54 protein-coding genes (2 of these 54 cut by a window edge) are annotated in these 56,718 nt (G+C 61.9%); 33 read left to right on the forward strand and 21 right to left on the reverse strand.

Going from position 1 to position 56,718, the window contains the following annotated elements; genetic code table 11:
- The 4 genes in view from MU848_RS16400 to MU848_RS16415 are tightly spaced (at most 2 nt apart) and all read left to right on the forward strand, a layout consistent with a single transcriptional unit that may run on beyond the window.
- A protein-coding gene (locus MU848_RS16400; RefSeq protein ID WP_247234229.1) for a methionyl-tRNA formyltransferase crosses the window boundary here: on the forward strand, positions 1-538 show its 3' portion. 383 nt of this gene lie to the left of the window's left edge; the window shows 538 of its 921 coding nt (coding positions 384-921); its start codon lies off the left edge, out of view; its stop codon occupies positions 536-538.
- Between the two features lie 2 nt (positions 539-540).
- Positions 541-1,218, forward strand: a complete 678-nt coding sequence (locus MU848_RS16405) for a PIG-L deacetylase family protein (protein WP_247234231.1) — start codon at positions 541-543, stop codon at positions 1,216-1,218.
- Position 1,219: 1 nt separating this feature from the next.
- Positions 1,220-2,260 carry an ATP-grasp domain-containing protein gene (locus tag MU848_RS16410; protein ID WP_247234233.1) on the forward strand — a complete coding sequence of 347 codons (1,041 nt, stop codon included), beginning with the start codon at positions 1,220-1,222 and terminating at the stop codon, positions 2,258-2,260.
- A complete protein-coding gene (locus tag MU848_RS16415; protein ID WP_247234235.1) occupies positions 2,244-2,924 on the forward strand; it encodes an HAD family hydrolase in 681 nt (226 codons plus the stop codon). The genes MU848_RS16410 and MU848_RS16415 overlap by 17 nt, the downstream gene beginning before the upstream one ends.
- Here MU848_RS16415 and MU848_RS16420 read toward each other — a convergent pair.
- The 4 genes from MU848_RS16420 to asnB form a co-directional block, all read right to left on the reverse strand.
- A complete protein-coding gene (locus MU848_RS16420) occupies positions 2,921-4,270 on the reverse strand; it encodes a lipopolysaccharide biosynthesis protein (protein WP_247234237.1) in 1,350 nt (449 codons plus the stop codon). The genes MU848_RS16415 and MU848_RS16420 overlap by 4 nt on opposite strands.
- A 202-nt stretch (positions 4,271-4,472) precedes the next feature.
- On the reverse strand, positions 4,473-5,666 hold the full coding sequence (locus tag MU848_RS16425; protein WP_201515191.1) for a calcium-binding protein: 1,194 nt from the start codon (positions 5,664-5,666) through the stop codon (positions 4,473-4,475).
- Positions 5,667-5,947: 281 nt separating this feature from the next.
- The gene (locus MU848_RS16430; protein ID WP_247234239.1) at positions 5,948-7,102 is read right to left on the reverse strand and encodes a glycosyltransferase family 4 protein; all 1,155 of its coding nucleotides are present in this window, start codon (positions 7,100-7,102) and stop codon (positions 5,948-5,950) included.
- Positions 7,103-7,226: 124 nt separating this feature from the next.
- A complete protein-coding gene (gene asnB / locus MU848_RS16435) occupies positions 7,227-9,176 on the reverse strand; it encodes an asparagine synthase (glutamine-hydrolyzing) (protein WP_247234241.1) in 1,950 nt (649 codons plus the stop codon).
- Between the two features lie 262 nt (positions 9,177-9,438).
- Between asnB and MU848_RS16440 the strand changes: the two genes are divergently transcribed.
- From MU848_RS16440 to MU848_RS16450, 3 genes are read left to right on the forward strand one after another with little or no spacing between them, the layout of a single operon-like run.
- Complete coding sequence (locus MU848_RS16440; RefSeq protein ID WP_247234243.1) at positions 9,439-10,626, forward strand: glycosyltransferase; 1,188 nt, start codon at positions 9,439-9,441, stop codon at positions 10,624-10,626.
- Entirely contained in the window at positions 10,626-11,882 is a 1,257-nt protein-coding gene (locus MU848_RS16445; RefSeq protein WP_201515195.1) for a glycosyltransferase family 4 protein, read from the forward strand. Before MU848_RS16440 ends, MU848_RS16445 begins: the two co-directional genes overlap by 1 nt.
- Positions 11,876-13,294 carry a pectate lyase gene (locus MU848_RS16450; protein WP_247234245.1) on the forward strand — a complete coding sequence of 473 codons (1,419 nt, stop codon included), beginning with the start codon at positions 11,876-11,878 and terminating at the stop codon, positions 13,292-13,294. Before MU848_RS16445 ends, MU848_RS16450 begins: the two co-directional genes overlap by 7 nt.
- Positions 13,295-13,306: 12 nt before the next feature.
- Here MU848_RS16450 and MU848_RS16455 read toward each other — a convergent pair whose 3' ends face one another.
- The 4 genes from MU848_RS16455 to MU848_RS16470 form a co-directional block, all read right to left on the reverse strand.
- On the reverse strand, positions 13,307-14,539 hold the full coding sequence (locus MU848_RS16455) for an outer membrane beta-barrel protein (RefSeq protein WP_247234247.1): 1,233 nt from the start codon (positions 14,537-14,539) through the stop codon (positions 13,307-13,309).
- The gene (locus MU848_RS16460) at positions 14,530-15,096 is read right to left on the reverse strand and encodes a polysaccharide biosynthesis/export family protein (RefSeq protein ID WP_097090774.1); all 567 of its coding nucleotides are present in this window, start codon (positions 15,094-15,096) and stop codon (positions 14,530-14,532) included. Before MU848_RS16460 ends, MU848_RS16455 begins: the two co-directional genes overlap by 10 nt.
- Before the next feature lie 69 nt (positions 15,097-15,165).
- Positions 15,166-16,491: a DegT/DnrJ/EryC1/StrS family aminotransferase gene (locus MU848_RS16465; RefSeq protein WP_247234249.1), complete on the reverse strand. Its 1,326-nt coding sequence runs from the start codon at positions 16,489-16,491 to the stop codon at positions 15,166-15,168.
- Positions 16,488-18,569: a polysaccharide biosynthesis protein gene (locus tag MU848_RS16470; RefSeq protein WP_247234252.1), complete on the reverse strand. Its 2,082-nt coding sequence runs from the start codon at positions 18,567-18,569 to the stop codon at positions 16,488-16,490. The genes MU848_RS16465 and MU848_RS16470 overlap by 4 nt, the downstream gene beginning before the upstream one ends.
- A gap of 631 nt (positions 18,570-19,200) precedes the next feature.
- Between MU848_RS16470 and MU848_RS16475 the strand changes: the two genes are divergently transcribed.
- From MU848_RS16475 to MU848_RS16490, 4 genes are all read left to right on the forward strand, one after another.
- Entirely contained in the window at positions 19,201-19,971 is a 771-nt protein-coding gene (locus tag MU848_RS16475) for a response regulator transcription factor (protein ID WP_247234254.1), read from the forward strand.
- Positions 19,972-20,173: 202 nt separating this feature from the next.
- On the forward strand, positions 20,174-21,514 hold the full coding sequence (locus MU848_RS16480; RefSeq protein WP_097090771.1) for an O-antigen ligase family protein: 1,341 nt from the start codon (positions 20,174-20,176) through the stop codon (positions 21,512-21,514).
- Between the two features lie 246 nt (positions 21,515-21,760).
- Positions 21,761-23,236 carry an MBOAT family O-acyltransferase gene (locus MU848_RS16485; protein WP_247234256.1) on the forward strand — a complete coding sequence of 492 codons (1,476 nt, stop codon included), beginning with the start codon at positions 21,761-21,763 and terminating at the stop codon, positions 23,234-23,236.
- Between the two features lie 7 nt (positions 23,237-23,243).
- The gene (locus tag MU848_RS16490) at positions 23,244-24,302 is read left to right on the forward strand and encodes an alginate O-acetyltransferase AlgX-related protein (RefSeq protein WP_247234258.1); all 1,059 of its coding nucleotides are present in this window, start codon (positions 23,244-23,246) and stop codon (positions 24,300-24,302) included.
- Here the strand turns inward: MU848_RS16490 and MU848_RS16495 are convergent.
- Positions 24,280-24,966, reverse strand: coding sequence for a rhamnogalacturonan acetylesterase (locus tag MU848_RS16495; RefSeq protein WP_247234260.1), 687 nt, complete (start codon positions 24,964-24,966; stop codon positions 24,280-24,282). The two genes, MU848_RS16490 and MU848_RS16495, sit on opposite strands and share 23 nt — an antisense overlap.
- A 21-nt stretch (positions 24,967-24,987) precedes the next feature.
- Complete coding sequence (locus tag MU848_RS16500; protein ID WP_201515209.1) at positions 24,988-27,318, reverse strand: GumC family protein; 2,331 nt, start codon at positions 27,316-27,318, stop codon at positions 24,988-24,990.
- A gap of 290 nt (positions 27,319-27,608) precedes the next feature.
- Between MU848_RS16500 and MU848_RS16505 the strand changes: the two genes are divergently transcribed.
- Genes MU848_RS16505 through MU848_RS16530 form a run of 6 tightly spaced genes read left to right on the forward strand, consistent with a single transcriptional unit; the run spans position 27,609 to position 32,532 of the window.
- The gene (locus MU848_RS16505; RefSeq protein WP_247234262.1) at positions 27,609-28,478 is read left to right on the forward strand and encodes a cytochrome c oxidase subunit II; all 870 of its coding nucleotides are present in this window, start codon (positions 27,609-27,611) and stop codon (positions 28,476-28,478) included.
- On the forward strand, positions 28,478-30,196 hold the full coding sequence (locus tag MU848_RS16510) for a cytochrome c oxidase subunit I (RefSeq protein ID WP_247234264.1): 1,719 nt from the start codon (positions 28,478-28,480) through the stop codon (positions 30,194-30,196). The genes MU848_RS16505 and MU848_RS16510 overlap by 1 nt, the downstream gene beginning before the upstream one ends.
- Positions 30,193-30,792, forward strand: a complete 600-nt coding sequence (locus MU848_RS16515; RefSeq protein ID WP_247234266.1) for a heme-copper oxidase subunit III — start codon at positions 30,193-30,195, stop codon at positions 30,790-30,792. Before MU848_RS16510 ends, MU848_RS16515 begins: the two co-directional genes overlap by 4 nt.
- Before the next feature lie 9 nt (positions 30,793-30,801).
- Positions 30,802-31,494, forward strand: a complete 693-nt coding sequence (locus MU848_RS16520; RefSeq protein ID WP_247234268.1) for a heme-copper oxidase subunit III family protein — start codon at positions 30,802-30,804, stop codon at positions 31,492-31,494.
- 5 nt (positions 31,495-31,499) lie between these two features.
- Positions 31,500-31,853, forward strand: coding sequence for a cytochrome C oxidase subunit IV family protein (locus tag MU848_RS16525; RefSeq protein ID WP_247234270.1), 354 nt, complete (start codon positions 31,500-31,502; stop codon positions 31,851-31,853).
- 4 nt (positions 31,854-31,857) lie between these two features.
- Complete coding sequence (locus MU848_RS16530; protein ID WP_247234272.1) at positions 31,858-32,532, forward strand: c-type cytochrome; 675 nt, start codon at positions 31,858-31,860, stop codon at positions 32,530-32,532.
- A gap of 9 nt (positions 32,533-32,541) precedes the next feature.
- Here the strand turns inward: MU848_RS16530 and MU848_RS16535 are convergent, their stop codons facing one another.
- On the reverse strand, positions 32,542-33,342 hold the full coding sequence (locus MU848_RS16535) for a DUF2189 domain-containing protein (RefSeq protein WP_247234274.1): 801 nt from the start codon (positions 33,340-33,342) through the stop codon (positions 32,542-32,544).
- Positions 33,343-33,654: 312 nt separating this feature from the next.
- On the opposite strand from MU848_RS16535, the gene katG reads away from it, so the two are divergent.
- Positions 33,655-35,904, forward strand: coding sequence for a catalase/peroxidase HPI (gene katG / locus MU848_RS16540; RefSeq protein WP_247234276.1), 2,250 nt, complete (start codon positions 33,655-33,657; stop codon positions 35,902-35,904).
- 58 nt (positions 35,905-35,962) lie between these two features.
- Here the strand turns inward: katG and MU848_RS16545 are convergent, their stop codons facing one another.
- Positions 35,963-36,580, reverse strand: coding sequence for a hypothetical protein (locus tag MU848_RS16545; protein ID WP_247234278.1), 618 nt, complete (start codon positions 36,578-36,580; stop codon positions 35,963-35,965).
- 173 nt (positions 36,581-36,753) lie between these two features.
- On the opposite strand from MU848_RS16545, the gene MU848_RS16550 reads away from it, so the two are divergent.
- The 3 genes from MU848_RS16550 (at position 36,754) to MU848_RS16560 (ending at position 38,496) form a co-directional block, all read left to right on the forward strand.
- Positions 36,754-37,572 (forward strand): alpha/beta fold hydrolase, encoded by an 819-nt coding sequence (locus tag MU848_RS16550; RefSeq protein WP_247234280.1) that lies wholly within the window; start codon positions 36,754-36,756, stop codon positions 37,570-37,572.
- A gap of 79 nt (positions 37,573-37,651) precedes the next feature.
- Positions 37,652-37,915: a hypothetical protein gene (locus MU848_RS16555; protein WP_247234282.1), complete on the forward strand. Its 264-nt coding sequence runs from the start codon at positions 37,652-37,654 to the stop codon at positions 37,913-37,915.
- Positions 37,912-38,496, forward strand: a complete 585-nt coding sequence (locus MU848_RS16560; RefSeq protein WP_097090756.1) for an alpha-ketoglutarate-dependent dioxygenase AlkB — start codon at positions 37,912-37,914, stop codon at positions 38,494-38,496. Before MU848_RS16555 ends, MU848_RS16560 begins: the two co-directional genes overlap by 4 nt.
- Positions 38,497-38,709: 213 nt before the next feature.
- Here the strand turns inward: MU848_RS16560 and MU848_RS16565 are convergent, their stop codons facing one another.
- Entirely contained in the window at positions 38,710-38,898 is a 189-nt protein-coding gene (locus MU848_RS16565; RefSeq protein ID WP_247234284.1) for a hypothetical protein, read from the reverse strand.
- 103 nt (positions 38,899-39,001) lie between these two features.
- Between MU848_RS16565 and xth the strand changes: the two genes are divergently transcribed.
- Both xth and MU848_RS16575 read left to right on the forward strand, forming a co-directional pair.
- Positions 39,002-39,790, forward strand: coding sequence for an exodeoxyribonuclease III (gene xth, locus MU848_RS16570; RefSeq protein WP_247234286.1), 789 nt, complete (start codon positions 39,002-39,004; stop codon positions 39,788-39,790).
- A complete protein-coding gene (locus tag MU848_RS16575; protein WP_247234288.1) occupies positions 39,787-40,830 on the forward strand; it encodes an ATP-dependent DNA ligase in 1,044 nt (347 codons plus the stop codon). Before xth ends, MU848_RS16575 begins: the two co-directional genes overlap by 4 nt.
- Here MU848_RS16575 and MU848_RS16580 read toward each other — a convergent pair.
- Positions 40,817-41,695: an oxygenase MpaB family protein gene (locus MU848_RS16580; protein WP_247234290.1), complete on the reverse strand. Its 879-nt coding sequence runs from the start codon at positions 41,693-41,695 to the stop codon at positions 40,817-40,819. The two genes, MU848_RS16575 and MU848_RS16580, sit on opposite strands and share 14 nt — an antisense overlap.
- 154 nt (positions 41,696-41,849) lie before the next feature.
- On the opposite strand from MU848_RS16580, the gene MU848_RS16585 reads away from it, so the two are divergent.
- From MU848_RS16585 to MU848_RS16595, 3 genes are all read left to right on the forward strand, one after another.
- Positions 41,850-42,740 carry an iron-containing redox enzyme family protein gene (locus tag MU848_RS16585; protein WP_247234292.1) on the forward strand — a complete coding sequence of 297 codons (891 nt, stop codon included), beginning with the start codon at positions 41,850-41,852 and terminating at the stop codon, positions 42,738-42,740.
- Between the two features lie 6 nt (positions 42,741-42,746).
- Complete coding sequence (locus MU848_RS16590) at positions 42,747-43,058, forward strand: response regulator (RefSeq protein ID WP_247234294.1); 312 nt, start codon at positions 42,747-42,749, stop codon at positions 43,056-43,058.
- 79 nt (positions 43,059-43,137) lie between these two features.
- Positions 43,138-44,358: an MBL fold metallo-hydrolase gene (locus tag MU848_RS16595; protein ID WP_247234296.1), complete on the forward strand. Its 1,221-nt coding sequence runs from the start codon at positions 43,138-43,140 to the stop codon at positions 44,356-44,358.
- 1 nt (position 44,359) lies between these two features.
- On the opposite strand, the gene MU848_RS16600 is transcribed toward MU848_RS16595, so the two are convergent.
- From MU848_RS16600 to MU848_RS16620, 5 genes are all read right to left on the reverse strand, one after another.
- Positions 44,360-44,833: a hypothetical protein gene (locus MU848_RS16600; protein WP_247234298.1), complete on the reverse strand. Its 474-nt coding sequence runs from the start codon at positions 44,831-44,833 to the stop codon at positions 44,360-44,362.
- A gap of 129 nt (positions 44,834-44,962) precedes the next feature.
- The gene (locus MU848_RS16605) at positions 44,963-45,463 is read right to left on the reverse strand and encodes a DUF3617 domain-containing protein (RefSeq protein WP_247234300.1); all 501 of its coding nucleotides are present in this window, start codon (positions 45,461-45,463) and stop codon (positions 44,963-44,965) included.
- Between the two features lie 77 nt (positions 45,464-45,540).
- A complete protein-coding gene (locus tag MU848_RS16610) occupies positions 45,541-45,819 on the reverse strand; it encodes an HNH endonuclease (protein ID WP_201531041.1) in 279 nt (92 codons plus the stop codon).
- Between the two features lie 4 nt (positions 45,820-45,823).
- The gene (locus MU848_RS16615; RefSeq protein WP_097092656.1) at positions 45,824-46,360 is read right to left on the reverse strand and encodes a DUF3617 domain-containing protein; all 537 of its coding nucleotides are present in this window, start codon (positions 46,358-46,360) and stop codon (positions 45,824-45,826) included.
- A gap of 87 nt (positions 46,361-46,447) precedes the next feature.
- On the reverse strand, positions 46,448-47,269 hold the full coding sequence (locus tag MU848_RS16620; RefSeq protein WP_236575050.1) for an acid phosphatase: 822 nt from the start codon (positions 47,267-47,269) through the stop codon (positions 46,448-46,450).
- Between the two features lie 76 nt (positions 47,270-47,345).
- On the opposite strand from MU848_RS16620, the gene uvrB reads away from it, so the two are divergent.
- From uvrB to MU848_RS16645, 5 genes are all read left to right on the forward strand, one after another.
- On the forward strand, positions 47,346-49,529 hold the full coding sequence (uvrB, locus tag MU848_RS16625) for an excinuclease ABC subunit UvrB (protein WP_201515489.1): 2,184 nt from the start codon (positions 47,346-47,348) through the stop codon (positions 49,527-49,529).
- A gap of 47 nt (positions 49,530-49,576) precedes the next feature.
- Complete coding sequence (locus tag MU848_RS16630; protein ID WP_247234302.1) at positions 49,577-50,062, forward strand: disulfide bond formation protein B; 486 nt, start codon at positions 49,577-49,579, stop codon at positions 50,060-50,062.
- Positions 50,059-50,613, forward strand: a complete 555-nt coding sequence (locus tag MU848_RS16635; protein WP_247234304.1) for a demethoxyubiquinone hydroxylase family protein — start codon at positions 50,059-50,061, stop codon at positions 50,611-50,613. The genes MU848_RS16630 and MU848_RS16635 overlap by 4 nt, the downstream gene beginning before the upstream one ends.
- A 13-nt stretch (positions 50,614-50,626) precedes the next feature.
- The gene (locus MU848_RS16640; RefSeq protein WP_247234306.1) at positions 50,627-51,208 is read left to right on the forward strand and encodes a hypothetical protein; all 582 of its coding nucleotides are present in this window, start codon (positions 50,627-50,629) and stop codon (positions 51,206-51,208) included.
- 87 nt (positions 51,209-51,295) lie between these two features.
- Positions 51,296-51,691, forward strand: coding sequence for a hypothetical protein (locus MU848_RS16645; protein ID WP_247234308.1), 396 nt, complete (start codon positions 51,296-51,298; stop codon positions 51,689-51,691).
- Between the two features lie 53 nt (positions 51,692-51,744).
- On the opposite strand, the gene pip is transcribed toward MU848_RS16645, so the two are convergent.
- Entirely contained in the window at positions 51,745-52,686 is a 942-nt protein-coding gene (pip, locus tag MU848_RS16650) for a prolyl aminopeptidase (RefSeq protein ID WP_247234310.1), read from the reverse strand.
- A 189-nt stretch (positions 52,687-52,875) separates the two neighbouring features.
- Between pip and MU848_RS16655 the strand changes: the two genes are divergently transcribed.
- Positions 52,876-55,365, forward strand: a complete 2,490-nt coding sequence (locus MU848_RS16655; protein WP_281494523.1) for a TonB-dependent receptor — start codon at positions 52,876-52,878, stop codon at positions 55,363-55,365.
- A gap of 65 nt (positions 55,366-55,430) precedes the next feature.
- Positions 55,431-55,850 carry a response regulator gene (locus MU848_RS16660; protein ID WP_247234315.1) on the forward strand — a complete coding sequence of 140 codons (420 nt, stop codon included), beginning with the start codon at positions 55,431-55,433 and terminating at the stop codon, positions 55,848-55,850.
- Positions 55,851-55,929: 79 nt separating this feature from the next.
- Here MU848_RS16660 and MU848_RS16665 read toward each other — a convergent pair whose 3' ends face one another.
- Positions 55,930-56,718, reverse strand: the final stretch of a protein-coding gene (locus MU848_RS16665) for an EAL domain-containing protein (RefSeq protein WP_247234317.1). The gene runs 1,812 nt beyond the window's last position; 789 of the gene's 2,601 nt are visible here — the last part of the coding sequence; its start codon lies off the right edge, out of view — the gene reads right to left on this strand; its stop codon occupies positions 55,930-55,932.

Below are 56,718 nucleotides of genomic sequence, written 5' to 3' on the forward strand. Positions count from 1 at the left end.
GATTTCCGCCTCGTCGTTGTTCCTGATCGACGCGGGCGTCGATAGCGGGCCGCTGCTTGGCCAGCGCTATTTCCATCTGGCGCCCGACGAGACCGCGGCCACGCTCTACGCCAAGCATATGGCCGCGCTGGAGGCGATGCTGCCGCCCGTGCTGGAGGATATTGCAAGCGGATCGCCGACGCTCACGATCCAGGATGAACGATGCGCCACTTATGCCGCGCGCAGGCGGCCCGAAGATGCGCTGATCGACTGGTCAGCGCCGGGATCGGCCATCTGGCGTAGCGTCAGGGCCTGCGGTCATCCCTATCCGGGCGCATGGACGAGCTATGCGGCCGAGAAGATCGTTATCGAAGAGGCGGCGCTGGTGCCGCTGCGCCATCATGCCGCCGCCATGCCGGGGCAGATCGTGGAGCGACTGGACACTGGCTTCATCGTGCGCTGCGGGGATGATCAGGGATTGCATGTGCTGCGCTGGCAGACCGCGCGGGAAGCGCCCCTGCCCAACCACGCCATATTGGGGCGGGCAAAGGCGGCATGACGATGATCGAGACCATTCAGCGCGCGATGGTGATCGCCCCTCATCCCGACGACGAAGTGCTCGGCTGCGGCGGCACGATCGCGCGGCTTGCCGCGATGGGCCGCCATGTCGAGGTGGTCGTCGCCACACGGGGCAAGCCGCCGCGCTTCGATGCGGCGCAGGTGGAGCGGGTGCAGGCCGAGGCCAAGAGGGCCCATGCGGTGCTGGGCGTCGCGCGGACGCACATGCTGGATTTCGAAGCGGCGGCGCTGGATCGCGTTCCCCGCGCGGCGTTGAACGAGGGCATCGCCGCCCTCGTGGCGGAAAGCCGCCCCGACACGCTGTTCGTCCCCTTCCCCGCCGATCTGCATTTTGACCACGGCCTGATATTTGAAGCGGCGATGGTCGCGGCGCGTCCGGTGGGAACGCATTATCCCGCGCGCATCCTGGCTTATGAAACGGTATCGGAAACCAATTGGGCGGCGCCCTATCTGACGCCTGCCTTTCAGCCGCATGTCTTTGTCGACATCAGCGAGCATCTCGAGCGGAAGATCGAAGCCTTCGGCTGCTTTGAGTCGCAGGTCCGTGCTTTTCCCAATGAACGATCCTTCGAAACCCTGCGCGCATTGGCGCAGGTGCGGGGCAGTTGCGTCAGCCGACGGGCCGCCGAAGCCTTTGTCCTGATAAGAGAGGTAGCCTGACATGGACGCACCCGCGACTCGCCATGGAGGAGCATCGGCAAGCTTGGGCACGGATTGGGAAGGAGCAGAACGCAGCGGCCGGTCGCTGCGCATGATGCTGAGCTCCGCCGGGCGGCGGGTCGGGCTGATGCGGAGCTTTCGCGAAGCGGGGGCAGCGCTCGGCATAGACCTCATGATGTTCGCTTCGGACCTGAAGCCGGATTGGAGCCCTGCCTGCGTCGAGGCCGACAGAAGCTTTGCCGCGCCGCCTGCGGAGAGCGAAGGGTTCATCCCGGCGATGCTGGATATATGCAGACGTGAGCAGATCGAGCTGATCGTGCCGACGATCGATACCGAGTTGATCGCTTATGCGCACGCACGCGACCAGTTCGCCGCGATCAACTGCCATGTCGCGGTCTCCGACGCGGCGGTGGTGGAGATGGCGCGGGACAAGCTGGCGACGGCGCAGTTCCTGACGGGTGCAGGCTTGCCATCCCCCGCGACGATCGCGGCTGAGGATTATCTGGCGGGCTCGGCGGACTTGCCGCTGCCGCTGCTCGCCAAGCCGCGGCATGGCAGTTCGAGCCGGGGCATCGGCATGGTCTATGATCGCGAGGAAGTGGCCGCGCTGGACGACAGCGAGCCCTATATCCTGCAGCAATTTCTCGACGGGCGGGAGTTCACCGTCAGCCTCTACTTCGATGGGGAGGGACGGATGCAGTGCGCGGTTCCGCATGAGCGACTGCGGGTGCGGGCTGGCGAGGTTGAGAAGGGCGTGACCGTCCGCAACGCCATCATCGGAGAGCTTGCATGGCGATCGGGCGCAGCGCTTCAGGGCGCGCGGGGGGCGCTGTGCTTCCAGCTCAGGATGGATGCGGCCGGGTGTGCCTCGATATTCGAGATCAACGCACGCTTTGGCGGCGGCTATCCGCTGGCGCACCGGGCAGGCGCGCGCTTCGCGCAGTGGTTGCTTGAGGAACGGCTGGGACTGCCACTCACGGCCCATGATGGCTGGCAGGACAACGTCATGATGTTGCGTTTCGATGATGCCGTTTTCGTCTGAAGCCACTCGGTTCGATCGCGTCATCGTCTTCGATCTGGATGACACCCTCTATCTGGAGCGCGACTATGTGCTGAGCGGGCTCGGGGCCGTGGGCCGATGGGCCCGCAATGCGCTGGGGATCGACGGCCTTGGCGAGATGATGCGGGCCCGGTTCGAAGCGGGATTCCGCACCCATATCTTCGACGAAAGCTTGAAGGAGATGGGGCTGACGCCCTCGCCCACCCTGATCGCGCGCATGCTGGGAACATACCGCCAGCACCGGCCGGATATCCGCCTGGCACCGGATGCAGACCATTTCCTTGCCGCCCGGGACGAGAGGACAGGCTTTGCGGTGATCACGGACGGCTTTCTCGACGCGCAGCGGCGCAAGATCAGGGCTCTCGGCCTTTATGGGCGCGGCATCCATCTGGGCATCTGCACCGACCGATGGGGACGAGAGTGCTGGAAGCCGAACCCGCGCGCCTTTGAACATGTCGAACAATTGTTCGGATGTTCCGGGGCTTCGCTGACCTATGTCGCGGATAACCCGTCCAAGGATTTCACCGCGCCGCGAGAGCGCGGATGGCGGACGGTGCAGATTGCCCGGCCGGAACGCATCCATCACTTCGCCTCGCATGAGGGCGTGAAAGCCGACCGGTTCATCGAGACGCTGGAAGAGCTCTAACGCTCTACGCTCTTCTCGCTCGCGTCCGCCCATCGAGCCGCGCTGATCGCGCGACGCAGATAAAAGGCCAGGCCCCCGAGCCAGATCACGCCGAACAGCAGATGCGCGATATTCGCCCCCATTGCTCCGATCAGCGGGACCAGCGGAAATACGGCACAGTAGAAGGCGAGCGTACACGCCATGGTCGTTTTCAGAAGTGCGCGCTGGTCGCCCAGCGCCAGCAGCCCTGCACGGCTTGCCGACCCGCTCATGGTAAGCGTCACCGCCAGGATCTGGACGGTAAGCAATGGCACGGCCCCGGCGAAGTGAGGCCCGACAGCGATCCGCATCAACGGTCCGCCGACCAGCAACATGCCTATGAAACAGCAGACGCCAAAGGCGGCGAGCAGCATTTCGGTCTGAAGCAGCACCCGAACGAAGGCATGACGCTTGCCCGCCGCGACGAGGCGGCTGAGGTCGGGATAGACGACGGCCTGCACTTGCGCACCGACCTGCATGACGACGCGGCTGATGCGCTTGGCAATGTGGAAGAGGCCTGCGCTGGCTGGATCGGCGAGCCATCCGACGATCAGCGTGTCTACTGCCTGAGCACTCGACCAGAGGGTGAGCGAGATGTTGGAACCGAGCGCAAAGCGCCAGATGTCGGGAAAACGGCTGTTGATACCCTTGGTGCTTGCCTTCAGCAGCTGCCGGAACCCAGGCTTGGGTAACAGGCGCATCGCCCAGGCGAAATTGAGCAGCGATCCCAATATCTGGGTGATCGTCCATATGATGATGATATGAACCATGCCCGCACCGGCCAGATAGGCCCCCGCCACGCAGAGGAGGCGGATGAGGGCATTCACAACCTGGATGTGGGCGACGGCCCGATATTGGCCCGCCAGCCTGAAGATCGCAGTAGACACGCCATTGAAGTTGAACAGCAGCGACGTGACGAACAGCAGTGTATAGCCGACATGCTCGAGCGAAATGCCGAACAGGAAATGTCCGGCGATCGTCAATGCGCTCGCGATGGCCCAGGCCGCCACGCTGCCGCCGATATCGAGGAGCCATCCGAATTTGAGCAACGCGAAATAGGAGGCTTCGTCCCTCTGAAGATCAATCGTCGCGCCGCTGCGGATCAGCGGTTGCCAAGATTGAAAGCTCAACAGCCGTTCGCACGCCTGCCCGAGCGTCAGGATCATGGCGAAGACGCCATAGGGGGCTGGCGTCAAAAGCCGGGCGACCAAAGCGATGGACAGAAGCGTCAGCGCCAGCGTCGCCGCCGTTCCGGTGAGAAGATGGAAAACAGCCCTTACGCGCCGATGAGCCAGGACATCGCGCAGGGATACCGAGGACAGGTTCATTCTTAATCGAACTCCGCCGGCATTCATCGGCAGCCCACCTTAGATCGTGTTTTCACGGCCTTAGCATGGGGCTGAAGCACGCAAGACGCAGCTTCTCTGTCGTCTTAATCCTAAATAGCCTGTGCTGGAAAAGAAGGAACGGGATGGCGCTGCCCCGCAGGCGGCGCCATCCCGTTCAACAAGAAGAGACTGTCGACCAGCCTTAGACGAGAAGAAAATCCGCAGCCGTGAAGTTGGCGGCGCTCAGCGATGCCGTAGGATCGGCGATGTCGATGCTGAACTTTGCCCCTGTCGATGTAACGACATCCAGGAAGACGTTACCCCCCGCCCCGTCGCGCGCGAAGACAGTTCCGAGCCCGCCGCCTGCCGCATATTTCGTGACGCCAAGCTTTTCGAGCACGATACGGTCGATGCCGTCCTGAAAATCCTCGACACGGTCACCGCCGCCCAACGCTCCTGCGCCCTTGAAGACGAACCAGTCATTGCCAGCGCCACCCCAGAGCCTGTCCGCGCCCGCGTCGCCGATCAGCTTGTCGAACCCGGCATCGCCATGCAGCTGGTCGGCGCCGTCGCCGCCCATCATCATATCGTCGCCATCGCCGCCATACATGATGTCGTCGCCAGCCTCCCCGCTCATGGAATCCGCATCTCTGCCACCGTCGAGGAAATCGTTGCCAGCGCCCGCTTCCAGACTGTCGCGACCATCACCACCGTAAAGCTGGTCGATGCCATTTTCGGAGTCGAGAATATCGTTGCCGATCCCGCCGGACAGATAGTTGTTGCCGTCGCCGCCATCGACCCTGTCATCGCCGTTCCCGCCATAGACATGGTCGTCGCCCGACTGGCCCTTCAGCTTGTCGTTGCCATCTTCCCCGTAGATCCAGTCATTGCCTGCTCCGCCGGAAACGGCCTGGGTCGTCATCAGGCCAGTGCCGGGATCGATCTCGTTCGCGAAGCCATCATCGCCGGCGCCCGCATAGATGATATCGTCGCCCGGCCCCGCGTCGATATAATCGCGGCCAGCACCGCTGTAGATGGTATCATTGCCGCCATCGCCCAGAATATGATCGTGGCCATCGGCGGTTTCGATCCGGTCGTTGCCGTCGCCGCCTTCAATCGTGTTCTTGCCGGAGCCGCCGTAGATACGGTCATTGCCCGCCCCGCCGTCGATCAAGTCGTCGCCATCCTCTCCCCAGATCTGGTCGTCGCCCAATCCCCCCTTGAGGAAGTCGAGACCCGCTTCACCGTGGATCACGTCGTTCCCGTCATTCCCCTCGATATAGTCGTCGCCCGATCCGCCCCACAATTGATCATGGCCCGCCCCGCCATACATGAAGTCGGCAAGGATCGTTCCCCTGATGAGGTCGTTGCCAATCGTACCGGTAAATTTCGCCATTTCCCCGCTCCCGCAAAAAGCCCGGCGGCTGTCAAGTGACGCCAGGCTGATCTAACTTGCGGTGTAGCTAATATAAATGAATGTATGATTGAAATGCCCACAGGAGGCGGATTGTTCTCAATGTGCGGGGCAAGTGTTGGCACAGGATCAACAAAGATGCTGACATTATGCTTTTGAGAGCAAGCACTTCCGCTTGGAGGTTATGATTACCCCGAAGCCAATTGTCCTGCGAGTGGAACCGAACAGCATCGTCTAGATGTGGCAAAAACAGGCTGCTCCGTTCAAATAGCGGCGGCCTTGATCGTCCCGATGGCGGCTTCTCGCGGCGCGATCGCCTGCTGAGCGGTCCGTTCCCATTGAGCAAGGATGCGATCGATGGTGAAGCGCTGGGCTGCGATCCGGGCGCCTTCAGAAAGGCGCTGCCTTTGATCCGGGTCGGCGGAAAGTGCCGCAATGGCAGCGCCAAGAGCGGCAATATCGCCGTCGGGAACGAGGAGGCCGCTGATGCCGTCCGAAATCATCTCCCCAGGACCCCAGCGGCAATCGAATGATATGACCGGGACGCCTGCCGCCATGGCTTCGCCGACGACGATGCCCCAGCCTTCGAAGCGGGAGGAAAGGACGAAGATGTCGGCATCGCGAAGCCATGCGCCATGTTCCTGCGTGACGCCCGGCAATGTTACGCGGCCCTGTAGGCCAAGCGCATTCCTTTGCGCTTCCAGCCGGGCGCGTTCGGGGCCTTCCCCCCAGATGGTAAGCGACCAATCCGCGATATGCGGCGCAGCTCTGGCGAAGGCGTCGAGCAACAGGTCGAAGCCCTTTTGCGGTACGAGGCGGCCGACCGCGACGATCCGCCTGCCATTTGGCCGCAACCCATCGAGATGGACCGGAGCATAGGTGGGATTGGGGATGACCCACTGGCGCTGGCGCATGACCTTGGGGAAATAGCGCATCGCGCCTTCCGTCATCGTCACCAGCCCATGGGCGCGGGCATAGGCATAGCGGCGCAAGGCCGACCAGAGCGCCCCAGGATATTGCAGGGCGGGATTGTTGCGCTCCGACACGATGACGGGGATGCCGAGCGGCCTGGCGGCAAGCACGCTGACGACGTTGGTCCGGGTGAGGAAGCTGATGACGAGATCCGGGCGGCTGCCCGCCAGCGCCCGCCGGAGAGCGGCGATACGACCGAACACGGCAAGGGCGGATCGCAGCACCGGCATGCGGCCGACGGGATGACCCAGCTGAATGACGCTGACCGCTGGATCATGGGCATAATAGGGCGGCGTCCCCGGTTCTTCGAAGGCAAAGAGGCTGACCGACCAGCCTGACCGGCTGAAATGATTGCAGAGCAGGCTGACGATATGTTCCGATCCGCCCGCACGGAGCGCAGGCAGGACGAAGGCGATATGCGGCTTGCCGTGAACCGGTTTTGTCATGCGGTCACAGTGGGGCCGTCACAGCCGAGATTCCATGTCGATTGGGGATGATATCCCGATGGACGGGGGCCAACGCGGGATTGCCATTCCGGCGAATATCGGACGAAGCTCTTCACGCGAATGATTAGTCCACCGCGTCCCGCCATGCCTGGAACATCAGGATGCCCCAGAGATGATGGTGCCAGTTGCGGACGCCCGACTGATGCTCCCGCCATTTTCGGTCCACCACCTTCGGATTGAAATATCCTTCTTCGGCCAATCGAGCAGGGTCGAGCAGGTCGCCCGCCCATTCACGCAGGGGCCCCCGCAACCAGTCATCCAGCGGAACGGCAAAGCCCATTTTCGGCCGGTCGATCAGCTGCTTTGGAACATGGCGGTAAAGCAGCTGCCGAAGGAGATATTTGCCGACGCCGCCCCGTACCTTGAAGTTGTAGGGAAGGGTCCAGGCAAATTCGAACAGGCGATGATCGAGAAAAGGCGCCCGCGTTTCGAGGCTGCAAGCCATGGCTGCCCGGTCGACCTTCACCAGAATATCGTCGGACATATAGTGACAAGTATCCTCCAGCATCTGATATTCAATCAGGTTGCCCGATGGGACATCGCGGGGCGGGCCGTACTCCAGCGGCTCGTCTATGCCTTCCATCAGATCCGATGGAGACCACAGGCTGGTCATTTCGCGGCAGAAGCTTTTCTGGTCGGGCGCTGCGATGACGTTCGCGCCCTTGTGAAGCTTGTCCCCGGGATGCGCCCATCGCTTGTGCGCGGGCATCAGCGGTTCGGCAAAGGCATAGAGCCGATCCCATTGCTGTTCAGGAACCGATTGCACCAATTGGCCAGCCATGCGCCGCACCATACGGGGGATGCGCGCCGTGTGCCGCCACAGCCCTGCAGCCATGAAATAGCGGGCATAGCCGCCGAATAGCTCATCACCCCCGTCGCCCGACATGGCGACGGTAACCTGCTGCCTCGCCAGCCGCGTCACCAGCGTGGTGGGAATTTGCGAAGGATCGGCAAAGGGCTCATCATAGATAGCGGGCAGATCGGGGATGACGGCCATGGCGTCGGCCGGAGACACCATGAGTTCGGTGTGATCGGTGCCCAAATGCCGGGCGACCGCAGCGGCATGTTCCGCCTCATTATAGTCCGCCTCGTGGAATCCGATCGAGAAGGTCCGGACGGGCTGCGACGATTGAGCCTGCATCAACGAAACGATGACGGAGGAATCGACCCCACCGGACAGGAATGCGCCCAATGGGACATCTGCAACCATCTGCCGCCCGATCGCGCCGCGCAGCAGGTCTTCGAGCGCATCGGTGGCGTCCGCTTCGTCCCCGGCGAACGGCATCTGGCGCTGGCGGGCGACTGCGTCGGCGGCGAGCCAATAGGGCTGCGGATCGGGCGTCACGCCCCTCTCCAGATCCTGCATGCTGATCTTGAGCCAATGGCCGGGCAGCAGCTTGCCGATGCCCTCATAGACGCTGAAAGGCGCGGGAATGGCATTGTGACGCAAATAAAGCGCGAGCGCGCGCCGGTTCAGCGGGGCGTTGAAGCCGGGCAGGCGCCGCAGCGCCTTCAGCTCCGACCCGAACAGGAAAACGCCCTTGTGCCACCCATGATAGAGCGGCTTCTCGCCGAACCGGTCGCGCGCCAGGTAGAGGCATCGCTCCGCCCGATCCCAAAGAGCGAAAGCGAACATGCCTGTGCTCTGCCTCAGCGCCTTGTCGAGCCCCCAGGCCTCGACTGCGGCGAGCAGCGTCTCCGTATCGGAATGCCCCCGCCATTGGGGCGCAAGGCCTTCCCGCTCCAGTTCCCGGCGGATGTCGGCATGATTGTAGATCTCGCCATTATACACGATCACCCAGCGCCCGCCTGCCGACTGCATCGGCTGATGTCCCGCAGCCGACAGGTCGACAACGGCAAGCCGACGATGCGCCATCGCGATGCCCGCTTCGTCATCATGCCAGCTTCCCCCGTCATCGGGGCCGCGATGCCTTATGGCGTCGTTCATGACAGGCAGGCTGTTTTTGAGGAGGGAGAAATGCTGGCGGCTCCAGCCGCCGATCAAGCCACACATGCTGTTTGCATCTCCCTCAGGTCCGGGTGTCAGCAGCGCGCACGTCCGTCGCGACTGGTTATCATTCGTCCGGCACAATGAAGGCGCAGCAAAGCCGAATCCACGGCCCTTCCGGATATACCCCCTTGGAACATCTCGATTATCGTGGAACGCCCGCCAACTTCGGGCTAATCCCGATTGGCAGGCCTCATATCCAAGAGCCCACTTTCTGCCCCAGCGCTAAATTGTAGATTTTTCTACACTATCCGGTGCGGGAGAAAGTATGAAAGTCCTCCACGTCATTACCGCCCTGAACGTGGGGGGCGCGGAAACCATGCTCGCCAAACTGGTCGAGCATGAGCGCATGCATGGCTTTGCCGTCCAGTCATCGGTCGCGTCACTGATGCCGCCCGGCGCTGGCGCGGATCGTATCAGGGCCAGCGGCACGCCCGTTCATGATTGCGGCCTGACCGGCCCGCTCGCCCTGCTGCCCAGCCTGTTCCGCCTGCGCGCGGTCGTCCGCCAGGTACAGCCCGACCTGATCATGGCGTGGATGTACCACGCGCACATCGCCGCCACGCTGGCCAACGGGCTGATGCCCCGAAAAATCCCCCTGATCTGGAACGTGCGCCATAGCATCGACGATATCCGTCAGGAAAAGCCCGCGCTGCGAGCGGTCGTGCGGACGGCAGCCCTGCTATCCCACCTGCCCCACTCGATCATCTACAATTCGCATGCCGCCGCCGGACAGCATCAACGGCTCGGTTTCCACGCGCGCCATGCAATGGTGATCCCGAACGGCTTCGACCCCGATCTCTTCCGCCCTCGCGAAGGCGCGCGCGAGCAACTCGCCGCCAAACTCGGCATTGATCCCGGATCGCTGATCATCGGGATGGCGGCGCGCAATCATCCGATGAAGGACGCCGCCAACCTGGCGGAGGCAGTGCTGATTGCCAGGCAGTCGGGTGTCGATGCCCACCTCATCCTGACGGGCGAAGGGATGGATCGGCCGACGGGGCGGCTGGCGGAGCTGCTGGAGGCGCTCCCTTCCGATCGCGTGACACTGCGCGGCCATGATGGCTCACTCGCGGAACTGTTACAGGGCCTCGATCTCCTCGTCCTTCCATCGGCATGGGGCGAAGGCTTTCCCAACATTCTGGGCGAGGCGATGGCTTGCGGCATAGCCTGCATCGCGACGGATGTGGGCGACAGCGGATGGGTGCTGGGCGATACCGGCATCATCGTTCCCCCGCGCGATGCGGCGGCTCTGGCGGACCGCATCGTCACCCTGGACAGGATGGGGCCGGACGGGCGCCGTCAACTCGGCGCCGCTGCGCGCGCTCGCGTGAAGGAGAGATTTTCCATGAGCAGGATCGCCGGGATGTACAGCGATCTCTACCGGAGCGCAGGCGGCGCCGGCACCCCTCGAAATTTGTTTCAGGCCGGTATCGGCCCGGCGCAGGTGATGTGATGGATCAGGTTCTGCCAGCCTTCAGCGCCAGCCCGTCCGACGCCAGACCCGCACCGCGCGATATCTGCGCTGGTCCGGCCCGCATCTGCTTCCCCTTTGCCGGAGGCGTGGTGGGCGGTAGCCATATCTCGACGCTCAAGCTCATCCAGCGCCTCGACCGGACACAATTCACGCCGCTGATAGTGCTGCATCATGGCGCGGGGCAATGCGCCGAACTGCTCCGGAAGGAAGGGCTCGAATTCATCACCCTGCCCCGCCGCTTCCTGGGCAAGTCTTCGGGTGTGCCGCCACTTGAAGGGGGGCGTGCGCTCATGAGCGCCCTGACGGACCAATGGAGCCTATGCCGCTTCCTCAAGTCCCACGACGTCAGGATCGTTCATACCAATGAAGGTCCGATGCATATTTCCTGGGCGCTGCCCGCGCGCCTCGCCGGGGCAAAGCTGCTCTGGCACCATCGCGGAACATCCAAGGCGCGAGGCGTGCGGTATATCGCGCCGTTCGCCGCCAACCGGATCGTCGGCGTGTCGGCTTTCGCCCTGTCCGAGGTACGCCGCATCACCGCAGCCGCGCGGGAGACGGCGGTGGTGTATAGCCCGTTCGATACGCACTGCGAACCGATCGACAGGGCAGAAGCGCATCATCGCCTGACATCGGAACTGGGGCTCGACCCGGCGACACGGCTCATCGGCTTTTTCGGCAATCTGGTGGGAAGCAAGCGGCCAGACATGTTCATCGACATGATGGCATGCGTTGCAAGGATGCGGCCCGATCTGCCCGTGGTAGGGCTCATGTTCGGCTCTCCCCTGATCGATGGGATCGAAGCCCGATTGCGCCAGCGGATCGAAGCGCAAGGCGTCGCCGCCCAGGTGCGCTTGATGGGCTTTCGCTATCCTTCGGAAAGGTTCATGGCGGGATGCGACATTCATGCGGTGACGGCAGTCGGTGAACCCTTCGGCAGAACCTTGATCGAAGCCATGTTGCTGCGCACGCCAGTCGTGGCGGCTGCATCCGGCGGCAATCTGGAAGCGATCGAGGATGGAGTGAACGGGCTGCTCGCCAAGGTCGACGATCCTGATGCCATGGCGTCGACTCTCATCTCTCTGCTGGATTCGCCGGAGCAGGCTGCAAGGATAGCGGCGACGGCAGCGGCCCAGGCCGTCGAGCGATATGGGGTTGATCGCCATGTGACCGAGATCAGCGCGATCTACCGGTCGCTGCTTGCGGACGAACGCCAGGGAAAGCACAAGTCGTGGTAAGCCAGAATGCGACCGCGGTTCTGGGCGTCAGCATTGCCACCTTGCTGATCACGCCATTCGTCGCGCCGCCCGACTTGTTCAGCCTTCAGACCGGACAAGGCGCTGACAGCGATGTGAATGGGTCATCGGTACTGCCCGAAGTGGCGGGCGCGGAAGCCTTTCCGGGAGCCGAGGGCTTCGGCCGCCGTTCGCGCGGCGGACGCGGCGGCAGGATCATGCCCGTGACGACGTTGGCGGACCATGGCCCCGGGTCCCTGCGCGAATGCATAGATGCCAAGGGACCGCGAACCTGCATTTTCCGGGTAAGCGGCGTGATCCGCTTCACCACCCAGCGCCCAACGATCCGCAATCCATTCATCACAATCGCAGGGCAGACTGCGCCTGGGGGCGGAGTAATCATCACCCATGGCGGCGGAGAGGACGGCTTTACCCCTATTGTGGCCAAGGACACCCATGATGTTGTCATCCGCCACATTCGTGTTCGTACCGACCTCAATGGTGTTCATCGCGGCAGCAATGGTTCTTTCACCTTCGAGAACAGCCGCAATGTGATATTCGATCATGTCAGCGGCGCCTGGGCCCAGGACCAGATCATGACCGGCTTCCTCTTCAACGACAATATCACCATTTCCAATTCGATCTTCACCCAGGGCATTCCCAAGCACGACAAATGCGCACTGCTCGCCTCTCATCCGGAAAAGCCACAGAAGATCAGCTTCATCCGCAATATTTGCGCGCATAATGGTGACCGTAATCCGGACGTGAATTTCATGCCCGGCTCCTGTATAGAGATAGTCAACAACCTTCTTTACAATGCGCAATCCCAATTCACCGAAGTTCATGAGAGCTTTGGAGGTTCAGCGGTCAATCTCGTTGGCAATTATTACAAAAGAGGACCCAATAGCAGGGACGATATCGCTGCGGTGGATCGCGTGGTTTATGACAATCCGGGTATATCTCAGGTCTTCCTGGAGGGTAACAAGCTGGACCGTGTTTCGCGGCTCAACACCAAGGATGTCGACATCGCCCTGGTGAAGCGCCCGGCATGTCCTTTGAGCGTCCGGGTGATCTCAGCTGATGAGGCCTATGCCCAGGCCTTGGGAGGCGCGGGGGCTTTTCCGCGCGACGCATTGGACCTGCGGACCGTGTCCGAAGTGCGCGAGCGCAAGGGCACGATCCTGCAGGATCCTGCAATGCAGGCGGGCCCTCGCCCCTTACCGGCGATCGCGCCGGGCATGCCCTATGCCGACCTGGACGAGGACGGAATGGCGGACAGTTGGGAACGGGTCAACGGCATGGATCCCAGGAAAAACGACGCTTGGCAGGATGCCGATCATGATAAATGGCTGAACCTGGACGAATTTCTCGATTTCGCCCATCGCGAGGTCATGGCCGGTCGGCAGATCCGCTGACGCTTCTGCCCATCAATATTGCAGGCGGATTTCCGCGCCGAGGATAGTGCGATCGAAATCGTCGAACGCTCTGCTGCTATCTCGGTTTGCAATACGGCCAGTCAAGGCGAAGGAAATATTGCGGTTCAGCAGATATTCGATTTCGGCCACGCCCGCAATGGTGCGCTCCTTCTGGCTGGTGCCGATAAAGTTGCTGCGGCGGTACACAACGGAAGCTTGCCAGCGTATGTTATGGTATATTTCATTCTGTACTCCCAACCGCACGCGCGTGTCGGTTCGCGACTGCGCGCCGTTCCGGACCGTGGCGACATCGCCCCGGAAACCGTCGAGCGTAACCGCCCAGCGCGGCGCAGGCGTGTAGATGAGCCCCGCCGACACGGAAAGGCCGGTCCGGCTGTCGAACCGGGGATCGTCGGGATTGAAGCGGAACACGCCGACCGCCGCCTCGCCGCGGATCAGCCCACCCGGTTCCAAGGAGATGCCGCCGCGCGCGCCATAAGTCTTGGAGTCGCGATCGACACCCGACGCATCTACAGCCAGCCGGAAGTTTCTGGCGGTGTAAAAGGCCTCGCCAAAGACGTCCATCATTCCGCTGAGCCGATAGCCGATGCGGGCGGAGCCGGAATATTGATCATAGTCGCGCTCGGCATCGACCGAGGCAAGCGCATTATTCTTGAGCGCACTCCCCTTCACCCCGACGGTGAAGCGAGCGCCGCGATGCGTATAGCCAAGGTCGCCCTGCCATATGTCATATTTGCGCGGCGGGGTGCCGGTTCCAAGCCGTGCTTCAGGTTCACCCCGGTCTTCGACCAGCCGTGTCCAGCCAACATTGGCGCTGATCGCGTCGCTGCCCGACAGATTGTATACACCGCCGAGGCTTGCGTTGATGCCTTCGGAGTTTTCAGACTCATTTTTGAAATAGCGCCGAACGACGCCCCGCGCCTGTGCGGATAGCTGGAACTTGTCGTCACTCAGTCGCAGGTTAAGCCAGGGTGAGATGGTCAGGCGCTCGTCATCGATCTTGTCCGAAGGCAATGCGTAGATGTTGGAATCATATTCCAGCCGGACATCCGCACCGAGATAAGCCGAAATCCTCCCCAACTGGACTGCTTTTGCCTCATATTCTTCGGGTGTTTCCAGCAGCGGCGTGGCCCTGTCCAGTTGCTGAGCGGCCGCTGGCAATGCGGTCCCCGCAAGGATGATGCAGGAGCAGAATGGGAGGAGGCGTGCTGCTGTCAAAACCATTTCTCCACGACTTTGATGGTGTCACCCGGTTGGATCGGCGTATTTTCGGATGCCTTGGCGGTGGATGCCTGCCCATCCACCTGACGGATGATGGCGACAGTGTTCTTGTTGGCGCGGAAGGTGTAGCCGCCGGCCACCGACACAGCCGTGACGACAGTCATGCCCGGCCGATAAGGATATTCACCCGGGCTGCGCACTTCGCCAAGAATATAGATGGGACGCAGCTTCACAGGCTGAATGCTGACGGCAGGCGACACCATCAGCCTCTTTTCCACCAGCAGGGCAGCGACCCGCTGCTCCAGTTCGGGTATCGTCGAGCCCTTGACCGGAATCCCGCCCATCAGCGGCAGCGTCAGTTCTCCGCGATCGTTGACAACGAAAGCCGTGCCGTTTTCGATCTCCGTCAGGCCGGGGATGATGACGCGAAGCTCATCGCCCGGCCCTAACCTGTACTGATCAGCGTTAGCGGTGGAAACGGCGGGCAGGCCACCGACCGAGCCTGCACAGGCCGAAAGGGCCAGCATGAGGGAAATGCCGAAAGACTGGACGATCCGCATGACCACCTCCCATATCTCTGACCATCTCTGGCCATTTTGTTTCAGTTTCAGAACAGAAATAAGTTCAAGTCAATTGCTGCTGTATAGTTGCTTGTTCAGTAACGATAATTTCCCGCCTTCATCGCCAACTGCTTCCAGCAACGTCTCGATCATGAAGTGCATCGCCGCTTCTCCTAGAAGATGGTCCACCGGCAGCATGAGACTGCGCTCGCCTATCTCGGCAGCGACGGGGAGCGGCCGCAGATTGGGATAGGCGCTGTTGCGCACCGCCAACTCGCGCGACATGTCCGGGCAGGAACCCGTCCCCGCCGGAATGCCGCGCCGCGCGAGCGCCGCGATCACCTCGGATCGCGCCACCGCTGGATCGAGCAGCAGATAGAATTTATAATAGGCATGTTCGACCCCGTCGGGCACCTGCGGAAGCGCGATCAGCGGGTGCGCGCCCAAGCCTTCGCGCAGGAGGGCGGCGTTGGTGCGGCGGCGGGCCAGCCAGGAAGGCAGCTTGCGCAGCTGGGCCCGGCCGATCGCGGCCTGCATCTCCGTCAAACGCCAGTTGGTGCCGAAACTTTCGTGCAAATAGCGGAAGGCATTGCCAGCCGAAGGCGCGCTGAGCATCGCGACATTCTTGCCATGGTCCTTATAGGCCCAGGCTCGTTCCCAATGGGCTTCATCCTTCAGCAGCAGCATGCCGCCCTCGCCACCTGTCGACATGATCTTGTCCGTGCAGAAGGAAAAGGCGGAGGCATGGCCGAAGGAACCCGCCATCTTTCCCCGGATCGCCGCGCCATGCGCCTGGGCACAGTCCTCGACCAGCCACAGGCCATGTCGATCCGCAATGGCCAACAGCCCGTCCATGTCGCATGGCCAGCCCGCCAGATGCACGCACAGTATCGCCCTTGTCCGCTCATTGATCAGCGGGATGACGGCGGCGGGATCTATGGTGTGGCTATTCCGGTCTATGTCGGCAAACACCGGCACCGCCCCGACAGCAGCTACTGCCGAAGCGCTCGCGAAGAAGCTGCGCGCAGGCACGATCACCTCGTCGCCCGGCCCAACGCCCAGAGCGCGAAACGCGAGCTCCAGCGCGAGCGTGCCGTTCGCCAGCGATATGGCGTGCGGCATGCCGCAATAGTCGGCAAACTCCCGTTCGAACGCGCGGCACTCATCGCCATGCACCAGCGAATTGACCCGACCGCTTTGCAATACATGGACGACTGCGTCGATCTCGTCCTGCTCATATTGCGGCCAGCGCTGCTCGGGCGGCGGGAACGGCGCAGCCAAAGGCGTCGCGCCACTGATTTCACGATTTTGGACAATCTGGTTCATCGACTTCCAGCCCTCACGCTGATCTTTGGGACGGCTGCCAGCCGGAGCGTCTGGAGCGCAGTCCGTCATTCATTCGCAGCCTTGCCCACAAGATCGATTTCGCGGGTCAGTTCGCGCAGCGTCTTTGCCCAGGTGGATTGGGCGGGCGCGCGCAGCAATTCCTTCATCAGGTCGCGAACCCCATCCTCATCATGGGCATGGATCAGGCTCGCCAATTCGGTGAACGCGTTGACCAGCTTTTCCAGCGGCACGGGGCAAGGACTGGCCTCGATCACGCCGGGAATGGTGGAGCGAAGCTGTTCCTCGGTCGTGTCGAACAGTTCCTCGTAGAGCTTCTCGCCCGGGCGCAGGCCGACGAACTTGATGGGCACGTCGATGTCCGGACGCAGCCCCGCAAGGCGGATCATCCTGCGCGCGATATCGACGATCTTGATCGGCTCACCCATGTCGAGGACGAAGATCGTGCCGCGGTCGATATTCGTTTCCATCGCGCGGGCACTGCTCTGCAGGATGAGCTGCACAGCTTCGCCGACGGTCATGAAATAGCGCTTGATGTCAGGATGCGTGATGGTGAGCGGCTTTCCGGCGGCCATCTGCTGTTGCAGCAGGGGCACGAGCGAGCCGCTGGAACCCAGCACATTGCCGAACCGGACGGTCATGAAGCGCGGGCTGTCGGGATCGCACTGACCAATGAGGTCGAGCGCCTGGCAATAAAGTTCGCCCAGGCGCTTGGTCGTGCCCATGACACCGACGGGATTGACCGCCTTGTCGGTCGACACCTGGATCATCGCAAGCGCGCCATAGGCGCAGACCGCATCGGCGACGTTGCGCGTGCCAAGCACATTGGTGTGTGCGCCTTCGCACGGGTTGGCCTCGACGATCGGCACATGCTTGAGCGCGGCCGCATGGAAGACGACCTCCGGCTGATGGCGCTCGAAGACGTCATTGAGCGCCGCGCGATCACGGATCGAGCAGAGTTCAGGGCGGCAGATGACCTCGGGAAACTTGTCCCGGACCTGCATCTCGATCGTGTAGAGATTGAACTCCGAATGGTCGAGCAGCACGATCTCCGCTGGGCGGAAGGTTGCGATTTGGCGCACCAGCTCGCCGCCGATCGTGCCCCCTGCCCCAGTGACCAATATCCGACGGCCACGGATCAGCCGGTCGACGATATTGCGTTGGAGGGACACTTCGGGTCGTCCAAGCAGGTCGGCGAGCTCGAACTGCTTTATCTCGATGCGCGGTTCCCCATCCTTCGTTTTCTGCAGGTCGTTGGCATGGGCGACGGTAAGGTCGCACTGGTCCGCCAGCTTGACCAGATGGGAAAAGGAGCGGCGCGGCATAGCCTTATCGCCGCGGATGACCAGACTTTCCGGCTTCAGCCCGCGTGTCGCCAGCGTCTCGACGATCTGGGGCAGCTTGTCGGGTGACCCGAGCACGGGGACACCCGCGATCTGCAGCCTCGTCTCGCGGCTGTCGAAGGTGAGAGCACCCACGACATTGAACCGGTTCGTGCGTTCGGCGCGCAACATGTCGATGAGCGACCGGATCCAGTCGAGTTCGCCGAGCAGCAGGATATTGTGGCTGCCGCCTGGCGGGACGATATGGGCAAGCGCAAATTCGCGCAGGCCACGGCGCACCGTTCGCACGCCGATCATGGCGACCAGCAGCAGGGCTGAATGCAGCAGAGCAAAGCCGACCGCCTCCAGCGGGGCAGCCCTGATCTTGGCGGAGAGGATCAGGCACATCCCCCAGGCGGCCGCCGCGCCTCCGGCCACCGCCGTCGACAAGGTGATGCCGTCGCCAAAGGAGAGGAAGCGCCAGCTCCGCCAATAAAGGCCCGTCAGGCAAAGGGTGAACACCGCCACCAGGCTGAAGAAGAACATGAGGCTGGGGCGATCATGGAAGGCCGTCGAAACCGTCCCCGGCATCGTCATGACCACCGCAAGCAAGGTGATCAGGATCAATGATGCATCGATCAGCATCAGCGCTGCAAAACGCGCAGGACCAGGGAAGCCGGTCGGCCGTGTCAGCAGATCATGGAGCAATATCGCCCAAACCGGCGCGCCTGCGGGCACATTTTCCCGCAGGTCCACGCCGTCGTCGAGAATTGGGTCAGATCCAGCGGGCGGTGCGCTCGCATCCATAGCAAAACCCTTGCGGTTCAAGAAAAGACCTTCGACGATCGCGCACCGCATAGGTCGAAGACATCTTCGCGGCATGCAGAGCGTGATCGTTCAAGTCACCGCCAAACGGTAACGACTTGGGTTTCGCCCGCAATGAACCAGACAGCTATCATCCCTAGTGGCAGAAAATGGGCGCCAGCGATGGCCGAAGGAGCAGAATTCCCGGCGCTGGCAGCCCGAATGATTTACCGGATGAGGTCGGAGTAAATCTTTTGGCTAATTGACAGCAGCCCACGCGGTGTTGGCACCGCGATCTTCCGAACGCCAGGATGCCCGAATAAAGCCAGTGGTCCTTTGATGCTGTCACAAACGAATCGGACATTTGGTCTATGCCGCCCGGTCATGTTGCAGCGAAAATGGAATGCGGCACATGATTTCAACCATTTTGCCAAATGTGTGAAAAGACAGTCCCTTACCGAATTCGCCTCCTGAACATTCTTTATACAAGTTAAGTTTTTACAGAAAGTTACGCCTATTGTTCAGATCGGCAGTTGTGATACTCTCCGGCTCGATAAGATTGGGGTCGCCTTCAGGCAGTGCTTTTGCATTTCAATCCATCACGGCTTGCCGATGATGTTGAGGGAGGCGAACGATGACAATAGTTTCAGATGTCGTGCTTGTGGGCGGAAGCTCGATCGTCAGGGAAGGTTTGCGGCGGCTGTTGTCCTCTCAGCACCGCCATATCCTCTACACGGGCGCCAAGCTTGATGAGTTCGTCCTTTCGGAAACGGGCTGCCCGGCATGTCTGCTGCTGCTGATCGAGGATCAGGACAGGGAATGGAGCGGCGCTGCCCTTGCCGAGGTGCGCGAGCAATGTCCTGCCGCCCGCATCGCCATTCTCGCCAACAAATTCGACTTCGACACGATGCTGGACGCTTTCCGGGCCGGGGCGGAAGGCTATCTGATCAACGACCTATCTTGCGAAAGACTGGGCGGATATCTCGATCTCATAGCGCTTGGAGAAAAGATTTTCCCGTCACAACTGGCTCAGCAGCTGATCGACCAAGCCACGACTTGCGAGGAGGTTCCTGATGCCGTGTCGATCGACGGCGCCAATCTTTCCGCGCGGGAGATGGAAATATTGCAGCGCCTGATCGCCGGATTGCCCAACAAGGTCATATCCCGCCAGTTGTCGATCAGCGAGGCCACCGTTAAGGTCCATGTGAAGGCGGTACTCCGCAAACTGCGCGTGTCCAACCGCACCCAGGCGGCGATATGGGCCGCGAGCCAAGGGCTGCACGGCATGGCTGGCGGCGATACGTCGTTCCCCAAAACCGCCACCTCTTCCGCCAAGATCGATCATCCCGGCCTTGCTGCAAAGGGCGGGAGCAACGCCGCCACTGGCTATACGGCCAACGTCTGAAAAGCGGCAGAGACCAAGCTGCCGCATTCCCCTAAGTCGCGCGAAATTTTCGGTTTTTAGTGGCTCTGCCCCTTACCCGATTGGATATTGCCGCCTGCCCCTTTTGAACGTCGCGCAGGTATTATGTGCAATGGACTAATCGAGATCGGATTTGCATCCTAGCCGCCGATCGAGGCAGTAATTACGAGCCGGAGCGCCAGGCGTGCAGACCAGTCACTATCAGGCAAGCAACTATCCTTTGCCCAGCGGTCATGGCGCCAGCCCTCCCCGGGAACGGGCGCAGTTCTGGACGGACGAACTGCACCGTTGGGAATTCGTGCTGTTGCAGGGAGCGGTATTTTTCGCGCCTTATATCGCGTTCCGCCATCCCAGCGTCTACATCACCTTGAGCGACATCATGTTCGCGGGCGCCTTTTTCCTGCGGGTCGCGTCGGGCCGGGTGGCCACCCCCTTTGCCAGCTTGACCTGGCTCTGGGTGCTGGGCCTTCTGATGCTGAGCGGCGGGCTGTTCATAGGCAGCGTCTTCAAGGGCGACGTCGTCAGATGCCTGGTGCTGATCGCGCAATATGCCTTCGCTTATCTGATCGTGCCGCTCGTGCTGTTGCGCAGGTCGGAAGAGGAAGCGGTGCGCCTGATCAAATGCTGCATCTGGGGCATGGTCACGATGTGCGTTATCGGCGGCATCATCTATCTGAGCGGCCATTACAGCGCCGAAAGAGAGCAGATGGCGGTGGTGACAGGCAACCGGCGGTTGCAGGGCTTTGCCGGAAATCCCAACGGCATGGCGGTCCTGACGGTCATGGCTTTGCCGCTCGTCTGGCTCCTTCTGCTATCGCAAAAGATGCGGACCTGGGTTTCACTGCTTTGCATCGCCCTTCTCGTCACGGGCATAATCCTGACCAGTTCCAACACAGGTCTCTACAGCATGATCGCTGCCGCCCTCATCTTCTTCGGTGGCAGGCGCAATTTCAAGACCTTGATCGTCATCGCCTTGCTTGGCAGCGCGCTGTTGACCTTTGGGCAGAATTATTTACCCGAGACCTTCCAGACCCGCGTGCTGTCTGCGATGAACTCCGGCGACCTCTCGAGCGCCGGCACGTTCGCGGACCGCCAGGAGCTGAACAAGGAAGCGCTCGAAAAGGCCGATGAGAATCTCATCATTGGTATGGGCGCTGACCAGTATCGGCAGGAAAGCCGATATGGTCTGCCGGTACATAATCTCTATCTTCTCCTGTTGAACGAAGGCGGCGGACTGTCTCTGCTCGGTTATCTGATATTGCTCGCCGTTCCATTGCTCGCCGCCATTGCAGCGCACCGGAGCAAGCACGGAAAATTGGTGCTCCTGACCACGGTCACGATATTGGTGGCCTTCGCCAACGCTGTCATGGGGATGCCCCATGTCTATGGGAGGTGCTGGTTCCTCTTCGTTTTCCTTGCCCTCAGCCCGTCGCTTGTCGGACAGGGGGTGATAGACCCGCGCTTCCTTCCTTCGCCTGGGCAACGCCGCGGCATGCGCGGCCGCCTTCCGCCGCTGGAAAGCTGAAGCCGGATCGAGCATTTTCGAAGCAGATCGCATCCTGCTGGCTTCGGAAAATTCAGATCACCAAAGGTAGATGGAGCGTGATCCGATCCAGCCGACCGGGTCATGCTCTATCCTCATGGGGAAAAAGATATGTCCCCAAAAGGACGATTTCTGCGCAGGATAGGGCGCTTTACCATGACATTATGCAGTTCCCGCGGGTGACAGAGAGAAGCGGTCCGTATCCACACATTTGGTGAAAGGGGAGGCATGCTTTTCAATTCATATGCATTTCTGTTCGGCTTCTTCCCGCTCACCATGTGCGGCTTCCTGCTGTTGTGGCGGTTCAAGCCGGAATGGCGCGGCGCCTTTCTGGCGCTGGCTTCGGTGCTTTTCTACATCTGGTGGGACGCGCATTTCCTCTGGTTGCTCGCAGGTTCGATCGTCTTCAACTATCTTTGCGGCCGTGCGATCGTGAAAGCGCGTACGCGCAAGTCGGCTCTCCGCATCATGCAGGCGGGCATTGCCATCGACCTCTGCGCGCTGGGCTATTTCAAATATGCGACCTTCATCGCGAACAATATCGATGCGCTGACCGGGCTTGATTTCGCGGTCGGCTATATTGTCCTTCCCATCGGCATATCCTTCTACACCTTCACGCAGATCGCCTTCCTGGTCGATGCCTATCGCGGAGAAGCGAATGAATATAATTTCACCAATTATGTCCTGTTCGTCAGCTACTTTCCCCATCTGATCGCGGGGCCGATCATCCACCACAAGTCGATGATGCCGCAATTCGAATCCAAATCAATCTTCCGTCCCACCGCGCGTGGGGCGGCGCTGGGGACTGTCTTCTTCCTCATCGGCCTCATCAAGAAGGTGGTCCTGGCTGACGGTTTCGCCCTCTATTCGGACGCGATATTCAACGCATCCCTGAAAGGCTTCGCACCCGACTTCGCGGTCTCCTGGATCGGAGCGCTCTGCTATACATTCCAGATCTACTTCGATTTTTCCGGCTATTGCGACATGGCGATCGGCCTCTCGCTATTTTTCGGCGTACAATTGCCGTTCAACTTCAATTCACCCTACAAAGCGCGGAGCATCGTCGATTTCTGGCGCCGCTGGCACATGACACTGTCCGCTTTCCTGCGCGAATATCTCTACATCGCGCTTGGCGGAAACCGGAAGGGTCCGGGCCGCCGCTATGTCAATCTGCTGCTCACCATGCTTTTGGGCGGACTGTGGCATGGCGCGAACTGGACGTTCGTCTTCTGGGGCGCGCTGCATGGATCCTATCTGATCATAAATCATGCGTGGCGATCCTTGGCGGCGCGGCTCTCCCTGCCATCCTGGGGCGCTGCGGGTGTGATCGCGTCGACCGCGCTCACCTTCTTCAGCGTGATCATCGCATGGGTGTTTTTCCGTGCCGAAAGCTTTGCGTCAGGTACAACGATGCTGGGCGGGATGTTCGGCCTCAACGGCTTTGCAGGCTGGCAGCCAGCGACGGCAGAACTGTCCCGCCTGCTTGGCTATGACGAGATGTTGCTGGCGCCGGTCAGCCTCATATGCCTCGGTGGACTGATCGTCTGGGCAATGCCCAATTCGCAGCAGCTGGTCGCAAAGGCGGAGGAACTGATTTCTTCCCGCCGCTGGTCGCTCATGGGTGCAAGCGCGGTCCTCACCTGCTTCATCATGGCGATACATTCATCGCAAGGCGTGTCGCCTTTCATCTACTTCAACTTTTGAGCGCAAGATGAAACCCATCTCCCAATTTCTCGCTGGCGCGGCTCTCACGATCGGATCGTTGGAGCTTGCGCTGTGGTTGCTGCCGGTGAGTTCGGGCTTCGCCAGCCCGCCTCTATCGCCCAGGGACCCAGTGGTTCATTATGTGCCGCGCACCCAATATACCTCGTCAAGCGGATGGCTGATGCGCGATGCTGTCTCGGGCCGCATGAATAGCCTTGGCTTTTCCGGCCCGGAGGTGAGCCCCACCGACCAGAGCATAGCGCTGATCGGCGACAGCTTCGTCGATGCGCTCAGCATCCGGCCGGAGAAACGGGTGGGCTATCTGCTTGAAAACAGCGCTGTGCCAAAGCCGGTCGTGTCGCTTGGCGTGGCGGGCGCGGACTTTGCCGATTATGTCGTCGCGGCGCGGTGGGCAGAGCAGCATCTGAAGGCGCGAAATGCCATCGTCGTCGTCAATGAAGAGGATCTCTCATCCTCGATCCAGCCCAAGCTGCGCGGCTACTGGTATGAGGGCCATGGATCAGAGTTGCAGGTGCGATCCCGCTCGCCCAGCGCGTTTCGGAACAGCATAGGGCGCAGCCGCCTTGCCAGCTATCTTGTATATAATCTCAAATTTTCCCCTTCGGATGTCGCGCGCTCGCTTGATCCCTTCCCTGCGGTGAAGAAGGACATGCCAGCGCCGGCCGAAGCCAATCTGAAGCAGCGCGCGGTCCAGAGGTTCGTGCATGATCTCACCACTTTGCGGGCCAATGGGGGGCATGTCCTTTTGGTGCTGCAACCCAACGCCAAGGCGATCTATTCCGGCAAGCAGATGAGCCGTCCCAATATCGATCTATTGGTGAAGCAGGCCAATGCCGAACAGCTTGAGGTGCTGGACCTGGATGCACCGTTCAGGCGCTTCTACGCGAAGACCGGCAAGCGCTTCGACTTGAGCGATACGGACCCGCACTGGAATGAGGCGGGGCATCAGCTTGCCGCCCAGGCAATCAGGCAGCGCATTGCATCCTGGCACATCGCCAGCCCGCGTTACGTCGCGAAACCGGTCAAAGCCGCAGTTGCCGGATGACCATGTCAGCGAAATAGCGCGCGCCCTTCGGGCCCAGATGATTGATGTCTGGCTGCGTTCCATTTGGACCAAGCCCCCGCGCCTCCGCCGGACTCATCTTTTCCAAGGCCACGACGCTCATGGTGTGCAGATCGATGAGGGACGTCCGCTTTGCCGCCGCGATCCGGCGGACCGCACCAGCATAGGGCTCCAGCCCGTCCCTGATCTTTCCATCAACATAGATGCGGCGCGCCACGGGCGTGATCAGGATTGGCTCGGCATTCAAGCTCCTGACATCATCTACATATTCGCTGATGATGTCCGTGAAATCCACGTCGGGATCGGTTCTCCGCTTCTCGTCCTTGCCGGCATCATTATGGCCGAACTGGATCAGGACCAGTGCATGTGAAGCGCCATCATCCTTGATTTTCTGAAGAACGGATTTCCAGCTGCCCTCCTTGCGAAAGCTTCTGGAGCTTCGCCCCGCGCGGGCGAGATTCGCGCAACTCTTCACCTTGGCAACCATGGATTGGCAAAAGGCATCACCCCAGCCGGTCGTGGAAGAGACAGTGGAATCGCCGACGAGGATGATGTCCCTCTGCTCCGGCGTGGAAGGGCCTGCCTGGGCGCAGGCGCTCAAACCAGCCAATGCCATGCCGAGCCGCGAGATCGTCCGCCATTGCATGCGCGTAGCCCCTTCAGTGCGTCACGCCATATGCTCGGCGCGCTCCCGCCAGCGTGACGGAGCCATACGCTCGTACCAACGGCGCCGGGTCGGCATTTCGCCGCTGAAATATTCGGCCGAGTCCATGTAGAACTGGACGGGATCGCCATAGCCGCGACGGGCATGTTCCGCATAATCGACCCGATTGATGACCACGCCGTCCACCGGCTTTTGCAGCACCTGCAACGCCGCGCGCACCTGTTCGATCGTGGTCCGGCCCCAGCGCACGACCATCAATGTGTGATCGGCGGCATCCATCAACATCCGCGAGTCCCGCGTGGCGAGCGTCGGCGGGGCATTGATGATCAGCAGGTCATAATGTTCCCGCAACTGATCGAGCAATTCGTTGACTTTCCGCAGCCGCATCAGCGCGACGGGATTGCGGGCGGGCTCCCGGGCGCTCAGGACGACAGGTTCATAGGTCGTTACTTCGGACGGCTCCAGGTCCTGCCTTTGCGTCAGGGCAAGGGGAGGAAGCATGTGGCGCGCATCGACTGCACCACTCAGATAATCAATGAGGTCCGGCTTTCCTCCCCCGTCATCGGTGGGGCGCAGGACATCGCTGGGGCGCCGCAGATCAAGGTCGATGACTATGGCGCGGCGGCCCATTGCGACGGCCGCGGCCAGCAGGGTCAATGTGACCGTGGACTTGCCGTCCCCCGTGATGGGCGACGTGATCAGCACGGTCTGGGCCTTGCCTGGCTGTGCCAGTTCGGCCACCTCGCTGCCCAGGCCACGCGCCACCTCCGCAAACAATGACTGGGGGTCCTTCAAAACCGGGTTGGCCTTTGCCGACATCAGCGCATCGCCGTCCAGTTCAGGCAGCATGGCGAAGGTACGAAGGCCGAACTGGTGATAGATCTGCTCGGCGTTCCACAGCCGGTTGTCGGTCAGCTCAATTCCAAAGACGATCAGCAGGCCCAGGATCAGTGATCCGACAAATGCGGCGAAGGTCGCGGACTTGGGCCGTGGTGAGATCGGGTCCTGCGGAACGGCGGCGGGCGACATCAGGCGCGAATGGATGCCCGATGCGGCAAGGCTGGTCTTCACCTGTTCAGCTCGCGTACTCATGGCGACGTACGCGCTCCGCGCCGCTTCGGCGGTCCGCTCCAGCGCGTTCAGTTCGACCGTCGCGGCCGTGTTTGCAAAGGCCTTGCCCGTGATGGAACGAAGCGTTCCTTCCAACTGTCCCGCTCGCGAGGCTGCAGAGGCCGCCTCGCTTCTTGCTAGGCCAGCCTCGCGAGCGGCGGCATTTTGCGCCTGCGTCGTGGCGGCCGCGATCACCCGGGCCTGCTCCTGGCGCATGCTGCCCGTGGTTTCGGCGATTTGCGCTTCCAAACCACGCATCTTGGGATGCTCGGCGCCATACATCATCGCCAGTTCGCTGCGCGTGCGCGTGAGATCGTCCAATTGCCGCCGCTGCTGGTCGAGCAATGGCGATGTCGCGCCCGCCGTCGTGATATTGTTCACCGCGCTCGCGATGCCAGCCGCGCGCGCACTTTGCGCCGCGCGCATGGCGGCGGCGGATGCGGCCTCCGTAGCGATGCGGTTGATCTGCGCATAATCTTCAGAGCCCCCGGCACCGGTCAGCATCTGGTGCTGGCGGCGGAAATCGGCGACCGCCTGCTCCGCCTTATGCGCCTCGGTCGCAAGCCGGCCCCGTTCATCATCCAGCTGGGCAGCGATCTTACCCTGTCGGTCGTCGCGCAACACGGCGCGGTAAGCGGCAAGGCTGGCGGGATATTGATTGGCGATTTCGGATGCGAGATCAGGCGACGTGGACCGCACGGTGATATCGATGAAGTCGGATTCCTTCTGGCTCGAAACCGACGTGCTGTACATCAGCCTGCCCGCGAGGCGCGACAGGCGCCGGTTGTCGAGGATGGCGCTGGCGGGCAGCGGATTTTCGACGAATCGCGGATCGGAAGCGAGCTTCAGGTCCTGCACGACGCGTTCGGCGAGCGATCGGGACCGGTAGATGCCCGCTTCGTTCGCCACACGCTGCTGGTTGCGGGCGGCCATGTCCGGCGATCCGCTGTCGTCATTCAATTCGACCTGGACCGTCGCCGTCGCCTGATAGACGGGCGTGCTCGTCAACTGCACCGCAAGGACAATCAGCACCGCGAAGAAGACGATCGCGCCCAGCAGCAATTCATGCCGCCGGATGATCTTTATGACCTGCCGTGCCGAAAGGCTGGAAGGGCGGGACCCGCCATCCATCGGGCCGTCAGACCTCGCTTCGAGAAGGGGCGCATTCAGCATTCCCGATTGCGACAGCATGAATAGATCCTCCACGACGGCATTCTGCCCCATTGGCCGCCGACCCTCCTGCTTTTGGAAGGAGCGATCAAACAATCTTAGGGCGCAAAGGGCAGGAATAATGATTAACCCCTTCGGGCATCGCGTGACGCAAGCGGCGCAGCACCGGGCCGCTCGTGCGGAGTCCCAAGCCGCGTCGGCTGGCTTCAGAAGGCCGCTCCACGGCCAACCACTTCCAAAGCGCGCATTTTTTATATAAGTTACCAATGCGGTTATTTTCCGAGGCGACTCAAGAAAAGCCGGGTCAGAGGCTATGAGGCGCCCGCATTGGTGGGAGAGGGCCTGTGCCGATTGCGGTCGCCATCGCCATGCTGGTGCTTGGTTCGGTCCTGTTTCATCTGTTCAGTCCCTGGTGGCGTACGCCGATCGCGTCCAATTGGGGCTCCATCGACTCCGCACTGGACGTAACCCTCTGGATTTGCGCTGCCGCCTTCATCCTCCTCAACCTGTTCATGGCCTGGGTCCTGGTGCGTTACCGCCACCGCGCCGGGCACCGGGCGCATTATGAGCCGGAAAACGCCTCTTTGGAGAAAAGGCTGACGATCTGGACGGCTATCGGCATCGCTGGAATGCTGGCTCCAGGCCTCGCCGCATGGGGCCGCTATGTTTCCGTGCCCCAGGACGCGACGATCATCGAGGCGGTTGGCCAGCAGTGGCAATGGTCCTTCCGCTATCCCGGACCCGATGGCGTGCTGGGCGCGGCAGCGGTCAAATATGTGACACCGGACAATTCGCTGGGCCTCGATCCACTGGACCCGTTCGGCCGCGACGATCTGCTGGTAGAGGCGGGCGATCTTCATCTTCCCCTGGATAAACCGGTCAAGATCGTGCTGCGCTCCAAGGATGTTCTGCACGATTTCTACGTGCCCGAATTCCGGGCGAAGATGGATCTGGTCCCCGGCATCGTCACCTATTTCTGGATGACCCCGACCAAGGCGGGCACGTTCGATATTCTCTGTGCTGAACTGTGCGGCACGGGCCATCATGAAATGCGCGGACGCGTCGTGGTGGAGCCGCCCAAGGCTTTCGCCGCCTGGCAGGCGCAGCAAACAAGCTTTGGCCAGATCCTCGCCGAAACGCCGCCTGACGCCATGTCGATCCTGCTGATCAAGGCAAATGCCTGCATAGTCCCCGCTTCCTGGAGCAAGAGTTGATGGCTACCACCCTGGCCGACGACCTGAGGCCGATGCATCATCCTCATAGTTGGGTCACCAGATATGTCTGGAGCCAGGATCACAAGGTCATCGCCATCCAATATAGCGTCACGGCCATCGCGATTGGACTGGTGGCGCTGGTCCTGTCCGCGCTGATGCGGCTGCAACTCGGCTTCCCCGGTGTCTTCCCCGCCATCCAGCCGGACAATTACCTCCAGTTCGTGTCGATGCACGGCATGATCATGGTCGTCTATCTGCTGACGGCTTTGCTGCTGGGCGGCTTTGGCAACTATCTCATTCCGTTGATGATCGGCGCGCGGGACATGGTCTTCCCCTTCGTCAACATGCTGAGCTACTGGCTCTACCTGTTGTCGGTCATCGTCCTCGTCACGGGTTTTTTCGTTCCGGGCGGGCCTACGGGAGCGGGCTGGACGCTTTACCCACCGCAGGCCATCAGCGAAGGAACGCCCGGCCACCAATGGGGCATCGCCACCATGCTGGTGAGCCTTGCCATCTTCGTTGCCGCCTTCACCATGGGCGGGCTCAACTATGTGACGACAGTGCTTCAGGCGCGGACCAAAGGCATGACCCTGATGCGGATGCCCCTGTCGGTCTGGGGCATTTTCACCGCGTCCATCATGGGCCTGCTTGCCTTCCCCGCGCTGTTCGTCGCGGCGATCATGATGTTGTTCGACCATTTCGCGGGCACCAGCTTCTTCATGCCGACCATGCAGTCGATGGGTGCGATCACCCCGACCGAGGGTGGAAGCCCCCTGCTATTCCAGCATCTCTTCTGGTTCTTCGGCCATCCCGAAGTCTATATCGTGGCGCTGCCGGCCTTTGGCATCGTGTCGGACCTGATCAGCGTCCATGCGCGCCGCAATATCTTCGGCTACCGCATGATGGTGTGGGCAATCACCATTATTGGCGCACTCAGCTTCGTCGTGTGGGCACATCATATGTATGTCAGCGGCATGAACCCCTATTTCGGGTTTTTCTTCGCGACATCGACGCTGATCATCGCGATCCCCACGGCGATCAAGGTTTATAACTGGCTGCTGACGCTTTGGCGCGGCGACATCCATCTGCGCGTGCCGATGCTGTTCGCCATCGCCTTCATCTTCACCTTCATTCACGGCGGGCTGTCGGGATTGTTCCTTGGCAATGTCAGCGTCGACGTTCCGCTGTCCGATACCTTCTTCGTCGTCGCGCATTTTCACATGGTGATGGGCGTGTCGCCTGTATTGGTGATCTTCGGCGCCATCTATCACTGGTATCCCAAGATCTTCGGGCGGATGTGGAACGAGACATTGGGCAAGCTCCACTTCTGGATCACCTTCCTCGGCGTCTATGCGATCTTCTTGCCGATGCACTATCTCGGCATCCTCGGCGTGCCGCGCCGCTATTATGCCTTGGGCGAAACAGGCTTCATCCCGCCCTCGGTCCATCTGGCCAATGAATGGATCAGCATCGCCGCACTGATCGTCTTCGCTGCGCAAGGCCTGTTCTTCTTCAACATGATCTGGAGCTTTTTCCGGGGACCGCGCGCTGATCCGAACCCCTGGGGTGCAGCAAGCCTCGAATGGCAGACGCCGCAGACGCCGCCGGCACATGGCAATTGGGGACCAGCCCTGCCGACCGTCTATCGCTGGCCCTATGATTACAGCGTGCCGGGCGCGCCGCGCGACTTCATCCCCCAGACGGAACCGCGCACATGACCATCCTTGCGTGCCTTGCGGAAAAGAGCTGGGAACCGGCCAGCGATCGGAACCCCGCCGCATCGTCCGGTCCCCGCCCATCCGCCGGAGGGATAGGCCTCGGCGTCTATTTCGCCGTTGCTCTCGTCATGTTCTCCCTGCTCGGCGCGGCCTATGTCATGCGCATGGGCCTGCACGCATCCATGGGCCACGCGGACGATTGGGTCGCCATGCCCGATCCGCCGCTGCTCTGGATCAACAGCGGGATATTGGCCGCGAGCAGCATCGCCTGGGAGATCGCGCGCCGCTCCTTCGACAACGGAAGAACAGTGCGCGCAGCCGCTACGGGCGCGGCACTCGGCCTCGCCTTCCTGATTGGCCAATGGCTGCTGTGGCATCATTATCTGGGGCAGGGCTATTATCTCTCGTCCAACCCCGCCAACGCCTTCTTCTATCTGCTGACGGCGCTCCATGGCCTGCACATTCTGGGCGGGTTCGTTGCAGCCGCCTGGGTACTTGCGGCGCACAACCTGCACAATGTCCGGCTGTGCGCCGTCTATTGGCATTTCCTCCTCTTCATCTGGATTTTGATCGCCGCCCTGCTCGTCTCCACATGAGGTCCATCCATGGCTCACACAGTATCCGACGGAAGAGACAGGGAGATCATCACGCCCGCGCTGCGTGAAATCGTCGCCGACTGGTCGGCCGATCAGGAAGTCTTTCGCCATACCCATTGGGGCAAGGCGATGATGTGGATATTCCTGCTGTCGGATACCTTCATCTTCTCCTGCTTCCTCACAGGCTACATGACGATGCGCGCGTCAGCGGTGGAGCCATGGCCCAATACCGCCGAAGTATTCGCCCTGACGATCGGTGGTCAGGACATTCCGCTCATCCTCATCGCGATCATGACCTTTGTCCTCATCAGTTCCAGCGGCACGATGGCGATGGCGGTCAATTTCGGTTATCGCAAAGACAAGCGCAAAACAGCCATATTGATGCTGCTCACCGCTTTGTTCGGCGCGGCCTTCGTCGGCATGCAGGCTTTTGAATGGACCAAACTGATCCACGAAGGCGTGCGCCCGTGGAGCAACCCCATTGGCGCGCCGCAATTCGGTGCGAGCTTCTTCATGATCACCGGCTTTCACGGCCTGCACGTGACCTGCGGCGTCATCCTGCTGCTGATCATCGCGTCCAAGGTCGCGCGCGGCCATTATGACCGCGCCGGTGACTATAGCGCGGTCGAGATAGCGGGGCTCTACTGGCACTTCGTCGACCTCGTGTGGGTCTTCATCTTCGCCTTCTTCTACCTGTGGTGACGCCCATGAAACATGAGATACCAGGCAGCGAAGCCTCGCTAGTCCATGAAGGGCAACATCATCCCATCAGCCTTTACCTGAAGGTCTGGGGCTATCTGTTCGTGCTGAGCGCCATGTCCTACATGGTGGACTATATGCATGTGCAAGGGATCGTCCGCTGGACGCTCATCATCCTCTTCATGCTGCTGAAGGCAGGGCTGATCCTGTCGATCTTCATGCATCTCGCCAGGGAAAGGCTGTCGCTGATCTACGCAATCCTGGTGCCGCCGCTGGTATTGCTGGTGCTGGTGCGGATCATGACGATCGAAGCCGACTACGCCTTTTGGACGCGGGCGATCTTCATGGGCGGGGGAGGATGAAGCCATGAACCGCATGCGCTGGCTGGTAACGGGACTGTGTGTCGCGGGCGCGGCAGGCGCGCTCTGGAGCCTCAACTGGTTCGCGGGACAGCTATATCCCAATGGCGATGCGGGCACCCTCGCCTACAAACCGGGCGAGGACATGCCACCTCGCGTCGACATGGCCTCGGTCCAGCGCGATTGGCCCGCGAGCCTGGGCGATCCAGGCGAAGGCAGACGACTGATCGCCTATCATCGCGACATGCGCGGTAAGGCGCCCGCGCTCGCTTCCAGCGCAGGCGGTGCGCCTGCCCCGGCACCCTTGGATCTTGGCACCTTGCTGGCGAGTGCCGACGCGAATGCGGGCAAGGCGAAGATGCATCTTTGCGCCAGTTGCCATGCTTTCAGCCAAGGCGGCCCGAACCGGATCGGACCCAATCTCTGGGGCGTGGTCGGGCGGCCGGTCGCAAGCCATGCAGGCTTTGCCTATTCTCCGGCGATGAAGGCCCATGGGGGAAGCTGGACCTATGACAAGCTGTTCGAGTTCCTCGCCTCCCCCGCGCGCGATATTCCGGGAACCAAGATGAGCTTTGCAGGCCTGCGTCGCCCCGAAGATCGCGCCGCCGTCATCAAATATCTTGCCAGCCTCGGGAATGGAGGGCCGCCGCTGCCAGCGCCGTCCCCACAAGCCGGGCAGTGAGGAGCCGCCTTACCGGACGACCGCGCGGGTATAGAGATGCCAGGTAGCGTATCCGAGCACTGGCAGCACGACGGCAAGCCCGACAAGTCCCGGCAGCGCACCCAGGATCAGCAACGCGACAACTATCAGTCCCCATGTCGCCACGGTGACCGGATTTTCCCTGGTGACGCGCACCGATGTCCACAACGCGTTGCCCCAGCTTACCTGTCTGTCGACGATCATCGGGAAGGACACGACGCTGACCGCCAGCGTCACCATCGCAAAGGCCAGGCCGACAAGATTGCCGATGATGATCATCTGCCAGCCTTCGGCCGTCCCGAACACCGCTCTGACGAACGCGCCAAGCGATGAAATCGCCTCAGGACCGAACTTGCCCACCGTCGAATTATAGATGAACCACGCCGCAGCGAGCCATGCGAGGAACAACAGGGCGGTGATGCTGGTAAGGTCGAACAGCGACGGCGCGGACGGTCCGCGGACGACATCCAGGAAATGCCGCCAGCGCGAGTCGAGGCCATGCTCCCTGCGTCGGGCAAGCTCATAGAAGCCGCTGGCCAAAGCAGGGCTGAACAGGACGGACCCTGCAAGAAGCGGGAACAGCAGCGGCAGGATCGATACACGGCTGGCGATCAGGATGGCGAACAGCACGACCACCGGATAGATCAGCCCAATGAAGATGAGGTCGCCGCGCTTGGCCTGAAAATCTTCCCAGCCCTGCCGCAGCGCGATCCACAGGTCGTCAAAGCCGATCCTGCGAATTTGATGATCTTCCCGGCCGCGTGGAACATCAGCCGAATGCGTAATCGCCATGCTCGCTCTCCCTCGCGAAGTCACCATGACGGACGCTCAAGCTTCCTACCCTCAGTCGGGACTGGTGACGGAGGCGGCCTGTTGACCTGCGCAGCGCATCGTCTCGGCATGAGGAGCGCCTCATGGCCAATGGCAGCAGATTACACCAAAGCGTAACGAAGCGGAACCAAAAAGCAGCTTCGTACCTTGGCCAGCCACAGTTCGCACTGCGGCACTGATCGCTTTTGTCGATCGCTCTGACCGATCTTAATCGCTTCCGTAACTATCGTGTCGAGCCTAGCCTACTCCCTGTATTCAAGAGGAGAGCCAATCATGGACGCAAAAACTGGTGGAAGCCCGCTGAGCTGCCCAATGAAGGAACCGGCCGCGCTCCGGTCATTGCTCGGACGCACCAACCGCGACTGGTGGCCGAACCAATTATCTCTCGAAATCCTTCATCAAAATGGCGCACACGCCAACCCGATGGGGGACTCTTTCGATTATGCGAAGGAGTTCGCCAGTCTTGATCTGGAAGCGGTCAAGAAGGACCTCCACGCGCTGATGACCGACAGCCAGCCATGGTGGCCGGCTGACTATGGGCATTATGGCCCCTTCTTCATCCGCATGGCGTGGCACAGTGCAGGCACTTATCGCACCGGTGACGGGCGCGGCGGCGCGTCTTCGGGCGGGCAGCGTTTCGCGCCGCTCAACAGTTGGCCTGACAACGCCAATCTGGACAAGGCGCGCCGCCTGCTCTGGCCCATCAAGCAGAAATATGGCCGCAAGCTGTCCTGGGCGGACCTGATGATCCTGACGGGCAATGTCGCGATTGAATCCATGGGCGGGCCCGTCTTCGGCTTCGGCGGCGGACGCGAAGATGTGTGGGAACCGGAAAAGGACATTTACTGGGGCACGGAAGAACAGTGGGTCGGGCATGCAGACAACCAGACCCGCATTCAGCCCGACAAGGAAATGGCGCTGGAAGAACCGCTCGCGGCGATCCAGATGGGCCTCATCTACGTCAACCCTGAAGGACCGGGCGGCAATCCCGACCCGCTCCAATCGGCTCGCGACATTCGCGAAACCTTCGCACGAATGGGCATGAATGACGAAGAGACACTGGCGCTGACCGCTGGCGGTCACACCTTCGGCAAGGCGCATGGCGCAGGCGATGCTGCGAAGATCGGGGCAGAACCGGAAGGCGCAGACATAGCGCAGCAGGGGCTCGGCTGGCAGAGTGGGCATGAAAGCGGCGTTGGCGATCACACGATCACCAGCGGGATCGAAGGCGCATGGACGCCGACGCCCATCCAGTGGGACATGAGCTTCTTTCACATGCTGCTAGACTATGACTATGAACTGGTGAAGAGCCCCGCGGGCGCGCATCAGTGGCAGCCCGTCAACCAGAAGCCCGAAGACATGGCGCCGGGCGCGCATAGCCCCGACAAGCGATTGCCGACGATGATGACCACCGCCGACATGGCGTTCAGGGAAGACCCGGAATATCGCAAGATCGCCGAACGCTTCCGCAATGATCCGGACGCATTCGCCGATGCCTTCGCGCGCGCTTGGTTCAAGCTGTGCCATCGCGACATGGGGCCCAAGAGCCGCTATCTTGGCCCAGACGTTCCGGCCGAGGACCTGATCTGGCAGGACCCGATCCCGGCAGCCGACTATGCGCAGATCGAGGAGGCCGATATCGCCGCGCTGAAGCAGGAGATCGCGTCTTCCGGACTGACTGTGTCCGAACTTGTGCAGACGGCGTGGGCGTCGGCATCCACTTTCCGCGGATCGGACAAGCGCGGCGGCGCCAATGGCGGCCGCATCCGCCTCGCGCCGCAAAAGGATTGGGAGGTGAACCAGCCCGATCAGCTGGCCCGCGTGCTTGGCGTGCTGGAAGGCATCAAGGCCGGGTTCGACGGCGCCGCATCCGGTGGCAAGAAAGTCAGCATCGCAGACCTCATCGTGCTGGGTGGAAGTGTCGGCATCGAACAGGCGGCGAAGGACGCAGGGCATGATGTGACCGTGCCGTTCACACCGGGCCGCACCGACGCGTCGCAGGAACAGACCGATGTCGATGGCTTCGCCGTACTCGAACCCAAAGTGGACGGCTTCCGCAACTATCTGCCGGTCAGCTATCGCGTACCGGTGGAAGAACTGCTGATCGATCGCGCGAACCTGCTGCGGCTGAGCGCGCCGCAGATGACGGTACTGGTCGGCGGGCTGCGCGTGCTTGGGGTCAGCCATGGCGGATCGAAGCATGGCGTGTTCACGGATCGGCAGGGGCAGCTTACCAACGACTTTTTCGTCAACCTGCTCGACATGGGCACGGCGTGGAAGGCGGAAAGCGAGAAGGGCGATGTGTTCATCGGCACCTGCCGCAATTCTGGCGAGCAGAAGTGGACGGGCACGCGCGTCGACCTGGTTTTCGGATCGAACTCGCAACTGCGCGCCTTGTCGGAAGCCTATGCTTGCGCCGATGCGGGCAGGAAGTTCGTCGATGACTTCGTCAACGCCTGGGTCAAGGTGATGGATGCCGATCGCTTCGACCTTCGCCGGTCGGGTCTGACAGCCACCGCCTGAGCATGAAGCCGCCGCAGTCTTCCCAGGAGGAGCTGCGGCGGCAACCTACCGTCAAGGATCAATGAAGATCGCGGCGGCCATAGTCGGGCTCGCCGAACCGGCTGGGCCGCGTCATGTGCGACATGCCGTTGGGCTCTCCAGGCTCGTGCACAAGCTCTTCAAACAGGGCGCGATAATGGATCATCCCCTGGCGCAGATCTTCGGTATCGGCCTCGCCACGCGCGTGACGGATCGCGATGTCGTGCGCTGAACGATAATTTTGCACCACTTCGGGATGATCGACCGACAGGTCGGCCGAGCGCCGGTCGAAGTCGGCAATTGGATAGCCGCGCGCTTCCATGACTTCCGTCAGCAGCACGTCGGCGCGCGAAACCGCGCCCTGCGGATCGTCGACGAACTGGTTCTGCACCTTCATCCAGCCATCGTTGAACATGTCGATCTGCTGCGGCGAAAGACGGCGCAACGAAAAGCTCGCAACGCGCTTTTCCCTCTCCTGCAATTCTGCTTCGGCTCTGCGTGAGCTTCCCGTCTCCTCGACGGTGCGCGCATATTCAGACCCGAACTTCGACCGCAGATTGGCGCGCTGCCTGTTGCGCATGATCAACACGGCTATTCCGGCCAGCAGGACAAGGACGACCAGTCCCAAGCCGATTTCCAGCGGAGTGAGCGTCACCATGACATCTCCTTGGCCTGTGTGTTAGGCCGATTATGGCGCCCGCCGCTCTATGCTGTTCAACCGGGATGGAGGGCCATGGTTCCCCAACGGCGCGCAGAGCGGGTCGATGGAGCGTACGGAACGATACGCGGCGCCACCGGTTGCGGTCACTTCCTAGTAGAAGGAGTGGCTCCATGCATATCGAAACCTCCGAAGGTCATGTCATCCATGTGAAGGACATGGGTTCGGGCCAGCCGGTGATCCTGATCCACGGCTGGCCGCTGACCGGCGACATGTGGGAATATCAGACGCTGGCGCTGCTCGAAGCGGGCTATCGGGTGATCACCTACGACCGTCGCGGTTTCGGGCAGTCGGGGCATCCTGCGGACGGCTATAATTATGATGTTTTCGCCGCCGACCTTGCGGCCGTCATCGACAAGGTGGGCGCACCCAAGGTGTCGCTCGTCGGCTTTTCCATGGGCGGTGGCGAAATCGCTCGCTATCTCTCGCGCTATGGATCGGCGAAGGTGGACAGGGCCGCGTTGGTCAGTTCGGTCGTTCCATACATGCTGAAGGATGACAGCAACCCCGACGGCGTCGATGATTCCGTGTTCGACCAATTGCAGGCACAGGTGCGGGAGGACCGTTTCGCTTTCCTGCAAAGTTTCGCCAAGACATTCTACGGCATCGGCCTGGTATCCAAGCCGGTCAGCAACGGGCTGCTCGACTGGACCTTTGCCCTCGCGATAATGGCGAGCCCCAAGGCGACGGTCGATTGCATCAACGCCTTCGGCCGCACCGACTTCCGGCCGGACCTTCCCGCGTTCGACATTCCGACGCTCATTATCCACGGAACCAGCGACAAAACGGTGCCGATCGATCCCACCGGACGAGCAGCGGCGGCTGCCATTCCGGGCGCGCAACTGATCGAATATGATGGCGAACCACATGGCCTGTTCGCGACCGCGCCGGACCGGCTGAACGCCGATCTGCTGGACTTCCTCGCCCGTTGAACAGCCTTGCCCCGGACGTGGAACTCACGGCCGGGGCACGACTTTACCCACTATGGTGAAGGCCAATCCATTCAGCCTCATGATCGACAGCTGGCAGCTGGGGGTAGAGGCATGGATGGTGATCGCCCTACGAATACCCAAGCTGCTAGCGGGCAATTCCGCTGCAGCGCGGGAGGCCCGTCTTATGGTTGCCGAGAAGATAGAAGCGGTCGGCGCGCTGCAGTGGAAAGCGCTCACCGGCACTCTTGGCACTGATCCTGACGCAGCCATGCGCAACTCCATCGCCCATTACCGCAAGGCGGTGGCCCGCAATCAACGGCGGCTTTCCCGGCGTAGAAAATGACGCAGACCAACCTGTTCGAAACGCCTCTCATTCCCGGGCTCGATTACCGGGACGACATGCTGGACCCTGACGAAGAGTCGATGCTCATCACAAAAATCGATGAGCTGCCTCTGACGCCCTTCCGCTTTCAGGGATGGACCGGCAAAAGGCTGACGCTGTCGCTTGGCTGGACCTATGACTTCGACAATGGCCGATTTGGCCCGAGCGAGCCGATCCCGCCCTGGCTCCGGCCGATCAAGGCGCGGGCAGCATCCTTCGCAGGGCTGGCGGATGCCGACCTCGTCCAGGCTTTGTTGATCCGCTACGATCCGGGCGCTGGTATAGGCTGGCACCGGGACCGTCCGGTCTTCGAACATGTTGTTGGCATTTCCTTGGGCAGAGCCACCACATTGCGCTTCCGCAGGCGGACGGCAAAAGGCTTCGATCGCATCTCGCTACCGGTGTCACGCAGATCCATATATCATCTCTCAGGCGAAGCACGGCATGCGTGGGAGCATAGCATCGCGGGCATGGACACGCGCCGCTGGTCGATCACCTTCCGGTCGCTCTCCCCGAAGGCCGCGGTAATGGCACGCAACTGACCCCTTGTTCTCGCCGTTCGGGCACCCATATCGCGGTCATCGTCAACAACGGAAAGGAGGTGGTCTGATGTCTCATTGTCTTATGCCGATCACGGCAGAAATGAAGAGCCTGACCTCCGCCGCGGGGGTCCGCCTCTTCTGAGCGCGTCCAATCGGCTGACAATGGAAAGGCCGTCCGGAACCAGCCGGGCGGCCTTTTGACTTGGGCGGCTATCAGAAGCCTTCCGTCCCCTTGTGGTCGCCAAATCCTGCCGAGCGCAGTTCTTCCTGATCCTTCTGCGCCTTCTCTTGAGCGTCGGCAATCTGCTTCCGCTCCTTCTCGGTTGGCGGCTGCGGCTTGGGCGATGCCTTCTTGACGATCTCGGTTTCGTTGGTCGGGCATTTGTTCTGGTCGTGGTCCACGTCATTCGCTCCTTGGATGCCTTGGCGAAAGAACGGGCTGGCGACGGCGTCGTTCCTGCCCTCGTCGAACCAATCGAGCCGCGGAGCGTCTTGCTGAAAAGACATGAAGATCGCGACTTACAATGTGAACGGCGTCAATGGACGTCTTCCCGTGCTGCTGCGATGGCTGGAGCAGGCCGAGCCAGACATTGTGTGCTTGCAGGAGCTGAAGGCTCCGCAGGAGAATTTTCCCGAGCGGGCGATCCGCGATGCGGGATATGATGCAATATGGCACGGGCAGAGCCGGTGGAACGGCGTCGCGATCCTTAGCCGTGTTGGCGCGATTCATGAAACGCGGCGCGGATTGCCGGGCGACCCGAATGATGTGCAGAGCCGCTACATCGAAGCAGCGGTGAATGGGGTCCTCATTGCCTGCCTCTACCTTCCGAACGGCAATCCTCGCCCTGGCCCCAAATTCGATTTCAAGCTGCGCTGGTTCGATCGGCTGCACAGCCATATGGCTTCGCTCGTTGATGTCGACGCGCCGGTGATCGTCGCTGGCGATTATAATGTGATGCCGACTGACCTTGACGTTTATGTTCCCGATCGGTGGCGCGACGATGCCCTGTTCGCCCCGGAGGTGCGCGCTGCCTACCGACGCCTCCTCGATCAGGGATGGAGCGATGCGATCCGGCAGTTGCATCCGGATGAGGTGATCTACAGTTTCTGGAAATATTGGCGTGGCTCCTTCGAGCGCAATGCTGGTCTGCGGATCGATCACGCGCTGCTGAACCCGGTGGCGTCAGCCAAGCTGGTGGCCGCCGAAGTGGACACCCGGCCTCGCGCTTGGGAAAAGACGAGCGACCATGCGCCCGTGGTCATCACGCTGGATATGAGCGGAGAGGAGCCATGACCGGAGCGGAAGACCCGATGGAGCTTGCCTTGCCGCTGCCGATGGAGGCGCGGCTCGTGTCCGAACTGCCGGCGTCTCCGGGATGGCAATATGAACCCAAATGGGACGGCTTCCGCGCTATCGTCGGCCGTGACGGCGAGCAAGCTGACATACGGTCTAAATCCGGCAAGTCGCTGGCACGCTTCTTTCCGGAGATCATGGATGCCCTGCTTGCAACGGCCGAGAGCCGCTATGTGCTGGACGGCGAGTTGATCCTGCCCGTGGAAGGCGTTCTTTCCTTCGATGCTTTGCAGCAAAGGCTGCACCCAGCGGAAAGCAGAATTATGCGCCTGTCCCGCGAAACTCCGGCGCAGCTGATGCTGTTCGATTGCCTGTCGCTGGGGCGGAGCGACCTGATGGACTCTCCCTTGCACGAACGCCGCGCGGCCTTGGAGCGCTTTCACGCAAAGAATGGGACAAAAACGCTGCTCCTGTCGCCCGCAAGTAAACGGATCGAGGATGCCGACCGCTGGCTGGAAGGAAGCGGCGGCGCGCTGGATGGCATTATCGCCAAGCCATTAGATGCGCCATATCGCTCCGGCGAACGCGCCATGATGAAGATGAAAAATTACCGCAGCGCCGATTGCGTGGTCGGCGGATTCCGCCGCACGGCTGATGGTGGCGGCGCTGCATCCCTGCTGCTGGGGCTCTATGATGAAGCAGGCAAACTCAACCATGTCGGCTTCACCTCCGCGTTCAAGGCTGATGAGCGCGCCCATCTGCTAAAACGCCTTGAGCCGCTAGCCGGTGGCTCCGGCTTCACCGGCAAGGCGCCGGGTGGCCCGAGCCGCTGGAACAAAGGCGAGGAGAGCGCCTGGGAGCCGCTGGGTCCCGAATTGGTGGTGGAGGTCATCTACGATCAGGTGACCGGCGGGCGCTTTCGCCACGGCACCCGCCTCCTGCGCTGGCGTCCCGACAAAGCGCCGCGCCAATGCACATGCGACCAGTTGCAAGCGGAACTGCGCCCGGCCGAGATCAATCAGCTGCTTAGGCTTGACTGACCCGCCGCTCAGCCCGGCTCGCAGCCCCGCCGTCCAGCGCCCAGCGCATAAGAAGCCCCATCCCCGCCAGCTGCGCCCGTGTCACATGGCGGCCAGGCCCCAGCTCAAAGCCATGCATGCGCGCTGCCCAGGGCGGCAGCAGATCGATCGCCGCGTCGATCGCAACCTTGCTGAAGGGCGCGTTGAGCAAGCCCGGCGTGGGTTCGGCCAGGAGGGACACAATCTCCCTCGTCCGCTCATCGCTGCGAAGCTGCGGCCGCATGGCGGATAGATATTCCCGCACTTGCGCACCGGTGCGAGGAACGGGCGCAGCACCCAGCCGTTCGGCAAGACCGGCCATTTCCCCATAATAGCGGTTCTGCTCCCGCAGGCTTACGATGGGGGATCGGTAGCGGCGATAGGCTGTCAGGAAGCAATAGACCTCTGCGACATGGACCCAGCGCAACAGCTGTGGATCGCTCGCGCGATAATGGGTTCCATCCGGCAGTTCTCCCTCCACCCGATCATGCACGACGCGGACATGCGCGATCAGGCGTTCGGCTTCGGCGGTCGCGCCATAGGTCGTGCCCGCGATGAACTGAGCCGTCCGCCGCAACCGCCCGCTACGATCCTCTCGAAAGCGGCTATGGTCCCATATTCCAGCAAGCGCAGCAGGATGAAGCATCTGAAGCAGGAGCGCGGCGATGCCGCCGGTCATCATGCTCGTGAAATCCTGATGCACGCGCCACGCCATGGATTGCTGCCCGAACAGCCCCTGGTCACCAAGGGGCGTGTCGAGGTTGATCCTTTCCCCGCCAGACCCAAAGACCTTGGCGACATTGTGCTGGACCATCTGCCGTAGCGCGTGATGAGGTAGCAGCAGCATGAAAATCCTCCTGCCGCGACAAACGCGCAAATCCGCGAGTCGATGCCAATTTGATTGGGCAAACGCCAGGATACTGATCCCGATTAGGCATTTTAAAGGGAACGCCACGCCCTCCCCTGAATTGAACAGGGGTACAATCAGGAGAGCATTTTCCGTGGCTACCCGTTTCATCGCACCCGAGTGCGAGTCGCAATTTCTTCAACAAAGTTTTCAGCAGCGCCTCAGCCATTGGAATCGGCAACGGCTCGCGCCGTCCTATCCGGAGGATTGGGAAAGCCGGTTCCGCCAGGACGAAGCCATGCTCCGCCTGGAACATGGATTCATGGAAGAGCTGCGCGCCATGGTCCGTGATCGTGCTGCACAAGCCCCGACTGATCCAGAAGGCTTCATCCAATGGTTCGAAGCGCTCGAACAAACCGGCCCCGGTCAGCATGATGCGCTGTTCCCATGGCTCGCCGACCACGCGTCCCGGGACGAAATCCGCTGGTTCCTGACGCAGGAGGCGGCAGGCGAGGCTGGCTTTGACGATCTCGTCGCATCGACGCAAGTCAAGCTGCCAGACTCCGCCAAGTTGGAACTCGCGCGCAATTATTGGGATGAAATGGGGCGCGGCCAGGAAAAGGGCATGCATGGCCCCATGCTCGCGCAGCTGGTCACGACACTCGAACTGACACCGACGATCGAGACCACGGTCTGGGAAAGCCTGGCGCTCGCCAACGCGATGACCGCGATGGCGACGCAGCGCTGCTACGCCTGGCACAGCGTCGGCGCGCTGGGCGCGATCGAACTAACCGCGCCCGGTCGATCGGCGCACACCGCTCGCGCACTGCGACGAATTGGGCTCAGCCAGTCCGAGCGACGATATTTCGATCTGCATGCGGTGCTGGACGTCAAGCATAGCCGGGACTGGAACGAACTGGCGATCAAGCCGCTGGTCGCGGAAGACCCCCGCCGCGCCACCGCCATAGCAGAGGGCGCGTTGATCCGCCTGAGCTGCGGCGAACGCTGCTTCAACCGTTACCGCAGCCATTTCGGCCTGGAGTAGGCAAAGATGGCGCAATCAAACGGCCGTATTCTGGTCGTCGAAGACGATCCTAAACTTGCCGGCATGATGGTCGATCTGCTGCTGGCGGAGGATTATGAGGTCGATGGGCCTTATACCAGCGTCAGCGATGGCATGGCTGCACTGGCCATGCATATTCCCGATGGCGCGGTGGTGGACCTGCATCGCCACAGCCGGAGCGAAAGTCTGTTGAAAGACGATCTGGAAGCCTATGCCATTCCCTTCCTGGAAGGCGAGGACAGCGGGGCGCAGGACCTTCAACAGCGATTGCTGCCCTGGCTGCGGCACATGCGTCATTGAGGCCGAACGCCGGAAGCGGCTCTTGCCGCCCGCCATATCAAGGCTATGACCCTGCATCGTGATCAGTGCAGGAGACGGCATGGGCCGCATCATCGGGAAAGTCTTTCGCGGAGCGGGCGTCGCGCTGCTGTTCCTCGTTATCGTGCTGTGTCTCGCGATCACGATCATCCCGCCCTTCCTCGACCGCATCTATTATGACGGGCCAGTCAGCCGTCATTATGATGGCGAGCATTTCTTCAATCCTGATGGCGAAATCCAATTTTCCAGTCCTCCGGGAAAGAACCGGCGCGGATTTCTTCTCCGCTGGCTGACGGGCCAGGATGAACGCCCCGAATGGCCCACGGCGGTCGCTGTAGAACCCACACGCCCCCCGGCATTCGCAGCGCCGCGCGGCATGCGGGCGACCTGGGTCGGCCACGCCACAGTGCTGGTGCAGGCGGCGGGCCTCAACATTCTTACCGACCCCATCTGGTCCGACTATGCGAGCCCTTTTCCGCCACTGGGCCCGAAGCGCGTGGCGCAGCCGGGCATCAGGTTCGATGATCTGCCGAAAATCGACCTCATCATCGTCAGCCATAATCATTACGACCATATGGATATCCCCACGCTCAGGAGATTATGGGAGCGTGACCGGCCCAAGATCATCGTCAGCTTGGGGAATGAGCGCATCCTTAAAGACAAGGGCATTCCCGCAATGGCGCTTGATTGGGGCCAGTCCGTGTCCGGCGCCGCCCTGAACAATCTGGGGACGCAAACAGTCATCCAGTGCGAAAATTACGAACATTGTCCCGACTATCGTGTCCATGTGCTGCGCAATCATCACTGGAGCAGCCGGTGGGGCACGGACAGAAACCGCGCTTTATGGTCCAGCTTCCTGATCGAAACCCGTGCGGGCAACATCTTCTTCGCGGGAGACACGGGCGCTGGCGACATGGCATGGCCGGTAGAAGCCGCGCGACTAGGCCCGATCCGCCTCGCGATGATCCCTATCGGCGCCTTTCGTTTCTGGCCGGGGCAGATGGAAGCGGACTCGCACATCGGGCCGCAGCGCGCGGTCGAGGTGTTCGAAAAGCTAAAGGCATCGACTGCCATCCCCATTCATTGGGGCACATTCCGGCTATCTTATGAAAAATGGGACACGCCGCCCCGCATGCTGGACCTGTTCCTCAAATGCGAAGGCATAGGGCGCCAACGCTTTGCGCCGCTGCGCATCGGCCAATCGATTCAGGTCCCCGCCTACACGGCCGCGCGCCAAGGGCCGAAAAAATGCGACCAGCGCGCCATCCGGGCGCTGCGATAGGTCAGGCGGGCTCGCCTGCTTTCAACATGGCGCGCCAATTGTCCGTCGTCATCGCGGCCAGATATTCGGACTGCATCTCGGCAGTCAGCATCTCCATCATCTGCCGCCCTTCGATCCACAGTTCGATCACACCGAAGGCGCCGCCGCGCTTGCGATATTTGGCGGGCCACCCTTCCCGCCGCGCGATCCCCATGATCTCTTCGCGGGATAGCGGGGTGGCCAACGCGGCATGGGTGGCGGTGTAGCGGCTTTCACCAGTCCGCTCTCCAAAACTATCGGCGTCGCCTTCTTCCTCCCGCAGGACCGTATCGATCGGATAAACCTCTATCGCGGTGCCCCGGTCGTCGCCCGCAAAGGCGATCCAGCTACCAGGCGTGACTGGCGGGAAGTAAAAGGCCTCGCCGCGCCACATTTCCGCGATGACTTCTGCAACATGCTTGGGATCATGCGCGGCGATCGAAAGATGAAAGAGCATGTCTTAACCCTCCGCCATTCCAATGAATGCCGGGGCGAACATGGCACAGAAGCCCGCTCTCGGCATTGGCGATTTCGGACAGGTGATCCTCCGCCGAGCGGCGGCGGAGGACCTTTCATCACGGCCGCTTCAGGCCTTGCTGCATTCGCCGGTACGTTTGCCGGTTACGTCATGGGTCGTGCGCAGGACCGGGCTGCCCCCGGCCGTCTTCGTCATGGTGCTGCCCAGCGTCAGAGTGTCGGCAGTGTAATTGCCCTCCAGCGCGATTTCCGAGGTGGCCGCGCCGGACTTGCAGGACAGGGTAGCGATCAACCTTCCCTTGCGCAGCAGCTTGTCCTTGTAGGTGCAATCCTGGCCCTCATCCCCAGCCAGGGCATTCGCATCGGGCGTTCCCTTTGCATCGACGGCGATACACAGCTTTTCCTCATCAACCTGTTTGAGCGCCGCCTGATATTGGGCGGGCGTCACGGTTGGAGTGTTGTAGCCTGTCGTTTTGCGGGTGATCGTCCATTCACCCGACTTCATGAAGATCGGCGCCTCGACCGCTTCCGTTTTGGGTGCCTCATTGCCGCATCCGGCCAAGCTAAGCGTCATCGCGAGCGGCAGCGCCGCCATCATAGTCTTTCGCATATCCTCTTCCCCTGTTCTCTTGCGGAACAGTCAGAGGCTCGCTCGGCGCGCGTCGAAGCGCAAGGGAAAAAGCGGCGCTAGCGCTTCCTGTAGGTGGGCGCGTGAAAGTCCGGCGGTTTGTTCGCGACCCAGCCAAGGAAGCGGGCGATCCCAGGATGCGCGCGCAGAACGGCGCCGTCACCTTGCGTGCGGGCCAGCTCGACATTGCTCAATTGCGCATGGATTGCGCGATGACAAATCGGGTGCACGGGCACCGTCTCGCGCCCGCCCCGGCTCTTCGGCACCGGATGATGCCATTCCACACGCTTTCCGAGCGGGCGCGCGCAAAGCCAGCAACTGCCCTCCGCGCCTTCCATTAGATCAGGATGCGACGCAGTCCGCGCCGACCCACTTGCCCGTCGTCTTCGCCTTCATGCTCATGTTCATGCCGCCGGGAGCACCGCTCATCTTCATGTCCATGTGCATTTCATAGCTTTCGGGCGCGTAGCTGCCGGACATGACGGCATTCATGGTGCCATGTTCCGACTTGCAGGCGATCTCGCCTTTCACCGACCCGCCGCTGACGTCAAAGCCCTTGTAGGTGCAATCCTTGCTTTCCTGGCCAGAGAACATCTTGCCGCTCGGGTTCGCTGCTTCTTCAGGCGAGACGCAATATTTGATCGAGCTGCGGCTCATCATCTTCTTCATCTGCTCTTTCATCTGATCGCCGCCGCCCTGCACGTTCGGCATCTCGATATCCTCGAGCGTATAGGCTCCTTCCCACTGGCCGGGCTTCAACTGCACCTTCTGCACCTCTGCCCTCACTTCCTCGCGGCTCTGCGGTTCGCCCGAAGGCTTGTCCCCGCAGCCGCCAAGCAACAGCGCCGCAGGAACAATGACTGCCAAGGCTTTCAACATGATTTTCCCCCGTTGATGCCGGAATGGCCCGGCCTCTCTGATCGGCAGCATATCAGGACAGACGAGGGATGGAAAATGATCCTGCGGCTATTGACCCAGCGCCGCCGCCTCCTGCGCGCAATCGGGCGCGGCCTCGGCGGATTTGCTCTGCTGCGCCGCGACCTCCTTGCGGGCGGCGGCGAGATCGGCGGCGAAGGCGGGATCGGCATTGAGGCGCATCACCGTGGCCGAGGCGATGACGCGTCCCTCCTCGATATCGCTCAACCAGTGCACATTGCAGATGCGGCGGCTGTCCCCCATCGCGCGGCCACGCGCGACCAGCTTTGCCGCCCTCTCCGGCATGACTTCGGCCAGGATAAGGCCAAAGCCATAGCCGATCGCGCTGTGGCCGGAAGGATAGGAGCCGTCACGGCGCAGAACCTTGTCCCAGTCCGGGGTGCACATCGGCTGCCCATTCACCATGAAGGGACGCTGCCGCATGTACCGCTTCTTCACCTCGCCGGTAGAGCCGCCGAGATCGCCCATGGCCCGTGACAGAAGGCGGACAAGCGCAGGAGTATGCGCCTGATCGATGAGAATGCCGGCGGAGCAGGAAAATGCGGCAGCGGCGTGGGCTGGGCGCAGATCCGCATCCGCCTTGGCGAGATCCCACCGCGCGCTGCCGCGCATGGCAAGAGCGGCGGCTGCCCCTTCCTTATCGCGCGCTTCGGCCGCTGATCCAGCCGCTGGAGGCGGCGGAGACAGCATAAGGCCGTCGGGCAGCGCGCCGCCGCCCAGATAGCTGGCGGTGCGCGCCTTTGTCCCTTGCATCACCGATGGCGGCGTCTGCGCCGATCCCGTCCCGGCCGTGGTCGTCGCGCATGCCTGCAACATGGCCATCGAAGTGAACAGAAAAATGGCCTTGCGCATCGAGTCCTCCGCTATCGTTACATGGGATGCCTGCCCCACATTGCTGTGGTGCGGGACCATGCCCATATTGGCCCGCATGTCCATTCAGATTCGCACAACGCTGGACGAGCCCCAGACCGGCGAAGGCTTCGTCCCCCACCGTCCCGCGCGCCCGGAAAAGAGCGAGGGCGGGCGTCCGTTCAAGCTGGTTTCGGACTATGAGCCCTCGGGTGACCAGCCCACCGCGATCGCCGAACTGGTGGAACAGGCGCGGGCGGGGGAAAAGGACCAGGTGCTGTTGGGCGTCACTGGTTCGGGCAAGACGTTCACCATGGCGAAGGTGATCGAGGCGATGCAACGCCCCGCTCTGATCCTCGCGCCCAACAAGATTCTCGCCGCGCAACTCTATGGCGAGTTCAAGAGCTTCTTCCCGGAAAATGCTGTCGAATATTTCGTCAGCTATTACGACTATTACCAGCCCGAAGCCTATGTGCCGCGCTCCGATACCTATATCGAAAAGGAGTCGAGCGTGAACGAGGCGATCGACCGAATGCGCCACTCCGCCACCCGCGCTCTGCTCGAGCGGGACGATGTGCTGATCGTCGCGTCTGTCTCCTGCCTTTACGGCATCGGGTCGGTCGAAACCTATTCGGCGATGACCTTCCCGATGAAGAAGGGCGCAGTGGAGGATCAGCGGGAGATCATCCGCAAGCTGGTGGCGCTGCAATATAAGCGCAACGACGCCGCCTTTGCCCGCGGCAACTTCCGGGTGAAGGGCGACAATCTGGAAGTTTTCCCATCCCACTATGAGGACACGGCCTGGCGCATCAGCTTCTTCGGCAATGAGATCGAAGAGATCGTCGAGTTCGATCCGCTCACGGGCAAGAAGATCGCCAGCCTCGACTATGTGAAGGTCTTCCCCAATTCGCACCATGTGACGCCCGGTCCGACGCTGAAGCAGGCGATGGAGGCGATCCGCTTCGAACTCGCCGAGCGGCTGAAGGAACTCGTCGCAGAGGGCAAGCTGCTGGAGGCGCAGCGACTGGAGCAGCGGACGAATTTCGACCTCGAAATGATCGCCGCAACAGGCTCCTGCGCCGGGATCGAGAATTATTCCCGCTTTCTGACCGGCCGCCTGCCCGGTGAACCGCCGCCGACTCTCTTCGAATATCTGCCCGAAAACGCGCTGCTGTTCGTGGACGAAAGCCACCAGACCATCCCCCAGATCGGGGCGATGGCGCGCGGCGACCATCGGCGCAAGATCACGCTCGCCGAATATGGTTTCCGTCTTCCAAGCTGCATCGACAATCGCCCGCTGCGCTTCAACGAATGGGATGCGATGCGGCCGCAGACGGTCAGCGTTTCGGCAACCCCCGGCTCATGGGAAATGGAGCAGACCGGCGGCGTCTTTTCCGAACAGGTCATCCGCCCCACTGGCCTCATCGACCCGCCAGTGGAGATCAAGCCGGTCGAGGATCAGGTGGACGACCTGATCCATGAAGCCAGGGAGACGGCGAAGAAGGGTTATCGCACGCTCGTTACCACGCTCACCAAGCGCATGGCCGAGGACCTGACCGAGTTCATGCATGAGGCGGGCTTGAAGGTCCGATACATGCACAGCGACGTCGAGACGCTGGAGCGTATCGAACTGATCCGCGACTTGCGCCTGGGCGTTTATGACGTGCTGGTCGGCATCAACCTGCTGCGCGAAGGGCTCGACATTCCCGAATGCGGGCTCGTCGCGATCCTTGACGCGGACAAGGAAGGCTTTCTGCGCTCCGAAACCTCGCTCATCCAGACCATCGGCCGCGCCGCGCGCAATGTCGAGGGGCGGGTCATCCTCTATGCCGATCGCATCACCGGCAGCATGGAGCGCGCCCTCAACGAAACCAGCCGCCGCCGCGAGAAGCAGGAGGCCTATAATCTCGAACACGGGATCACGCCGACAACGATCAAGCGCAACATCGGCGACATCATCGCCCATGTGGCGAGCAAGGATCAGGTCACGGTCGACACGGGTCTGGAGGACCGCCCGCACCTCGTCGGCCATAACCTGCGCGCCTATATCGAGGATCTGGAAAAGAAGATGCGTGCCGCCGCCGCCGACCTGGAATTCGAGGAAGCAGGCCGCATCCGCGACGAAATCCGCAAGCTGGAGGCCGACGAGCTTGGCCTGCCCATGGACGAGCAGGTGGCATCGCCGCGCGGCCGCGCCACCGAAGGCAAGCCCGGCACGCGCAAGCTGCGCTACGGCAAGACCCAGCGGAAGTTCGGGCGCTGACGCAAGTTCAGCATGACGAAAGGTTCAAGGCCGTTTAAGCGGGCACAATGAAAAGCTTGCCCCTCGCCCGCTTCCTTGCCCTTGTTGTGCCGCTGTTGCTGCTGGGTGGCGCTTACGCCTCGCAATATGTGGGCGGCTTGCACCCATGCGAAATGTGCTGGTGGCAACGCTACCCGCATATGGCGGCGGTCCCGTTGGCCTTGATCGCTTATGGCACGAAAAGGCGCCCCTGCGTCAGCGCGTTGTTCGCAGGGCTGGCGGGGCTGGCAATCGGGATCAGTGGCGCAATCGGCCTTTTCCATGCGGGTGTCGAATATGGCTGGTGGCAGGGGCTGACGGCCTGCTCCACCTCTCCAACGGCGGGAAATCCAGCCGACATATTGAACCAGATCATGGCAACCCCGATCACGCGCTGCGACGTCGCGCCTTGGACTTTGCTGGGCATTTCGCTGGCGGGCTTCAATGGCATCTTGTCGGGAGCGAGCGCCCTCGCCATCTTGGCCCTGCTGATCAAGTCGAGGAAAGAGGCATGAGCGCGCCCAGGGATTTCCCCCGCCCCGGCAGGCGGGTGACGGCAGATGATCGCGCGCAGATGTTGCGCGTGGATCAGGCTGGCGAGTTCGGCGCGACGCGCATCTATGCCGGGCAGCTTGCGGTCCTTGGCGATCGCCACCCCGACGCCCGCGTCATTGCGGGCATGGCGGCGCAGGAGGAGCGGCACCGCAAGATATTTGACGCGATGATCGCGCGGCGCGGCGTGCGTCCGACCGCCTTGCAGCCGATCTGGAACGTCGCGGGTTTCGCGCTGGGCGCAGTCACTGCCGCGATCGGCCCGCGCGCCGCCATGGCCTGCACCGCCGCGGTCGAAACTGAGATCGATCGCCATTATGCAGAGCAATTGGCGGAGCTGGCGAATGATGATGCGGAACTTGCCGCCACCATCACGGATTTTCAGGCGGAAGAGGTCGAGCATCGCGAAACCGCGATCGCCCGTGGAGCGGAACAGGCGCCCGCCTATCCGCTGCTTTCGGGTGTCATTCGCCTGGGGTGCCGGGCTGCAATCGCGCTGTCGAAGCGGATCTGAGGAGATAAGGACGATGATGAAGACCGCGACAGCCGCCATGCTGCTGATGGCTGCGAGCGTTTTGCCCGCCATGGCGCAGCAGCAGACCGGACCCGTGCAGGAACAGGCGCCCACCGCCGCTGCCGGAACGACGGGATCAGAGCGAGTGAACTTAGTCATCGTCTATGGCGAGGACCCCTGCCCGCAAAGCGCTGGCAGCGACATCGTCGTATGCGCGCGCAAGGGCGAGGAAGAACGCTATCGCATCCCCGAACCCCTGCGCGGCGATCCGAACAAGCCGAGCAATCAGGCATGGGGTGAGCGCGTGCGATCCATGGAATATGTCGGCCGCACCGGCACGGAAAGCTGCTCGGCCACCGGCCCCGGCGGGTTCACCGGCTGCTTCAACCAGTTGGCCCGGCTTGCCAAGGCAGAGCGGCAGGCGGCGGACAATGCCAGCTGGAAGGACCTGGTCGAAGCCGAACGGGCACGGCGGCTTTCCACCATCGATGAGGATAGCAAGGCGATCGAAGCGCGAGCCGTGGCGGAGGAAAAGGCGCAAGCCGCACAACCGCAGCAGACTGCTCCCCAGCCGGGCACGCCCCCGCAACCCTGACGGTCGTGCGCGACGCTCGGCGTCTGAATAAACGGGCGGATTTGGGCAGTCCGCCGGTGGACAGGGGCGAATGGAGGATATTCACCGATGCGCTTTCCTGTACATGCCTTGCTTGGCTTAGCGGCGCTGGCGCCCTTCCTGTCGCTCACGCCAGCCAGTGCCGAGCCCCCTCAGCGCGTGTTCAACCTCATCGTTTATGGGGACGACCCCTGCCCCAAGGGGGAAGGCGAAGAGATCATCGTCTGCGCGCGCAAACCCGAGTCCGAACGCTACCGCATCCCCAAGAAGTTGCGCGAAAAGCCAGCGCCGTCGGGTGGGCCGGGCTGGGGCAGTCAGGTGGCGACGATGGAGCAGGTTCAGCGGCAGAATCTGCCCGGCAGCTGCTCGGCCATCGGCAGCAACGGCTTCACCGGCTGCACCGCCAAGATGCTGGAGCAATGGTTTGCGGAACGGCGGATGCAGGAGTCCAAGGGCGAACCTTGAGGCTCTTGTACTCGGCCGCGCCACGGCTGCTCTCCCTGCGCACTGGAAGAGCCTCAAGCGGCAAAACCATCCGTGGCGCGGACAAGGGCGTCGAGAATGCCGGGCTCGTTATAGGCGTGCCCCGCGCCCTCGATCATCTCGAACCGCGCTTCAGGCCAAGCTTTGTGCAGTGCCCAGGCTGTTTCCGCAGGGCAGGCCATGTCATACCGACCCTGAACGATGACGCCGGGAATGCCGCTTAGCTTACCCGCATCGCGAATGAGCTGCCCCTCTTCCAGCCAACCGCGATGAACGAAATAATGATTCTCGATCCGCGCAAAGGCCAGAGCGAAGGCGTCGTCATCATGCGTGGCTGACAAGGCAGCATCGGGCAGCAGACGGATGGTTTCGCCTTCCCAGACACTCCAGGCCTTGGCTGCAGCGATCTGTGCCGCACGATCGTCGCCCGTCAGCAAGCGGTGATAGGCATGAAGCAGGTCGCCGCGATTCTCCTCCGCTATGGGAGCCAGGAAACGTTCCCATTTGTCGGGGTAGATGCGGCTCGCACCCTCCTGATAATACCAGTCGATCTCCTGTTGGCGGAGCGTAAAAATCCCGCGCAGGATCAATTCACTGACGCGGGAGGGATGACTCTGCGCATAGGCCAGGGCGAGCGCCGATCCCCAGCTTCCGCCGAACACCAGCCATTGATCCACGCCCACCCATTCCCGCAGCCGCTCGATATCTGCGACAAGGTGCCATGTGCTGTTCGCCTCCAGCGACGCGTGCGGCGTCGAACGGCCACAACCGCGCTGGTCGAATAGCAGGACATCATAGCGCTCCGGATCGAACAGACGGCGATGATCGGGCGAGATGCCGCCGCCCGGCCCGCCATGGAGAAAGACCGCAGGCTTCGCGCCCGGCGTGCCCGCACGCTCCCAATAGATAAAATGGCCATCGCCAACGTCGAGATGGCCGGAAGCATGGGGGTCGATTGCCGGGTATAAGGTGCGCATCAGCAAAGCCTAGGCGAGCTGATGAGCGAAGGGAACAGGCGGCAGGATAAGCCTGTCCACACAGATGATCCGCAGCGCACGACTGCAACTGCTACAATTTGCGACAAATTAGCCTTGGCCTTGCCAAGATTTTGAGACAGTTCGCCCCTAGTGACGGACCATCAAGGGTTCGCTTTTTCCAAAAGGGGTATGTTCGTGCGCCGACCGGCTTCGCTGATGCTGTTTTTCCTATTGGGCGCGTCGCCCGCTGCGCTGATGGCGCAGACCGCATCCCAGGAGCCGCCGGTGCAGATCGACGAAGGGGAAGAGATCGTCGTCACCGGCCAGCCCCAGCGTGGCGCTGTGCTGGGCAATATCAAGCCAGAACAGCAGCTTTCCTCCGCCGATATCCGCGCTTTGGGCGTGACATCCATTTCGGAAATGATCACCGAGCTGTCGGCACAGACCAACGGAACGCCGGTTGTTCTGCTGAACGGCAAGCGCATATCCAGCTTTTCCGAGATTCAGGACATCCCGTCGGAGGCCGTGGCCCGGGTCGATATCCTGCCCGAACAGGTCGCCCTGTCCTATGGCTATGCACCGACACAGAAGGTGGCGAACATCGTGCTTCGCCAGCGCTTCCGTGCAGAGCTTGCCGATCTGCGAGCGGCTACGACCACCGATGGTGGACGGGAAAGCGGATCGGCCGAGGCGGGCCTGCTACGTATCCGGGGCGACAATCGCTTCACATTGAACGTCAAATATAATGCAGCCGCTTCCTTGCTGGAGAGCCAGCGCGGGATCGAACGAACGGTGAGTAACCCCGCGCTGATCGACGTCACTCGCTTTCGCACTCTCAGCCCCGCGACCGAAAGCATATCCGCGAACGCCACCTATGCCCGCGCGCTCGGCGGCATGTCGATGACCGTCAATGGTCGCGTCGAGCTTTCGGACAATGACTCGCTTCAGGGGCTTTCGGCGGCAGCACTCGCCGCGCCGATCGGCGATGGACCGCGCTATGCCGAATTCCTGCGCGACAACCGGCTCGATCAGCAGATTCGCGGAACGACCGGCCATTTGGGGCTGACGTTCAACGGGCTGCTCGGCAAAGGCTGGCAATGGTCCTTCACCGGCAATGGCGATGTGTCGGACACCCGGACGCGAACCGACCGATCGAGTTCAACCGACCGGGCGAGCGCGCGGTCGCGGGCCGTGACGGGCGACCTGCTACTGTCGGGCCCTGTGTTCGACCTGCCCGCAGGCGCCGTGAAAAGCTCGGTCCGGGTGGGCGCATCGGCCAACGGCTTCGAAGCCTGGTCGATCCGCAACGGAACCGAACGCAGAAATGACTATGACCGGCAGATCGCCAGCGGACAGGTGACGCTCGACTTGCCGATCACCAGCAAGGCGAGGGGCGTCCTCAGCGCGGTTGGCGACATCGGCATCAATGTGAATGCGGCTGCGCAGGAGCTTTCGGATTTCGGCACGCTCTCCACATTAGGCTATGGTGTGCGGTGGCGGCCGATACCAGCGGTCCAACTGCTGGTTTCCGCCAACCAGGACCGGGCAGCACCTACGGGCAACCAGCTCAGCGATCCTGTGATCAGAACGGAGAATATTCCGGTCTTCGACTATCAAAGCGGCCAGACCGTCTTCGTGACGCGGGTGACCGGGGGCAACGCGCAATTGAAGGAAAGCGTGCGGGATCAGTTCCGGCTGAGCGCGACGGTGAAGCCGTTCGACAAGCCCAACCTGACTTTGACTGCGACCTATCTCAACAGCCGGACGAGCAATCCGATCGCGGCCTTCCCCGAACCGACCCCGGCGATCGAGGACGCCTTCGATGGTCGCTTCACTCGCGTGAACGGCGCGCTCACCGAAATCGATGCGCGGCCGATCAACTATCTACGGTCGCAAAGCGAGCAGCTGCGTTGGGGTTTCGATCTATCCTTCCCGCTCAAGTCCCGCATCCAGAAGCTGGTCGAAGCCTGGCGGGCGGCTGGCGCGAAGCCGGAGGACCGGCCGAAGGAATTGCAGGACATGCGCGCGCTGTTCGGCAACCGTGGCGGGCGCGGAGCGCAGAGAGGCCAGGATGGCGCACCCCCTCCGCCTGCACCAAACGACAGCGATCACCCCCGTGGCGAAGGCAGCTTTGGCGGCGGCGGACGTCCAGGCGGCGGTTTTGGCGGGCCGGGTGGCGGACGCGGTGTTGGAGGCGGACGACTGAGCTTCAGCCTCTATCACACATGGCATTTTACCGAGAGCATCCTGATCGCGCCGGGCGTGCCGGAACTCGACCTGTTGAATGGCGACGCGACAGGATCATCGGGCGGCCAGCCAAGGCACGAGGTGGAGGCTCGCGTCGGTTACACGAACAACGGGCTTGGCGCGCGGCTGAGCGTCGATTGGGAAAGCGGCACCCATGTCGATGGTGCGTTGGGCGGCACGTCGCGGCTTGATTTCGGCAGCCTCGCGACGGCGAACCTGCGGCTGTTCGCCAATCTTGGGCAAATGCCTTCGCTGGTGAAGAACCACCCATTTCTACGCGGATCGCGAGTGTCGATCGGCATCGACAATATCTTCAACACCCGCCGCGACGTGACCAACGCCACAGGAGGAACGCCGCTGCGTTATCAGCCAGGCTATCTTGATCCGCTGGGCCGGACGATCAGCATTTCCTTCCGGAAGCTCTTCTTCTGACCCTCGCCTAAATGACTCCATTGTCCGTCCGTTATGATCCATGAAAACATGGGTCGGAGGAATATATGGCAAAGCCGATACGGATCATGGTGGTCGACGATTCGCTCACCATCCGCGCAATGATCGAAACGCTGCTGGAGCGCGATTGCCGGTTCGATGTCGTAGGCGTCGCCCGCAATGGCGAAGAAGCGATCGTCCTTATCCGCAGGGAAAAGCCCGATGTGGTGACGCTGGATGTCGCCATGCCGGGCCGGGATGGCCTCAGCATCCTCGATGAGATCATGGAGATCGATCCCTGCCCCGTCATCATGCTCTCCAGCCTGATGCGTGACGGAGCGCCGATCATGGCCGAAGCGCTCGACCGGGGCGCTGCCGCCTGCTTCAACAAGGCCATGATCGCTCGCGAGGCCGGGCGGTTCATTACCCTGATCAGGGACGTGGCCCGCGGCATGGTTCAGGCGGAGCGGACAGCGATCGCCGCCTGAACGGTTATCAGTTCAGCACAATAAGGGAGCCGCGATCGGCGGCTCCTTTTTTTGTGCGCGGTCGCAAAGCTGTGCGGGATCAGGATGCCAGCGATCGAGGCAGGGCGCACGCCGCCGCAATATCGATGGCGCCGGCGAACTCCACGCCCATTCGATCGTCGCGGGACCAGCGGACGACCGCATCGACGCTGTGCACGTCGCTGAACTCGACAGTCAGGTCCATGCCTGAAGGCACGTTCCAAAGCCCTTCGATCATCGCGCCAGTGGCCGAAATATTGCGGATGCGCCCCGTATAGGCATGGCCGTCGGCATGCACCGCAACCGTGCGCAGCATGGTCTTGCGCTCAGGACGACTGGATTGGAAGCCTTCCACCAGCGCGACCGTGCCATGAACGCGGTGCCGGGCCAGCACATCGCTCGCGCCGAGCGGGCGGCCATAGACATAGCCCTGTATATGGCTACAGCCCAGATCGCGGATGAGCGCGAGTTCGTCCTGCGTTTCCGCTCCCTCGGCGGTCGTGTCCATGCCCAGCGCCTCGGCCAGGCTGACGATGGCCTTGATGATTGCGCTGTTCCGGCTGCCGGTCATCACCGCCCCGCGAACGAAGCTCTGGTCGATCTTGATCTTGTCGAACGGCGCTTTCTTCAGATAGCCGAGCGAGGAGTAGCCGGTCCCGAAATCATCCAGCGCCAGCCTGATGCCGATCCCTTTGAGCCGGGAAAACATCGCATCGGTGCCTTCATCATCGTTCAGGAAGACGCTTTCGGTGATCTCCAACTCCAGCCGCTGGGGCGCGAGTTGCGCGGCGGCAAGTGCGTTCATGACGGTCGCAGGCAGGCCAGGATTGGCGAACTGGATGGGCGAGAC

The sequence above is a fragment of the Sphingobium agri genome, assembly GCF_023051225.1.
Taxonomy (GTDB): Bacteria; Pseudomonadota; Alphaproteobacteria; order Sphingomonadales; family Sphingomonadaceae; genus Sphingobium; species Sphingobium agri.

Excerpts from the sequence above, each read along its gene's own strand:
- MU848_RS16405 (WP_247234231.1), top strand. The coding sequence starts at position 541 with ATGATCGAGACCATTCAGCGCGCGATGGTGATCGCCCCTCATCCCGAC.
- MU848_RS16410 (WP_247234233.1), top strand. The coding sequence starts at position 1,220 with ATGGACGCACCCGCGACTCGCCATGGAGGAGCATCGGCAAGCTTGGGC.
- MU848_RS16415 (WP_247234235.1), top strand. The coding sequence starts at position 2,244 with ATGCCGTTTTCGTCTGAAGCCACTCGGTTCGATCGCGTCATCGTCTTC.
- MU848_RS16420 (WP_247234237.1), bottom strand. The coding sequence starts at position 4,270 with ATGAACCTGTCCTCGGTATCCCTGCGCGATGTCCTGGCTCATCGGCGC.
- MU848_RS16425 (WP_201515191.1), bottom strand. The coding sequence starts at position 5,666 with ATGGCGAAATTTACCGGTACGATTGGCAACGACCTCATCAGGGGAACG.
- MU848_RS16430 (WP_247234239.1), bottom strand. The coding sequence starts at position 7,102 with ATGACAAAACCGGTTCACGGCAAGCCGCATATCGCCTTCGTCCTGCCT.
- asnB (WP_247234241.1), bottom strand. The coding sequence starts at position 9,176 with ATGTGTGGCTTGATCGGCGGCTGGAGCCGCCAGCATTTCTCCCTCCTC.
- MU848_RS16440 (WP_247234243.1), top strand. The coding sequence starts at position 9,439 with ATGAAAGTCCTCCACGTCATTACCGCCCTGAACGTGGGGGGCGCGGAA.
- MU848_RS16445 (WP_201515195.1), top strand. The coding sequence starts at position 10,626 with ATGGATCAGGTTCTGCCAGCCTTCAGCGCCAGCCCGTCCGACGCCAGA.
- MU848_RS16455 (WP_247234247.1), bottom strand. The coding sequence starts at position 14,539 with ATGGTTTTGACAGCAGCACGCCTCCTCCCATTCTGCTCCTGCATCATC.
- MU848_RS16460 (WP_097090774.1), bottom strand. The coding sequence starts at position 15,096 with ATGCGGATCGTCCAGTCTTTCGGCATTTCCCTCATGCTGGCCCTTTCG.
- MU848_RS16465 (WP_247234249.1), bottom strand. The coding sequence starts at position 16,491 with ATGACGGACTGCGCTCCAGACGCTCCGGCTGGCAGCCGTCCCAAAGAT.
- MU848_RS16470 (WP_247234252.1), bottom strand. The coding sequence starts at position 18,569 with ATGGATGCGAGCGCACCGCCCGCTGGATCTGACCCAATTCTCGACGAC.
- MU848_RS16475 (WP_247234254.1), top strand. The coding sequence starts at position 19,201 with ATGACAATAGTTTCAGATGTCGTGCTTGTGGGCGGAAGCTCGATCGTC.
- MU848_RS16485 (WP_247234256.1), top strand. The coding sequence starts at position 21,761 with ATGCTTTTCAATTCATATGCATTTCTGTTCGGCTTCTTCCCGCTCACC.
- MU848_RS16490 (WP_247234258.1), top strand. The coding sequence starts at position 23,244 with ATGAAACCCATCTCCCAATTTCTCGCTGGCGCGGCTCTCACGATCGGA.
- MU848_RS16495 (WP_247234260.1), bottom strand. The coding sequence starts at position 24,966 with ATGCAATGGCGGACGATCTCGCGGCTCGGCATGGCATTGGCTGGTTTG.
- MU848_RS16500 (WP_201515209.1), bottom strand. The coding sequence starts at position 27,318 with ATGGGGCAGAATGCCGTCGTGGAGGATCTATTCATGCTGTCGCAATCG.
- MU848_RS16510 (WP_247234264.1), top strand. The coding sequence starts at position 28,478 with ATGGCTACCACCCTGGCCGACGACCTGAGGCCGATGCATCATCCTCAT.
- MU848_RS16515 (WP_247234266.1), top strand. The coding sequence starts at position 30,193 with ATGACCATCCTTGCGTGCCTTGCGGAAAAGAGCTGGGAACCGGCCAGC.
- MU848_RS16520 (WP_247234268.1), top strand. The coding sequence starts at position 30,802 with ATGGCTCACACAGTATCCGACGGAAGAGACAGGGAGATCATCACGCCC.
- MU848_RS16525 (WP_247234270.1), top strand. The coding sequence starts at position 31,500 with ATGAAACATGAGATACCAGGCAGCGAAGCCTCGCTAGTCCATGAAGGG.
- MU848_RS16530 (WP_247234272.1), top strand. The coding sequence starts at position 31,858 with ATGAACCGCATGCGCTGGCTGGTAACGGGACTGTGTGTCGCGGGCGCG.
- MU848_RS16535 (WP_247234274.1), bottom strand. The coding sequence starts at position 33,342 with ATGGCGATTACGCATTCGGCTGATGTTCCACGCGGCCGGGAAGATCAT.
- katG (WP_247234276.1), top strand. The coding sequence starts at position 33,655 with ATGGACGCAAAAACTGGTGGAAGCCCGCTGAGCTGCCCAATGAAGGAA.
- MU848_RS16545 (WP_247234278.1), bottom strand. The coding sequence starts at position 36,580 with ATGGTGACGCTCACTCCGCTGGAAATCGGCTTGGGACTGGTCGTCCTT.
- MU848_RS16550 (WP_247234280.1), top strand. The coding sequence starts at position 36,754 with ATGCATATCGAAACCTCCGAAGGTCATGTCATCCATGTGAAGGACATG.
- MU848_RS16555 (WP_247234282.1), top strand. The coding sequence starts at position 37,652 with ATGATCGACAGCTGGCAGCTGGGGGTAGAGGCATGGATGGTGATCGCC.
- MU848_RS16560 (WP_097090756.1), top strand. The coding sequence starts at position 37,912 with ATGACGCAGACCAACCTGTTCGAAACGCCTCTCATTCCCGGGCTCGAT.
- xth (WP_247234286.1), top strand. The coding sequence starts at position 39,002 with ATGAAGATCGCGACTTACAATGTGAACGGCGTCAATGGACGTCTTCCC.
- MU848_RS16575 (WP_247234288.1), top strand. The coding sequence starts at position 39,787 with ATGACCGGAGCGGAAGACCCGATGGAGCTTGCCTTGCCGCTGCCGATG.
- MU848_RS16580 (WP_247234290.1), bottom strand. The coding sequence starts at position 41,695 with ATGCTGCTGCTACCTCATCACGCGCTACGGCAGATGGTCCAGCACAAT.
- MU848_RS16590 (WP_247234294.1), top strand. The coding sequence starts at position 42,747 with ATGGCGCAATCAAACGGCCGTATTCTGGTCGTCGAAGACGATCCTAAA.
- MU848_RS16595 (WP_247234296.1), top strand. The coding sequence starts at position 43,138 with ATGGGCCGCATCATCGGGAAAGTCTTTCGCGGAGCGGGCGTCGCGCTG.
- MU848_RS16600 (WP_247234298.1), bottom strand. The coding sequence starts at position 44,833 with ATGCTCTTTCATCTTTCGATCGCCGCGCATGATCCCAAGCATGTTGCA.
- MU848_RS16605 (WP_247234300.1), bottom strand. The coding sequence starts at position 45,463 with ATGCGAAAGACTATGATGGCGGCGCTGCCGCTCGCGATGACGCTTAGC.
- MU848_RS16610 (WP_201531041.1), bottom strand. The coding sequence starts at position 45,819 with ATGGAAGGCGCGGAGGGCAGTTGCTGGCTTTGCGCGCGCCCGCTCGGA.
- MU848_RS16615 (WP_097092656.1), bottom strand. The coding sequence starts at position 46,360 with ATGTTGAAAGCCTTGGCAGTCATTGTTCCTGCGGCGCTGTTGCTTGGC.
- MU848_RS16620 (WP_236575050.1), bottom strand. The coding sequence starts at position 47,269 with ATGCGCAAGGCCATTTTTCTGTTCACTTCGATGGCCATGTTGCAGGCA.
- uvrB (WP_201515489.1), top strand. The coding sequence starts at position 47,346 with ATGTCCATTCAGATTCGCACAACGCTGGACGAGCCCCAGACCGGCGAA.
- MU848_RS16630 (WP_247234302.1), top strand. The coding sequence starts at position 49,577 with ATGAAAAGCTTGCCCCTCGCCCGCTTCCTTGCCCTTGTTGTGCCGCTG.
- MU848_RS16635 (WP_247234304.1), top strand. The coding sequence starts at position 50,059 with ATGAGCGCGCCCAGGGATTTCCCCCGCCCCGGCAGGCGGGTGACGGCA.
- MU848_RS16640 (WP_247234306.1), top strand. The coding sequence starts at position 50,627 with ATGATGAAGACCGCGACAGCCGCCATGCTGCTGATGGCTGCGAGCGTT.
- MU848_RS16645 (WP_247234308.1), top strand. The coding sequence starts at position 51,296 with ATGCGCTTTCCTGTACATGCCTTGCTTGGCTTAGCGGCGCTGGCGCCC.
- pip (WP_247234310.1), bottom strand. The coding sequence starts at position 52,686 with ATGCGCACCTTATACCCGGCAATCGACCCCCATGCTTCCGGCCATCTC.
- MU848_RS16655 (WP_281494523.1), top strand. The coding sequence starts at position 52,876 with ATGTTCGTGCGCCGACCGGCTTCGCTGATGCTGTTTTTCCTATTGGGC.
- MU848_RS16660 (WP_247234315.1), top strand. The coding sequence starts at position 55,431 with ATGGCAAAGCCGATACGGATCATGGTGGTCGACGATTCGCTCACCATC.